This window comes from Streptomyces sp. NBC_01142, from assembly GCF_026341125.1.
GTDB lineage: Bacteria > Actinomycetota > Actinomycetes > Streptomycetales > Streptomycetaceae > Streptomyces.
Genome location: NZ_JAPEOR010000003.1, coordinates 1481389 through 1539059, shown reverse-complemented (window position 1 = coordinate 1539059; position 57671 = coordinate 1481389). Strand labels below are relative to the sequence as shown.

Annotated in this window: 44 protein-coding genes and 7 pseudogenes (2 of these 51 only partly in view); 35 read left to right on the top strand and 16 right to left on the bottom strand. The window is 67.5% G+C overall.

Annotated features, from left to right (window positions below; all coding sequences use genetic code 11):
* Positions 1 to 1445 carry the 3' portion of a transposase gene (locus OG883_RS41110; protein WP_266552026.1) on the top strand. It extends 49 nt beyond the left edge of the window, so 1445 of the gene's 1494 nt are visible here — the last part of the coding sequence; the start codon falls outside the window, past its left edge; the stop codon is at positions 1443 to 1445.
* A 796-nt stretch (positions 1446 to 2241) separates the two neighbouring features.
* Here OG883_RS41110 and OG883_RS41105 read toward each other — a convergent pair.
* A complete protein-coding gene (locus tag OG883_RS41105; RefSeq protein WP_266552445.1) occupies positions 2242 to 2406 on the bottom strand; it encodes a hypothetical protein in 165 nt (54 codons plus the stop codon).
* 146 nt (positions 2407 to 2552) lie between these two features.
* Here OG883_RS41105 and OG883_RS41100 point away from each other — a divergent pair, with 146 nt between their 5' ends.
* Entirely contained in the window at positions 2553 to 2864 is a 312-nt protein-coding gene (locus OG883_RS41100) for a trypco2 family protein (protein ID WP_266552442.1), read from the top strand.
* Between the two features lie 5 nt (positions 2865 to 2869).
* Entirely contained in the window at positions 2870 to 6922 is a 4053-nt protein-coding gene (locus OG883_RS41095) for a serine protease (RefSeq protein WP_266552439.1), read from the top strand.
* Positions 6923 to 7598: 676 nt separating this feature from the next.
* Here OG883_RS41095 and OG883_RS41090 read toward each other — a convergent pair.
* On the bottom strand, positions 7599 to 8561 hold the full coding sequence (locus tag OG883_RS41090; RefSeq protein WP_266552436.1) for an SMI1/KNR4 family protein: 963 nt from the start codon (positions 8559 to 8561) through the stop codon (positions 7599 to 7601).
* A 210-nt stretch (positions 8562 to 8771) separates the two neighbouring features.
* Here OG883_RS41090 and OG883_RS41085 point away from each other — a divergent pair, with 210 nt between their 5' ends.
* Positions 8772 to 9341: a hypothetical protein gene (locus OG883_RS41085; protein ID WP_266552433.1), complete on the top strand. Its 570-nt coding sequence runs from the start codon at positions 8772 to 8774 to the stop codon at positions 9339 to 9341.
* Here the strand turns inward: OG883_RS41085 and OG883_RS41080 are convergent.
* The 4 genes and pseudogenes from OG883_RS41080 to map all read right to left on the bottom strand — a co-directional run bounded on the left by OG883_RS41080 (position 9334) and on the right by map (position 11405).
* On the bottom strand, positions 9334 to 10026 hold the full coding sequence (locus OG883_RS41080; protein WP_266552430.1) for a transposase: 693 nt from the start codon (positions 10024 to 10026) through the stop codon (positions 9334 to 9336). The two genes, OG883_RS41085 and OG883_RS41080, sit on opposite strands and share 8 nt — an antisense overlap.
* The gene (locus OG883_RS46960) at positions 9966 to 10259 is read right to left on the bottom strand and encodes a hypothetical protein (protein ID WP_323181062.1); all 294 of its coding nucleotides are present in this window, start codon (positions 10257 to 10259) and stop codon (positions 9966 to 9968) included. The genes OG883_RS41080 and OG883_RS46960 overlap by 61 nt, the downstream gene beginning before the upstream one ends.
* 23 nt (positions 10260 to 10282) lie before the next feature.
* A pseudogene (locus OG883_RS41075) lies at positions 10283 to 10468 on the bottom strand (helix-turn-helix domain-containing protein); the annotation flags it as partial.
* A gap of 169 nt (positions 10469 to 10637) precedes the next feature.
* Complete coding sequence (gene map / locus OG883_RS41070) at positions 10638 to 11405, bottom strand: type I methionyl aminopeptidase (protein ID WP_266552427.1); 768 nt, start codon at positions 11403 to 11405, stop codon at positions 10638 to 10640.
* A gap of 62 nt (positions 11406 to 11467) precedes the next feature.
* On the opposite strand from map, the pseudogene OG883_RS41065 reads away from it, so the two are divergent.
* A pseudogene (locus OG883_RS41065) lies at positions 11468 to 11723 on the top strand (helix-turn-helix domain-containing protein).
* 497 nt (positions 11724 to 12220) lie between these two features.
* Complete coding sequence (locus OG883_RS41060; RefSeq protein WP_266552424.1) at positions 12221 to 13252, top strand: NAD-dependent epimerase/dehydratase family protein; 1032 nt, start codon at positions 12221 to 12223, stop codon at positions 13250 to 13252.
* Positions 13253 to 13255: 3 nt separating this feature from the next.
* Here the strand turns inward: OG883_RS41060 and OG883_RS41055 are convergent, their stop codons facing one another.
* Positions 13256 to 14614, bottom strand: coding sequence for a hypothetical protein (locus tag OG883_RS41055; protein WP_266552421.1), 1359 nt, complete (start codon positions 14612 to 14614; stop codon positions 13256 to 13258).
* Between the two features lie 302 nt (positions 14615 to 14916).
* On the opposite strand from OG883_RS41055, the gene OG883_RS41050 reads away from it, so the two are divergent.
* The 11 genes and pseudogenes from OG883_RS41050 to OG883_RS41000 all read left to right on the top strand — a co-directional run.
* The gene (locus OG883_RS41050) at positions 14917 to 15336 is read left to right on the top strand and encodes an ATP-binding protein (RefSeq protein ID WP_266552418.1); all 420 of its coding nucleotides are present in this window, start codon (positions 14917 to 14919) and stop codon (positions 15334 to 15336) included.
* The gene (locus OG883_RS41045) at positions 15333 to 15779 is read left to right on the top strand and encodes a DUF6415 family natural product biosynthesis protein (RefSeq protein WP_266552415.1); all 447 of its coding nucleotides are present in this window, start codon (positions 15333 to 15335) and stop codon (positions 15777 to 15779) included. Before OG883_RS41050 ends, OG883_RS41045 begins: the two co-directional genes overlap by 4 nt.
* Positions 15776 to 16444, top strand: coding sequence for a hypothetical protein (locus OG883_RS41040; protein ID WP_266552412.1), 669 nt, complete (start codon positions 15776 to 15778; stop codon positions 16442 to 16444). Before OG883_RS41045 ends, OG883_RS41040 begins: the two co-directional genes overlap by 4 nt.
* A 146-nt stretch (positions 16445 to 16590) precedes the next feature.
* Positions 16591 to 17610 (top strand): thymidylate synthase, encoded by a 1020-nt coding sequence (locus OG883_RS41035; RefSeq protein WP_266552409.1) that lies wholly within the window; start codon positions 16591 to 16593, stop codon positions 17608 to 17610.
* Positions 17607 to 18161 (top strand): nucleoside-diphosphate kinase, encoded by a 555-nt coding sequence (locus OG883_RS41030; RefSeq protein ID WP_266552406.1) that lies wholly within the window; start codon positions 17607 to 17609, stop codon positions 18159 to 18161. Before OG883_RS41035 ends, OG883_RS41030 begins: the two co-directional genes overlap by 4 nt.
* Before the next feature lie 26 nt (positions 18162 to 18187).
* Positions 18188 to 19375 (top strand): radical SAM protein, encoded by a 1188-nt coding sequence (locus OG883_RS41025; protein WP_266552403.1) that lies wholly within the window; start codon positions 18188 to 18190, stop codon positions 19373 to 19375.
* Complete coding sequence (locus tag OG883_RS41020; RefSeq protein ID WP_266552400.1) at positions 19372 to 19977, top strand: 3'-5' exonuclease; 606 nt, start codon at positions 19372 to 19374, stop codon at positions 19975 to 19977. The genes OG883_RS41025 and OG883_RS41020 overlap by 4 nt, the downstream gene beginning before the upstream one ends.
* A complete protein-coding gene (locus tag OG883_RS41015; RefSeq protein ID WP_266552397.1) occupies positions 19971 to 20561 on the top strand; it encodes an AAA family ATPase in 591 nt (196 codons plus the stop codon). Before OG883_RS41020 ends, OG883_RS41015 begins: the two co-directional genes overlap by 7 nt.
* A complete protein-coding gene (locus OG883_RS41010) occupies positions 20558 to 21334 on the top strand; it encodes an aldo/keto reductase (RefSeq protein ID WP_266552394.1) in 777 nt (258 codons plus the stop codon). Before OG883_RS41015 ends, OG883_RS41010 begins: the two co-directional genes overlap by 4 nt.
* Positions 21335 to 21447: 113 nt before the next feature.
* On the top strand, positions 21448 to 21879 hold the full coding sequence (locus tag OG883_RS41005) for a hypothetical protein (protein WP_266552391.1): 432 nt from the start codon (positions 21448 to 21450) through the stop codon (positions 21877 to 21879).
* Positions 21880 to 22086: 207 nt separating this feature from the next.
* Positions 22087 to 22523: pseudogene (locus OG883_RS41000) on the top strand (hypothetical protein); the annotation flags it as partial.
* A 407-nt stretch (positions 22524 to 22930) separates the two neighbouring features.
* Here OG883_RS41000 and OG883_RS40995 read toward each other — a convergent pair.
* Positions 22931 to 23263 (bottom strand): hypothetical protein, encoded by a 333-nt coding sequence (locus OG883_RS40995; RefSeq protein ID WP_266552388.1) that lies wholly within the window; start codon positions 23261 to 23263, stop codon positions 22931 to 22933.
* 288 nt (positions 23264 to 23551) lie between these two features.
* The gene (locus OG883_RS40990) at positions 23552 to 25420 is read right to left on the bottom strand and encodes a DNA/RNA non-specific endonuclease (protein ID WP_266552385.1); all 1869 of its coding nucleotides are present in this window, start codon (positions 25418 to 25420) and stop codon (positions 23552 to 23554) included.
* 698 nt (positions 25421 to 26118) lie between these two features.
* Between OG883_RS40990 and OG883_RS40985 the strand changes: the two genes are divergently transcribed.
* Together OG883_RS40985 and OG883_RS40980 are read left to right on the top strand one after the other, a co-directional pair.
* Positions 26119 to 27561, top strand: a complete 1443-nt coding sequence (locus OG883_RS40985) for an NF041680 family putative transposase (RefSeq protein ID WP_323181080.1) — start codon at positions 26119 to 26121, stop codon at positions 27559 to 27561.
* A 250-nt stretch (positions 27562 to 27811) separates the two neighbouring features.
* Positions 27812 to 28606: a class I SAM-dependent methyltransferase gene (locus OG883_RS40980; protein ID WP_266552379.1), complete on the top strand. Its 795-nt coding sequence runs from the start codon at positions 27812 to 27814 to the stop codon at positions 28604 to 28606.
* 108 nt (positions 28607 to 28714) lie between these two features.
* Here the strand turns inward: OG883_RS40980 and OG883_RS40975 are convergent, their stop codons facing one another.
* Entirely contained in the window at positions 28715 to 28930 is a 216-nt protein-coding gene (locus OG883_RS40975; protein ID WP_266552376.1) for a hypothetical protein, read from the bottom strand.
* A gap of 337 nt (positions 28931 to 29267) precedes the next feature.
* Between OG883_RS40975 and OG883_RS40970 the strand changes: the two genes are divergently transcribed.
* The 5 genes from OG883_RS40970 (at position 29268) to OG883_RS40950 (ending at position 34188) form a co-directional block, all read left to right on the top strand.
* Complete coding sequence (locus OG883_RS40970; RefSeq protein WP_266552373.1) at positions 29268 to 29567, top strand: hypothetical protein; 300 nt, start codon at positions 29268 to 29270, stop codon at positions 29565 to 29567.
* Positions 29568 to 29625: 58 nt separating this feature from the next.
* Complete coding sequence (locus OG883_RS40965) at positions 29626 to 31032, top strand: cytochrome P450 (RefSeq protein WP_266552370.1); 1407 nt, start codon at positions 29626 to 29628, stop codon at positions 31030 to 31032.
* Between the two features lie 27 nt (positions 31033 to 31059).
* Positions 31060 to 31527: a hypothetical protein gene (locus OG883_RS40960; protein WP_266552367.1), complete on the top strand. Its 468-nt coding sequence runs from the start codon at positions 31060 to 31062 to the stop codon at positions 31525 to 31527.
* A 129-nt stretch (positions 31528 to 31656) separates the two neighbouring features.
* Entirely contained in the window at positions 31657 to 32442 is a 786-nt protein-coding gene (locus OG883_RS40955) for a dimethylarginine dimethylaminohydrolase family protein (RefSeq protein ID WP_266552364.1), read from the top strand.
* 21 nt (positions 32443 to 32463) lie between these two features.
* The gene (locus tag OG883_RS40950; RefSeq protein WP_266552361.1) at positions 32464 to 34188 is read left to right on the top strand and encodes a carbamoyltransferase C-terminal domain-containing protein; all 1725 of its coding nucleotides are present in this window, start codon (positions 32464 to 32466) and stop codon (positions 34186 to 34188) included.
* A 546-nt stretch (positions 34189 to 34734) separates the two neighbouring features.
* Here OG883_RS40950 and OG883_RS40945 read toward each other — a convergent pair.
* Positions 34735 to 35094 (bottom strand): annotated as a pseudogene (locus OG883_RS40945) (transposase); the annotation flags it as partial.
* Between the two features lie 317 nt (positions 35095 to 35411).
* On the opposite strand from OG883_RS40945, the gene OG883_RS40940 reads away from it, so the two are divergent.
* On the top strand, positions 35412 to 35741 hold the full coding sequence (locus OG883_RS40940; RefSeq protein ID WP_266552359.1) for a hypothetical protein: 330 nt from the start codon (positions 35412 to 35414) through the stop codon (positions 35739 to 35741).
* 77 nt (positions 35742 to 35818) lie between these two features.
* Here OG883_RS40940 and OG883_RS40935 read toward each other — a convergent pair.
* A pseudogene (locus OG883_RS40935) lies at positions 35819 to 37046 on the bottom strand (IS701 family transposase).
* Positions 37047 to 37212: 166 nt separating this feature from the next.
* Here OG883_RS40935 and OG883_RS40930 point away from each other — a divergent pair.
* The 9 genes and pseudogenes from OG883_RS40930 to OG883_RS40895 all read left to right on the top strand — a co-directional run bounded on the left by OG883_RS40930 (position 37213) and on the right by OG883_RS40895 (position 49964).
* A complete protein-coding gene (locus OG883_RS40930) occupies positions 37213 to 37617 on the top strand; it encodes a type II toxin-antitoxin system PemK/MazF family toxin (RefSeq protein WP_266552357.1) in 405 nt (134 codons plus the stop codon).
* 275 nt (positions 37618 to 37892) lie between these two features.
* Positions 37893 to 38390: a hypothetical protein gene (locus OG883_RS40925; protein ID WP_266552354.1), complete on the top strand. Its 498-nt coding sequence runs from the start codon at positions 37893 to 37895 to the stop codon at positions 38388 to 38390.
* Positions 38383 to 39252, top strand: a complete 870-nt coding sequence (locus OG883_RS40920; RefSeq protein ID WP_266552352.1) for an NUDIX domain-containing protein — start codon at positions 38383 to 38385, stop codon at positions 39250 to 39252. Before OG883_RS40925 ends, OG883_RS40920 begins: the two co-directional genes overlap by 8 nt.
* Positions 39253 to 39278: 26 nt before the next feature.
* Positions 39279 to 40475, top strand: coding sequence for an NUDIX domain-containing protein (locus OG883_RS40915; RefSeq protein ID WP_266552349.1), 1197 nt, complete (start codon positions 39279 to 39281; stop codon positions 40473 to 40475).
* Positions 40476 to 40586: 111 nt separating this feature from the next.
* A pseudogene (locus OG883_RS47125) lies at positions 40587 to 40883 on the top strand (XF1762 family protein); the annotation flags it as partial.
* Positions 40884 to 41489: 606 nt separating this feature from the next.
* Entirely contained in the window at positions 41490 to 42629 is a 1140-nt protein-coding gene (locus OG883_RS40910) for a hypothetical protein (RefSeq protein WP_266552346.1), read from the top strand.
* Positions 42630 to 42655: 26 nt separating this feature from the next.
* Positions 42656 to 45934: a hypothetical protein gene (locus OG883_RS40905; RefSeq protein ID WP_266553274.1), complete on the top strand. Its 3279-nt coding sequence runs from the start codon at positions 42656 to 42658 to the stop codon at positions 45932 to 45934.
* Positions 45934 to 48555, top strand: a complete 2622-nt coding sequence (locus OG883_RS40900) for an RNaseH domain-containing protein (RefSeq protein WP_266552343.1) — start codon at positions 45934 to 45936, stop codon at positions 48553 to 48555. Before OG883_RS40905 ends, OG883_RS40900 begins: the two co-directional genes overlap by 1 nt.
* 203 nt (positions 48556 to 48758) lie before the next feature.
* Positions 48759 to 49964, top strand: coding sequence for an ISAs1 family transposase (locus OG883_RS40895; protein WP_266552340.1), 1206 nt, complete (start codon positions 48759 to 48761; stop codon positions 49962 to 49964).
* A gap of 375 nt (positions 49965 to 50339) precedes the next feature.
* Here the strand turns inward: OG883_RS40895 and OG883_RS40890 are convergent, their stop codons facing one another.
* From OG883_RS40890 to OG883_RS40875, 4 genes and pseudogenes are all read right to left on the bottom strand, one after another.
* Positions 50340 to 51374: a UvrD-helicase domain-containing protein gene (locus tag OG883_RS40890; protein ID WP_266552338.1), complete on the bottom strand. Its 1035-nt coding sequence runs from the start codon at positions 51372 to 51374 to the stop codon at positions 50340 to 50342.
* Positions 51361 to 52971, bottom strand: coding sequence for an ATP-dependent endonuclease (locus OG883_RS40885; protein WP_266552335.1), 1611 nt, complete (start codon positions 52969 to 52971; stop codon positions 51361 to 51363). The genes OG883_RS40890 and OG883_RS40885 overlap by 14 nt, the downstream gene beginning before the upstream one ends.
* 574 nt (positions 52972 to 53545) lie before the next feature.
* Positions 53546 to 55174, bottom strand: coding sequence for an ISAzo13 family transposase (locus OG883_RS40880; protein ID WP_266552333.1), 1629 nt, complete (start codon positions 55172 to 55174; stop codon positions 53546 to 53548).
* A 77-nt stretch (positions 55175 to 55251) separates the two neighbouring features.
* Positions 55252 to 55475: pseudogene (locus tag OG883_RS40875) on the bottom strand (transposase); the annotation flags it as partial.
* Between the two features lie 275 nt (positions 55476 to 55750).
* Here OG883_RS40875 and OG883_RS40870 point away from each other — a divergent pair.
* Positions 55751 to 57671, top strand: the 5' portion of a protein-coding gene (locus OG883_RS40870) for a sacsin N-terminal ATP-binding-like domain-containing protein (protein ID WP_266552331.1). It continues 3506 nt past the right edge of the window; the window shows 1921 of its 5427 coding nt (coding positions 1-1921); its start codon is at positions 55751 to 55753; the stop codon falls past the right edge of the window.

Below are 57671 nucleotides of genomic sequence, written 5' to 3'. Positions count from 1 at the left end.
AGGTGCTCGACGTCGTCGAGCTACTTGACCTGTCGGCGTTCGAGAACAGCTACCGTGACGACGGGCGGGGCGGGGTGGCCTACCCTCCCGCGAGCCTGATTGCGCTGCTCCTGTACTGCTACAGCAAGGGAGTGCGTTCCTCCCGTCGCATCGAGCAGGCTTGCTGGGACGACGTGGGCTGCCGAATCATCACCGCGAACCGCCGAGTGGACCACTCCACCGTCGCGCGGTTCGTACGACGCCACCGTGCCGCCTTGAACTCACTGTTCGTGCAGGTGTTGTCGCTGTGCGGCCGACGTGGCCTGGTCGATCTTTCGGCGGTGGCCGTGGACGGCTCACCGATGGAGGCGAACGCCTCACGCGACGCCAACCAGCGGCTCCAGCGCCTGGAGGAGACCATCTCCCAGTACGAGAAAGAGATCCACGCGTTGATGGAGGATGTAGTCGACCACGCGCTGAGCGTCGAGGCCGATGACTCGGCAGCACAGGGAGATGGCGAGGACGCGTGCGACAACTGGCCTCGCCTGTCCCGGCTGTGCGACCGGCTCACCCGGGCCCACTTGGCCAGGGACAGACTGCATGAACGGGCTATGCCTTCACCCACCGAGATCCGGATCAAGGTCGAAGCCGCCGAGCGGATGGTGGCCCGCGCGGAGAAGCGCCTGGCCGCCGAGACCGAGGCTCACCAGGAGAAGCTGAAGAAGTACGAGCTCCGCGTCCGAGAGGACCGGGCGGCAGGACGTCGTGGAGCGAACGGACGGCCGCCGGTCCCGATGGAGCACAAGACCGTCCTCGTTCGCCAGCGAACGCGACTGGTGAAGATGCGGGCCTGGCTGGAGCGGGCCCGCACACCCCGACCGGCCCCCTCCCCGGAGTCCCGTTCCTGCCTGAGCGATCCCGACTCCCGGCTGATTCCCGGCAAACGCGGCGGCTACCTGCAGGGATACAACATCCAGATCGTGTGCGCCCGCCGTCAATTCTTGCTGGCCATCGAAGCGCACGACAATCCCTCGGACAGGACGGCCCTCGTTCCGATGGTGAAGAAGACCCAGCACAATCACCAGGCCGCACGGCTCCCCGGCGACATCCAACTCTGGCTCGCCGACAGCGGGTACGCTTCCGCCGCGTCCTTCGAGGCCCTCGCCGACCTCCCGCTACTGGTCTCGGTCACCAGCGATGCCGACCAGGCAGGCTTTCCCGCGAAACGTCAGCAGGCCCCTGCCGGCCAGCAGGACATGGCGGCCCGCCTCGCCACCCCAACAGGACGGGCCCAGTACCGTCAACGCAGTGCCCTGGTCGAGCCGGGATTCGCCCGGATCTTCCAACGCTTCGGACGGCACCTCAACTACCGCGGCCGCCAGGCGGTGGACGCCGAGATCAAGCTCCTCGGCACGGTGCACAACCTCAACAAGCTCATCAACCACACGCCCAAGAAGCACTCTTGACCTTCACCGGGCAGGAGCCGTGCGACAGCCTCTGACCACTAACGGCACCTACATCGAAATGGCTTCCCGCGTGACCGAGCCCATCCTTCTCGGCCTGGCCGTCCTGGCCGTCCGTAACCGCGTCAAACGCTGACCCGCTCCCACCGCCAGGGGCGGCCGAACACCGCAGCCACCGGAACTGAAGCAACCGGTGCGCCCGAACCGCCATGAGCCCCGCACGGAAGATTTCAGTGCCCAGGTCCCAGCCCCGCCCACTGAAATCTTCCGTGCGGCCCGACACCACCCGCTTCAGCGCGGGCCGGGTGCCCGCCTTCGACCCGGCGCCGCCCCCGTCGCCGTCCCAGTTCACCCCGGTCAGTCCCTCACGGCTGGAGAACCCTGGGATGCCGAGGCGATTCCACCTTGGACGAGGCCGGGCCGGACGAAGACATCGCCAGAGGCAGGTGATCCGGAGCCGCCCCGCCCCGCTCACCCTGTGCTTCGGTTATTCGACGGCGGAGACTTCGCCGGGCGACGTTCTCCGGCGGCACGGTCCGCTTCGGCAGGGCGACGTTCTCAGGCAGCACGGCCGACTTCGGCAGGGCGAGCGGCCTTGCCCCGGTTGGCCTGGTTCCGGCAGCAGGCTCTCCTCCACCGCATGGGCTCAGCCTGGCAACCGACAGGTCCCTAGTAGTACTTCGAGTCGGGTGGGGGTGCTGTCTCCTCGTTGGTGTTGGTAACTGGCGGTGGCAGGTGGGGCATGCGCCGGCCCAGCACAGCAGCAGGTCCTGCAGGGTGTGGAGGTCCTGGTAGAAGGTCAGGCCGGCGCTAAGGCGTCGCATCTGCAAGGTGCCGTTGGGTAGTTGAAGCGGAGCTCCGTCACCTCGGCGGTGAGCCGGGCAGTCTCCTGCGGGCTGAACAGCCCGCGCAGCACGACGAACCCGAAAGTCCGGCAGTGCTCGATCTGCGGGGACGTAAACATGCCTCTCCTCGTCTCGATGGGTTGGTCCGCGTCGCGACGGAAGGAGGTGCGCGGGCGCGTCAAGGTCAAACGAATCCGGTTCGCATGCGAACAAGGTAGCCGCCTGGCAGACTCGTGGATATCGATATACGTGGAGGCGACATCTGATGAGCGACCCCGAGGGTGTGCCCCTGGCCGACTACATCCGCGTACTCCGCGATCAGTTGGAGACGGCACAGCAGGAAGGGGCGGGCCGCGGGGTCAAGTTCGGCGTCGGGGCTGTGGAGCTGGAGTTCGAGGTCACGATGACGCGGGAGGCAGGCGGGCGCGGCGGGCTGAAGCTGTGGGTGGTCGAGGCGGGCGCCGACGGCAAGCACAGCGGCGGCCGGACACAGCGTGTGCGGATGACCCTTACGCCCACCGACGACGCCGGCCAGCCGCTGTCGGTCATCGACCGGCTGCCCGAGCTCCCGCGCTGAGGCCTGTGGTGGTCGACTCGCTCGCCGGGCGGTGCGCCGAGGTCCTGGTCGAGCAGGACGGCGGCACCGGGTACGGCTCGGGGCTGCGGCTGGCGACGTCCTTGGTGGCGACGGCGGGGCATGTGGTCGAGGGCGGTGGGTCGGTCAGGGTGCGGCTGTCCGGCGGCGCCCCCGACGAGATCGTCGTCACCGGCCGGACGGTGTGGCGAGGTGCCCGGCTGGACGTCGCGCTTGTCGAACTCGCTCCGGACGTCCCCCTCGACGAGGTCGCTCCGATGGCCATCGGAGTTGTACCGGACGAGGCTGACGGACGGCTTCCGTTCACCGCGATCGGCTTTCCGCGCCATCAGAGCTGGACTGACACGGGCACGGCGACCTGGCGCGACAGCGACCAGATCGACGGGGTGATCCCGCTCGGGTCGAGTGTAAAGCGGGGCCGCCTGCTGCTGCATCGGGCGGATGGCCGCAGCCTGGAAGCGCGCGACTGGAGCGGTTTCTCGGGCGCGGGCGTCATCTGTGAGGGGTCGGCTGTCGGCGTCGTCGTGGAGTCGGCCCACTCGGGCGGGCTGGAAGCCGTGCGGCTGGCTGCTGTGATCGGCGCGTACGAGCCGCGCGCGGAAGGCGAGCGCGAGCCCGAGCCGAGTGCCACCGCCGCACGTGAGCTGCTGGCCTCGCACGGCGTCGTGCCGGAACCCCTGCGCGGGCAGGAGCGGCGTCGCCCGGCCTACGAGGCGATGTTGCGCCAGTACGCAGCCCGGTGCGCCGAACTGACCGGCCGCGACCGGGAGCTCGCCGGCCTCCTAGCGTTCGCGACCGGGCCGGACCCCTACCTTGTGCTCGTCGCCGGTCCTTGGGCGGGAAAGACCTCGCTGGTGACTCGCTTCGCCACGGGGTCCCACCCCGGGCTCGACGTGGTGTCGTTCGTCATCTCCCGGCGCGATGGGCAGATGCGCGTCCAGCAGTTCCACCGGGCCATGTGTGACCAGCTCGCCGTCCTGCTGGGTGAGTTCCCGCCCGCCGAACCGGACGCGGCCGCCTTCCTCAGCCTCTGGGGACGCGCGATGCGGATCCCCGGACTTTCCCTGCTGCTGCTCGTCGACGGCCTGGACGAGAACGACTACCGCGAGCTGGCCGAGCCCAGTATCGCCGCGCAGCTCCCGACCGCTCTCGGTCCGGCGGCACACGTCCTGGTGACGAGCCGCCATTCTGACGTGCCGCTCGACGTGGACGGCAGCCACCCGCTGCGCACCTGCCGCCGCCAGGTGCTGACACCGTTCCCCGCGGCGACGAGCCTGCTCCTACGCGCCCGCCAAGAGCTGGATCACGTACTCGCCGAGCCTGTCCCGCGCACCGTCCTGACCACGATGACGGTCGCCGGCGGCGCGCTGAGCAGCAGGGACATCGCCTCGATCGTCAACGACTCCGCGCTGGCGATCCGCCGGACCCTGGAGCGGGGGCTCTCCCGGGTCGTGGAGCCGCGCCCCGGTACGCCGACCCGGTACACCCTCGCCCATGACACCCTGACCGTCGCCGTCCAGGAGGACCTAGAACCCGAGGAGTTCACCCATACCCGCACCGCCATTGACGGCTGGGCCCTCGGCTTCGCCGCGGCCGGCTGGCCCGATGACACCCCGGACTACCTGACCGAGGCGTACCCGACCCTCCTGCTCACCGAAGGCGCAGGCCGGACGCTGGCAGCCCTGGCCTCCCCCGCGCGCCGCACCCTGCTCCGCCGCCGGACCGACGGCGATCTGGCCGCGCTGTCCGAACTGTCGAACGCGGCAAGGCTCCTCGAGGCAGCCCCCGACTGCGACCTCACCCTGCTGACGCGGGTGTCGCTGCTCCGCAAGCGCATCGAGGACGACAACTTCACCATGCCCTTCACGTATCCGCTGTTGCTGGTACGCCTCGGCCGAGCCGAGGAGGGCATCCAGTTCGCCCGCACCCTGCAGAACGTCTACGTGCAGGCCGAGGCGCTGCTGGCGATCGGCGAGCACCTGCTGGACAGTCAGCCGGCCGAGGCGCGGAACCTCATCCACGAAGCCATGGCCGTACCGGGGAGGTTGCCCCTGGAGCGGATGCCACATACGGTGCGCGCAGCCCTCGCGCTTGCGCGGCACGGCGAACCAGGCGCCGCCGATCTCGCTCGCGAAGCCATCACCGAGAGCGGCGACGAGCGAGGCTGGTCCATCACCACCGCCGCCGACGCACTGGCCGAGATCGACCCCGCGCTGACACGGCCCCTCATCGAGGAGGCCATCGAACACGCCGATGCAGAGGACCGCCCCGACTTCTGCGGCCTCCTCGCGCCGGCGTTCGCCGCTCTCGGCGAACTCGACCGCCTCGTCCAGCACCTCGCCGACCTGGACCGGGACGGCAGGAAACGAGCCCTCCTCACCGCCTGCAGCGAGCACTTCGCCAAGGGAGGCCGTCGAAACGTGCCCGAAGTGCTCCTCACCGCCTTGACCCATGAGTTCGCCGCCTCCGAACTCGTGGAATCGGCCGCCTACCAGGACGAGGACCGGGCCCGCCACCTGCTCGCTCTGCCCGCCTCGGCCTCTCCCGGTCTCGATCTTGTCGAGCTCGCCTATGCCGCCCTCGCCGCCCACGGCCTCGATCCTCGGCAGCCCGGGGCCTCCGACGAGTTGCTCGCCGACGCCGCAAGGTCTGCCCTGGCCAACGGCCACCTCTCGCTGGCGGTCTCCCTGGCCCAGGACATCGCCAACCCCGGCATCCGTGCGGACTGCCTCACGGAGATCGCCCTGGCGCTGCTCGACTCCGACACGCCCCAGGACGCCGCTCCCGTGGTATGCGAGGTGGAGGCGGTCCTCGACGAGACCAGGAACACGCCGCCGCCCACCGTCCTGGCGGCCTTCGCCCGGGCCGCCGGCACCGCCGGACGAACGGACCTGGCCACGCCGGCCCTGGAACTGGCCCTCAACACGGTGCTGCAGGACGGCGACGACACAAGTGCCCAGTGGGACGCGCAGGCTGTGGCAAGCGCAGCCGCCCGGCTCGGCCACCTCGACCTCGCCCTGAGGATCGCGGCGGCGTTCGAGGCAGATCAGCTCGACCGCATCGACATCCTCTTGGGCGCCGCCAGGGGCGTCGAAGCGCACGGCGATCACCGCTCAGCCGACCTCGACCTGCTCATCGCCCAGGTGACCGAAGGCATCGAGAAGTCGACGGACCCGAGCGTGGCCGGCTGGCGTACCCGCGTCACTCACGAGCTCATCTCCCTCCACCTCCGCGCCGGGCACGCCGACGCGGCCCTCGAACTGGCACGCCGGTTCCCCAGGACCGACCTCCCCGACCTCACCCTCGAGTTGCGCGCGCACCTGCTGTCGGACGACATCCCCTCGGCGATCTCCCTGATCCGTGAAACGGCCCTGACCACGCCCGCGAGTTCCCCGCAGGACCGCGCCCGCGGGCAGGAGCAGGCAGCCGCGATGATCGTCGAGATGTGCGACGCCGGCCACCAGGCCCTGTGCCGCGACGTCACGGCTCAACTCGCCGGAACCGCAGACCCAGGCGTAACTCTGGATGGCGGACTCTGGGCCCGTCCCTGGCTCACCGCGGCCTGCCAGGCCACCGGCCTCACCGAGGACTTCACCAGCCTTCTGGACACGCTGCAGCACGCCGCCCTGGTCACGGGCGCCCACTACGTGACGAATACCGTGCCGCTGGAGGCAGTCGTCCGCCTGCGCCTCTGGGATCGCTACCACGCCGAAGCCCGCCGACTGAGCGAAGTGCTGGCCGAGGGCGTCCTCACCAGCCTGGTCAAAGCGATGCTCGACGCAGGCCTTCAGACCGAGGCACTCCCCCTCATCGACGACCTCCAGGAGGACGCCGCCTACTGTCTGGCCCTCGCCGCGGCCGTCAACTCGCCGCCGTCCGCCGACCTGGTCAAGCGCTCCCTGGCCCACGGCTTCGCCGAGGACGTCATTGCCCCACTGGCCGCCCTGGAACCGGCGTGCCTGCAAGAGATCGCAGCCCAGCTCGGCGTGATCCGGCTGCCCGCCGAACAGGTGACGCTTCGAGCCCCCAGGAACAGCTGACCGCACCGATCCGTTAATGCTGTCATGCCTCTGACTGGAGAATACGAGTCGGCGTCGCTGTCGGCCGCTTGGGCGAGCGCCGCGTGGCAGGCCCAGACCGTAGCCAGGGCGTAGGCGGGTATGGGCACAGCCCGCAGGTGCTCGGGCGAGTAGGCGGTGGTGGCACAGCACTTACCAGCTTGGCACCGATCTGCCATGTCAAGGTGGGCAGCAGGTAGCGGGTGTCGTCGAGGACGCACTCGGCAGCTGACATCACCGTCTCCAGGGCATCGCCAACCAGTCGAGAGTCGGAGTTCCAAGCGAAACGGGAAGGGAGGAGGGCAAGGCGGTCGGGGCCGGCATGGAGGGCTGCTCATCCGCAATGTCTTCCCAGACGGCCTTTCGGCGATACTCCTTCAGGGCAATGGCGCAGCACTCCATAGTTCCCGGCACCATCAGGCACTGATCCGCAGTGAGGGGTCACGGAGTTTCCGGACGAGGACCTGGGCTTCGCGCGAAATCCAGCGGAGACCAGCGCCTCCTTCTCAGGTGCGGTGCATGCCCGGGCGGGCTCCGACAACTTCAATTCCGACAATGAGCTTGCCTAGTGCCGCGTCAGACAACGTTCGCCCTGTAGTTCGCGACGCGCCGGTCGGGATCCACCTCTGCGCTATCGACGGCGTTAGAGCGTCATTGACTACAAGGACCACGCCCATGGGGTCATGACCATGGGGGAGAGCGGCGGAGGAGGCTGGATCACCGAGGTCGTCCTGCGTCCCGAGGTGACGCTCGCCGACGCGTCAAAGGAGGAGAAGGCCCGCTCGGATCCCGGCCATGGCCACGCGCTCCAGAGCCTGGGTCCAGATGGTCCACCAAGCCCCGCCGGCCGTCTTGGCAGACGCCCTTGGCGTGAACCCTCAGACGGCAATGCGCTACCGAGCGAGCTGGCACGGACTACCTGGGCTACGCGGCCCTGCGAATTCCTCGGGGACCCGAAGACCCTTGAGGAGAGCGTTTGAAGATCAGGTCGTGGCCCAGGCTTCAGCACGCCAGCCTGGCAGTTCCTTGTCCAGCCACTCCTCGACGGTCCTCCGCCAAGGTCCGAGGGATCGCTCTCGGCGACATCGGCCCAGGCGTCCTCGGCCATGTCGGGGTCGATGAACAGGCTGTCGAGGTAGGCGTCGAAGTCGTCGGTGACCTTTGTGAAGACATGGCTGCCCAGATACCCCGGCCAGGCGATGGCATGGACGAACGCGTGGAGCTGGCCATGAGTGGCCGGGTTCAGGTCCAGGAAGAGGGTGTCGCTTCCGCCGTTGCGGGCGATGGGCAGCAGGCCGGTCAGGGGCACGTTCTCAGCGAGCCACCCATCGCGACTGCGCCGATACTCGCCCATGAGAGTTCCCCAGCCGTACTCACCGGCGTCGTCACGGCCCAACTGGTAGAGCTCGTCGAAGCCCTGGACCGGTTCTGGTTCACAGGCCGGGAGGCGGACCGAGTAGTCCAGCTTCTCCCCGCCGACGGCTTGCAGGAACGAGCGGTACGCGGGTGGCAGGGGCAGCCCGATCTCCCGTTCGAGCGCGGCGCACTCGCCTGGGTCGAACGACCAGAACGGACCGCCCACCAGGCGGCCCCGATACCAACGCGAGAGCTCCTCAGACACGGACGGATTGTCGCACCCCGCTACGACACCCCCGAGGGATACTCACCCCTCACCAACAGCCGTCCTTACCAACACCGTACGGAGCCCCCTACTCCTTGAAGGCGACCCGCCTCTACCCAAAGGCAGAGCCCCCAGCCGAAAGACAGAGGAACAAGTACGGGCGGGGTTCGTGCCCGACGGGCCGGCGTCGCGGGGACGAGAATGACGAACATGTCACTCTCACTGGCCCGTTGCGTGGAAGCGGTTGCCCGGCTGCTGGATGCCTGCGGGCCACTGGAGCCGGTGCGGCTGTGCCTGAGCGCGCGGGACGCGCAAATCGAGGTGTGCGGGAGCGGGATGGCCGCACGGGTGAGCCTGGAGCGGATGGCAGCGGTGGCGGGCACCGAGCCGGTCGCAGCGCGCGATGACGGGGGCGGGTCCCTGACGGCCGACCTCGACCAAGACGTGGTCCTGGTCGCCGGTATCGCCCCGCCCGCCAACGGCACCATGCAGGGCCGCCGCGCTACGTCGACGGCGTCCGCCGCTGAGCTGCTGCGCACACTGGCCGCCTGGGCCCGCGACCTGGACCAGGATCTGCTGCCGATGGCGGAGTTGTGGGTGGACGACCAAGGAGACAAGTACATGGTGCGGCTGCTGACGACCGCCGGGGAGGCCGTCGCCGCAGCCGCCGGGAAGGGACTCACCCGCCTCAGGACACGGCGCACGGACAGCGGACTCGACGGGGTCGGAAGGCTCCCGTGCGGCCGCCCTGTGCGGGTCGGCGTCGTCTGCCTCAACTAGAGCTTAGTGGTCGGCGCTCGAAGTCCTTCGAGGGTTGATCACGCGGCGGGACGGGCGGAGGATTCTTCCTGCCGACCGAGTGTGTGTCGGTCGAGCCGGACCAGTAGGAGGTGGTGAACCTCCACTGGAACGGCTGTGCCGTGGCGTTGTAGCGGTCTTCGAATGCTCGGAGCCGATCCCGGACCTCGCTGAGGTCCGTGAAGTCATTGGGCGAGACGACCTTGCGTTGGACGGTCGAGAAGAGGATCTCGATCTGGTTCGTCCAGGAGGCGTGCACGGGGGTGTGGGCCATGGCAGCGTTCGGAAACGCCCTGGTGAGGCGATCTATGGCCTTCTTCCCTCGGTGGGAGGAGCCGTTGTCGACGATCCAGAAGACGCGTTTGGCACTGGCGTAGGGCTCGGTGGTCATGACCTGGGTGATCAGGTTCATGAAGGGGACGATGCCGGTCTTGGGTTCGCAGCGGCCGAAGACACGGGCGCGATGGACGTCGTAGGCGGCCAGGTAGGCCAACGCGCCGCCGCGGTTGTATTCGTGGTTGACCCGCATCGCCCGGGCCTGCCCGGGTGTCAAGGTCGGGTGGCAGCGGCAGCGCGCCTGGATTGAAGTCTTCTCGTCCGCGGAGATCACGTACTCGTCCTCGCCCAGTGGGGCGCCGTCGAAGGTGCGGGCGTACAGGTCCAGCACACGTGCGGCCTTGGCCCGAAGGCGGGGTCGCGCACGATGATCCAAGACTGGTACTGCCACGGCTTGAGCGCGTCCGGCTTGAGCCAGCGCCGCACGGTGGAAGGGGAGATCGACCCGGCGATGGACCGGACGACCACCTCCCGGGCCAGCTCCGGACACGACCAGCGAGACAGCGGCGTGCCGGTCTCAGCGGGTAACTGACAAGCCAGCGCCTTGACCTCGGCGACCTGCACGCGGTGAACGAGACCGGCCGGCCGGACCGCTTGCGGTCGGCGAGGGCGAGCAAGCCGCCGGTGGCGAATCTGCCCCGCCAGGTGCGCACCGTGTCCACGTGCAGCCGCGTCTGCGCGGATATCCGGGCATTGGAGCACCCATCGGCAGCCAGCAGCACGATGGTTGCGCGCTGCCGGGCCTGATGCGGGGGCTTGTGGCCATAGGCCATTTTCTTGAGTCGGTGGCGCTCGGAGGCGGTCAAAGTGAGCGACACGGCTCGGGCCGCAGGCATGGAAGGGACACAGCCGATCTCGGGGTGAGTGGTTCGGGATGGTCAATCACTCTGCGCCGGAGGCTTGGCCGATGTGTCTGGCTGCCGGGTGGGAGCGGGTTCGAGGTCAGGGCAGGGTGAGGATGCGGGGGCCGTCCTCGGTGACGGCGATGGTGTGTTCGATGTGGGCGGCGCGGCTGCCGTCGATCGTGCGCAGGGTCCATCCGTCGGGGTCGGTGCGGTAGTCGTTGCGTCCTCCGGCCATGAGCATGGGTTCGAGGGCGAGGGCGAGGCCATGGCGCAGGGGGAAGCCGCGGCCGGGTCGTCCGTGGTTGGGGACGTGGGGGTCTTCGTGCATCTGGCGGCCGATGCCGTGGCCGCCGAAGTCGGCCGGCATGCCGCAGTCGGCCTTGCGGGCGACCGTGCTGATGGCATGGGAGATGTCGCCGATCCGGTGGCCGGTGGTGGCGGCGGCGATGCCGGCGTCCAGGGCCTGCTGGGTGGCTGCGATGAGTTCGAGGTCGGCAGGGCGAGGGGTGCCGACGGTGAAGCTGATCGCGGCGTCGCCAGTCCAGCCGTCGAGTTCGGCTCCGCAGTCGATGCTGACCAAGTCGCCGTCGCGCAGGCGGTAGTCGTCGGGGATGCCGTGCGCGACGGCGTCGTTGACGGACGCGCAAATCACGGCGGGGAAGGGGATGGGGGCGAAGGAGGGCTGGTAGCCCAGGAACGGAGAGCGTGCTCCGGCCTTGGTGAGAATGGCGCGGGCGGCTTCGTCGAGCTCGCGCAGGCGAACTCCCACGGCTGCCGCTGCGCGGGCGGCCGCAAGTGCGTGTGCCACGACGCGTCCAGCTTCTCGCATCGTCTCCAGTGCCGTGTCGGTCTTGATCTCCACCATGTGTCGTGACTCCCTGCGATGCGACGCTAACCAATACTTATACCGGTATTAGTATCACGGGCATGGTGAGAGTTCCTTTGAGTCCGCAAGAGCGGCAACGCGGAGAGCGCTTCGGGATCCTGCTTCGCCAAGCCCGCGGTGACCGCAGCATGGTCGACGTGGCAGCAGCCGCCGGGGTGTCCGCTGAAACACTCCGCAAGATCGAAACCGGCCGGGCCCCGACTCCGGCCTTCTTCACCGTGGCAGCCCTGGCCACGCGGCCTCGCCGCCGCCTGCGCGGAAGACGCCGAAGGCGGCGAGCAGGCCATGTCCGCGTGACCGTCAGGCGCGCGCCATCCGGCTGAGAATCGGAGGTTCCTGACGCAGCACGATGGACTCTTACGTCAACCCCCGAAGGACTTCGAGCGCCGACCACTAAGTCCCTCGACGGCCCTCTCATCACACGGAGTTTCGTCGCGTTCGCCAATGAGGGACGGGCCTGGACAGGCCTGGGGGAGGTCCCCGCCCGCAAGGCCAGGCTCCCGATGCCGTTCTGGCCAAGGCCCGGGAAGACAGGCGACGTCTTCGGGTCTCCCGTCAGTCCCGCGGAAGGGGCGGCGGGGGCGGCCACGGCGACGTGCGCGCGGGTCCACAGGTCCATAACGAGCCGCGGGGCATCATGCGTTGGGCCTGGCGGCGGCCGGATCGGCCGTGCAGCCACCGCAGAGGGCTGTCCGGCGACTCTCTATCAAGGTTGATAGGAGAGACGCTGGCGCGCCGCTGAGGGCGGCTGCGTGCACTGGTACGCAGTCCACGCGGTCGGGCAGGATCACGGCATGAGAATCCTCGTGCTTGGCGGAAGTTGGTTCCTGGGCCGGGCTGTTGCCCAGTATGCGCTGGACCGCGGGTGGGAGGTGACGGTCTTCAACCGCGGCCGTTCTGGCTCTGCACCGGCAGGAGCCCGAGCGGTCCGCGGTGACCGCACCGTCCCCGAGGACTTGTCGCGGTTGGCCAGTGAGGGCCCTTGGGACGCCGTGGTGGATACCTCCGCATCCGAGATGGCGCCACGTGATGTGCTCGCGGGCGCCCGAGCCTTGGAGCCGGCCGTCGGCCGGTACGTATACGTCTCCACCGTGAACGCGTACCGCGGCTGGCCGAGCGAGCCTCTAACGGAAGAATCGGAACTGCTGGACGGCCCGCCGGACGCCGATGCCGACTACGGCCGTCTCCCAGATGACTGGGACGGGCCGGACTGGTACTACGGGAGGCAGAAGGCCAGCGCAGAGCGAGCGACCACCGTAGCGTTCGGCGAGGACCGGACAGTGATTCTCCGGCCAGGCGTCATCCTCGGGCCGGGCGAATACGTCGGCCGGCTGCCGTGGTGGTTGCGCCGCGCCACTCGCGGCGGCCGGATGCTCGCCCCGGGAGCTCCGGAGAAGTCCATCCAGCCGATCGACGTACGCGATGTGGCCGCGTTCGCCCTCGACCAGGCCGCCGCCGATCGAGGGGGCGCGTACAACTGCGTCGCACCGCTCGGCCGGGAGACGATGAGCGACTTCCTCACGGCCTGCGTGCTCGCCACCGGCGGATACGCGCAACTGGTGTGGGCTCCCGACAAGCTGCTCCTGGACCATGAGGTGCAGCAGTGGACGGAGCTGCCGCTGTGGCGCACCCACGCCGGCGTGTGGAGGATCGAGTCGACGCGAGCGCAGGCGGCCGGGCTGGTGTGCCGCCCGCTGTCGGAAACCGTCGAGGACACCTGGGCGTGGCTCCGCGACGGCGGGATGCCTGTGGAGCATCCCCGCTGGGCCGAGCACGGCATCGCTCCGGAGAAGGAGACGATGATCCTGGCCGCGCTCGGCCGGTAAAGGTCAGCCCTCGATCGCGAGCGGGCTCGTGGCGCCGAGCCTGCGCGCAGGAGAAAGGGCGCTGAAGTCCTCGATCTGCTCGGCCAGGGTGAGGGCTGCTGGCGCGCTCCGGAGTTCGGGGCGCGTCAGCTCGATCCGTGCGGCCGTCAGGCGCTCCAGCATGCCGGCGCCACGCCAGTCCGGCGGCACCCGGAAGACCGGCGCCAGGGCCTCGTGCGCGCCCTCCACCTCGCTGCGCATCAGCCGCGAGCGGGCCAGGTCGATCGCTGCGGGCCCTGAGACCACGATCGGTTGCTCGGCTGTAGGGCGACTGCTCAGCAGGGCAAGGGCCCTGGTGGCTGAGGCTTCCGCTCCCTCGGCGTCGCGCAGCAGCAGACTGGTCGTCGCGTTGCTCATCGCAATCCGGGCGGCGTCGAAGCCGAACTCGCCGCCAATGTCGTCGTGCAACTCGTCTCGGGCGCCGCTGCTGTGCTCCAGCGCGTCTCGGATGGCGCGCTGCGCCTGGTCAGCGTTGCGTAGATGCCCGTAGGCGCGGGCCTCGATGGCGTACAGCCGGCGGCAGGCGGTGTCCCCCAGTCCTCCGAACTGCTGGGCGCTCTTGGCCAGTCGGACTGCTTCGCTGGGACGACCGTCCCAGAACGCCATGAAGGCCAGCATGCCGTAGGCGTACGCCTGCAACGGGCCATGCTCGATGGTCTTGCCGTACTGCGCGGAGGAACGGGCGAACGAGACGGCCGGCGCGAGCGCTCCCAGATCGAACGAGACTGCGGACAGCAGCGCAGTGGCCTGCCCGGCTGCGTAGTAGAGCCGGGCGTGCTGTTCGGGGGAACGGGTGCGTTCCAGCAGCACCTGCGCCGTGCGCAGCAGGCTGCTCGCGCGCTGGCAGACCTCGGCCGGGGCGGTGCAGCCGTACTTACGGGCGAGCTCTACGAGGTCGTCGTGGAGTTGGTCGAGCGTCATCTCGTCCAAGTGGAGCGAGGCGGCCTCACCGGCGTGTTCGGCGGCGTCCCGAGCGGTCATCAGCAGTTCACTTTCGTTGAGCACAGGCGAAGTTGCGGCCCGCGGAGTGGAATGCTGACGCTCCAACTCCGGCATTTCGGAAGCCGGGCGCAGCAAATCCAGGACGGGCCAATGGAACATGCGCTCCAAGACCCGGGCAGTCGGAGAGTACGGCTGGCTCTTGAGTCCCCCGACGACCAGCAGGCGCTCGTAGTGACGTGCCACTGGTGCGGGAGCCACGTCTTGGCCCTCGGCCCGTAACTGCTCCGCGACGCGTGCGTACTCATCGCTGAACGACTTGTGCGAGCGGATACCTCGTTCGATCACCAGCGTGTACAGCACTGTGCGCCGATCCTCGCCCATGTCCCCTCCACGGAATCGGTTCCCCCATGGGATACCGCGCTGGTCTCCTTTTGTAACGGCCCCCCGCCAGAAGGCGGCGAGAAGTCATAGCCGCGTCATGGTGTCACCCGAACGGACAGTCAGAAGTCATAACCACGACATAGTCACAGCCACCCTCGTCGCAGAACGCTATGTGTTCATACCGCGACGAGGAGGAGTCAATGGGTACGGCTGTGGCCCGAGGTACGACCCTTCCTGCCAAGAGCGCGTTCGTCGGCGGGCCCCTGCCTCACGCGGCCAACCGCCCTCGCACGTACGACTTAATGAGCACTGACTTCGAGATCGCGCAGCGTGGACCAGGCGAAGAACCGCTTTCGAAAGACGCTCGCCGCGTCGGTGCCATGCGTCGCCTGGCCAAGGCACGCCTAAGCTATTGCGGTCTGTCCGGCTTGAAGGACACCGTGGCGCTCATCGTCTCCGAGCTGGTGACCAATGCGATCACGCACAGCGGCGGCACTCACGTCACCTTCACCATGCAGCTCCAGGACGAGGCCCTGTACGTCCTCGTGAAGAGCAACGTGCCAGGGAATCCTTCGGTCCAGAAAGCCGACGACGACGCAGAGCACGGCCGCGGCCTCGAATTGGTCGAATGGTGCACCGTCACGCACGGCGGCACCTGGGGGATCAGCGACTCCGGCGCGACCGTCTGGTGTCTCCTCCCGGCCACAGGAGTCGGCCAGTGACCTCTGCCGCCCTCACCGGCCGCTGGCACCGCCCCGTGGCACGTTGGGAACCGCCGATGGACCCAAACGGCACAGAAGGCGTCCTAGCGAAGCTCCGCGCCTGGAAGGCATACGACGGTGACGCTCTGCTGGACGACGTGGCGGACGCGCTCGATTCCGTCATGCCGCCGGAGGCGGACGTGAAGGAGCTCGCGCAGCGGCTCCGCGACCACCTGAAGCAGGTCGTGAACATTGCCATCACAGCGAAAGCCGAGAAGCGCGACGCGCGGGCCGCCAAACTCCTCGCGCGGGCCCGTGCCGTGCGCGCCGAGGAGCTGCCCGCCGACTACGAGCAAGCCACCAGCCACCTCCGGCGGATGGGCTGGGCCGTCAACGAGCTGCTGGATCTGCTGGTCGCGACTGGATGCATGAAGGCGCCGGATTCCCTGAAGGAGAACGAGTGACCGCCCCGCTCAGCCCCCGCCAGTTCTTCTGGAAGGGCATCCGCGTGCCCTTCATAGCGCCGTGGTCAGGAGAGACAACTCTTCCCGGCCCGATCGTGCGGCGGCGGGGCATCGACGGGGAAGGCATCGGCTACGCGGACGAATACAGCCGGGCTGACCGCAAGGACAGCACGTTGTGGGTCAGGATGGCCGCCACGCGCGGCGTCGGCACGCCGAAACTCGCCGGGATGCACGCGCTGCGCCAACGGCACGCCATGAGCCACATGCTGTGTCAGGTCTGCGGCGGGTCCACCTTCGGCCGGCCCGATGGGCGGCACCTGTTCCTGGTCCGCGCTGCGGACGGGCAACCGATCAGTGAGGGCGAGAAGACCGTCACGCCGCCGGTCCACGAAGCCTGCGCGCGGGAGGCCGTACGGGACTGCCCGCACCTTCGGAAAAGCTTCACCGCCGCGCTGGTGGAGTTCAGCCCGTCCTGGGGCGTCGCCGGCATCGTGCACGACCCCAGGACTCTTCAGCCGCTGCCTGCCGAACAGGGTGATCTCACCTTCGTGGCATACGACGACCCGCACCTCCGCTGGACGCTCGCAGCCCGCACGGTCGTCACCCTTCAGGGCTGCACGACCCTCGATCTCGAAGAACTCGCGGTATCGACAGTCGCGGTCTAGATGTCCGTCCGTCGGTCCGGATGCCCTGAGCCCGGACCGTCGGACGGCGCAAGACCCCGGCGCGGGACGTCGCAGTCCCGCGTCGGATCGCAAGCACAGCGCCACACGTATCTGTTCTCGCGCCCTGATCTCGAACTGGAGACTTCATGCTCACACCCCCCAGCTATCCCAGCCTCGAAGGGGCATATGTGGCCCTGCTGGAGCTGGCGACGGAGAAGCACGAGCACCGCATCGCCGCGCGCGGCAACGACGCACGCGAGGTGATCGGCGTTGGGTTCCGTCTGCCGGACCCGCGTCAGCGACTGCCGTACCTGGAGCAGCGCAGGGTGAACCCGATCTTTCAATTCGCCGAAGCCCTCTGGTACCTGGCCGGCCGCCGGGACCTGGAGATGATCGGCTACTACGCGCCGTCCATGCGCTCCAGCTCCCCCGACGCTGTGAACCTGGGCGGCTCCGCGTACGGCTACACGCTCTTCAGCCCGGCCGACGGAGACACCGCGTCTCCGTTCGACCGTGTCCTGGACCTGCTGCGCACCGAGGAGGACAGCAAGCGCGGCTATCTGCCGGTCTTCTCCGCCCGGGAGTTAGCCATCTGTGACAACCCCGACATGGCGTGTCTGGCCGGTCTTCACCTTCTCGCTCGCGGCGGACGGCTGCACATGGTGTGCAACATGCGTGCCAACGACCTCGACTGTGGCCTGCTCAGTGACGTGTTCAGCTTCACCATGATTCAGGAGTACGCGGCCATCCAGCTCCGCCTGGGACTGGGCACATACACGCACTTCATGGGGTCGGCCCACGTCAACGACCGCAACGCCGACCGCGTCGGACGTGTCCTGGAGGAGGCGGCCACCCGGCCGGCGCCGATTGAGTTCGCCCCGCTGGTGATGCCCGGGAACACCACTGCGGCGACCGTGCTGCGTGTCCTCGAACACGAGGAAGGGCTACGTACCAACAAGGTGCGGTACGGACCGGCCGATATCGCGGACCTCGGGCTGGAGCCGTACTGGCAGCAGATCCTCTTGTTGTTCGAGGTCTACCGCCAGATCCAGTACGACCGCGCCGACGTGGTGGACGCCGGGGTCCTCAAGGCGCTGGACCCGGGCCTGCGTTGGCTGCTGGAACAGCGCTGGGCATCGTGTGCCATCTCCGGAGGTGCCGAGTGAGCGGGAAGCCTTCGCGCAGCGGCGCCGTGGTCAACGGCGTGGGCTGGGGCCACTGGTCGGTCATCCTGTGCAAGCCGGACGCGGTCGAGCGGGGCCTGACCGACACCATCCTGGAGCGCCTGGCTCTGCCGGGGGTGACGATCGTCGGCCGGCAGAACGTCACGGTCGCCCCCTGGCAGATCCACGTGCACTACTGGGATCTGCTGGTCGATGCCGACTGGTTCGGCGGCCGGGACATCCCCGCGTCTCTGGACAGCCTCTACGTGGGCCAGACCGTCGCCGTCGCGCTCGCCTCCGGCTCGCCGGGCATTCACGAACGGCTGCGCAACGAGCTCGGCCACTACGACCCGTCGAGGGCAGCGGCCGGCACCATCCGCGGCGACCTCGGTGACGACAGCCTGGACCAGGCGCTCGCCGAGAAGCGGTTGGTGAACAACCTGGTCCACACGTCCGACGACTCGGAAGCGGCCCGCCGCGATTTCGGCACCTGGTACGGGGCCAACCGCCGAGCCTTGCTCTTCCCGCAGGCTGCCGCACCCGTCGAGAGCTGACCCGTCCCCTTGAACTGGAGGCACCCATGAGCGCTCCCACGTTCCATCGCCGCCCTCTGCCCATACTCACCCCGGCCAAGATCGGGGAGCTGAAGCCGTCGCTGGCGGACGTGATCGAGTACCGCAAGTCCGGCCTGTCCCTGAACTGGATCGTCGGCTGTCCGCTGGAGTGCAGCTACTGCGTCCGCCACCTGTTCGACAACTTCGGGATGAAGGTCCCGCGGCGGCTCATGAGCGACGAGGAAGCCGTGGCGGCCCTCGTCACCCACCCGTACTTCCGGCCTCACAAGACGCCTATCCAGCTCCTGAACCGGGCCACCGATCCGATGCTGCCGGCGGTCAAGCCTCACGTGTTCAACGTGCTGCGGCACCTGGACGCGCAGGGCCTGACCAACCACGTCCTGATCATCACCCGCTGGCGCGTTGAGCCCGACGACTGCGCCACGCTCAACTCCTTCAAGAACCTGCGGCTGACCGTCCTGGTCACCCACTCGGGCATCGGCAACGCGGAAATCGAGCCGGTGGACTCGAACATCGCCGCTACGAGCCTGCGCACCCTGTTCGAGCACGCCGAGCGGTACCGCACCGTCCTGTACTGGCGGCCCATCGTCCCGGGCCTCAACGACAGCGACGCGCACCTCGAACGAGCCCGCGAGCTGTCCACCCACGCCCACGCCACCGTCTTCACCGGCCTGTTCTTCCGTGAGGAGATCGCCTCGTACTACGCGGCCCACGGCCTGCCGGTGCCGTACGACGACACGGCTCGGCGCAAGATCATGCCGGAGGTAGCCGAGAGGCGGATTCTCGATTTCTTCCACCGGCCGGAGAACACCAGCGCGCCGTGGGGAGCCCTGTTCCGCAAGACGAGCTGCGGTGTCGCCTATGCCCATGGTGAGGCCGACTACAACGGGCACTACGGCATCAGGGAGCTGTGCAACATCTGCCCCGAGGACCAGCTTCGCCTGTGCCGGAGGGCGTGGGTCAAGCCGGACCTTGCCGAGGTGGCCGAGGAAGCCCGAGCCCTCGGCGCGACGGGGCCTGTAGAGGTAGACGAGCGCGCGATCATCGTTGAGGGACTGGACGAGCCGCCGCGCTACTACCTCCAGCACGGCTACGGCTACCAGTGCCACGACCGAGCAAAGCCCCATCACTACCGCCAGCACGGCCGGGCCCCGATCGGCTGGAAGGCGGAGAACGGAACTCCCACGCCATGAAATTCGCCGCCTGGCCGAAGCTGCTTGTCGTAGATGTCGAGGGCAACGGCGGGAACCCGCCCGACCTGGTCGAGGTCGCAGCGCTGCCTATCCGCGACGGCCAGGCGGACACCACCACGGCCGGGACATGGCTGATCCGCCCGCCCCGGCCCGTCACCCCGTACGCGGCCCGGATCCACGGCCTGACCAACGAAGTCCTCGCCCACTCCCCCGGATGGGACGAGATCGCCGGCCAAGTCCATGGCCTCTTGGGCGACGCCTGGATCTGCGCCCACAACGCGCACGTGGACTACCGGGTGCTGAAGGCGCATCTGCCGAAGTGGGAGCCGGCCGGAGTCATTGACACGCTCCGCCTTGCCAGGGCGACCTACAAGGCTCTGCCCTCATACGGGCTCGACGCGCTGATCACCCATGCGCAGCTCGACCTTTCAGGAGCCCCCGCCGTCGGGCGGCACCGAGCAACGTACGACGCGTACGCCACGGCGCAGCTCCTCACCGCCATGGCCAACCACTACGACACCTGGGACCAGCTCGTCGCCGCGGCCGTGCCGCCCGGCCTGCCTGGCGCCTCCGAACCAGAAGAGGAACCCACCCTGTGGTGAATCCCATCCGTATCGGCGTGCTCGGCACCCACTCCACCGGCAAGACCACCCTCTTAAAACGGATCGAAATGGAGGTGCGCGGCCACGGCATTTCCGTGGCCCGCACCGGTCGCCTGGCCAAGCGCGCTGCGGGCATCGGCCTGCCGAAGATGCAGCACCACACCGCCGCCTCCACCGAGTGGATCATCGCGCAGGGCATAGCTGACGAGATCGCTGCCGCGGCACAGGGCGCTGAAGTCGTCCTCGCCGACCGGGCCTCGCTCGACGCCATCGCGTATCTCCACGCCGCCGTTGAGTTCCGCGGTGAGCACCTGCACCGGCTGGAGAGGGAGCGTCTGCGGCTTCTCGCCTCGACGCAGGCCCCCAAGTACGACCTGCTCTTCGCCACCGTGCTGGACCCGGATGTGCCGGTTGACCAGAGCCACGACTACGACCCCCGGTACCGGCTCCTGGTGGACCAACACGTGCACGGTCTCCTCGCCGACGACCCGATCCCGCACGTGCGCGTCACCAGCGACCCCGTCAGCCAGTTGCGTGCCATCGAGCAGGCGCTTCAGCTCTGCCTCCAGGAGGCCGCCGTATGACCGCCGTTTCGTCCGTGGGCACCATCACCATCGCCGGCAAGACCGTCTCCAGGCTCGGCTTCGGCACCATGCGTCTGACGGGGCCCGGCACGTGGGGCGACCCCAACGACCGGGACACCGCGATCAGCGTGCTCCGTAGGGCCGTGCACACCCACGGCATCACGCACATCGACACCGCGGACTCCTACGGCCCCCACACCGTCGAGCACCTGATCCGTGACGCCCTGTACCCCTACCCGGAGCAGGTGCTGATCGCCACGAAGGTCGGCTTGGCCCGACCCGCCCCCAACGTCTGGGCTCCTCACGGCCACCCCGTCTACCTGCGGTCCTGCGTCGAAGCGAGCCTGCGCCGCCTGGGAGTCGAACGGCTCGAACTCTGCTACCTCCACCGCATCGACCCCGAGGTGCTGGCCGCCGACCAACTCGGCACGCTCAAGGCCCTCCAGGACGAAGGCAAGATCGGGCACATCGGCCTGTCAAAGGTCACCCCCGAGGCCATCCGCATGGCTGGCAAGGACATCACCATTGCGGCGGTGCAGAACGTCCTCAATATGACCGACCGCCATGACCCGGCCCTCGAACTCTGCCGCGACCTCAACATTCCCTACGTGCCGTACAGGCCGCTCGACGCGGGCACCCTCGCCCGCACCCACGGGGTCTTCGCCCCCTTGCAATGGCTCCTCCAGCTCAGCGACCACGTCGCTCCCGTCCCCAGCACCAGCCAGCCGGAACACCTCGACCAAATCGTCACCGCTGTGACGGGCGGATCCTGATGCCGACCTCCGCGCCCCTCTCTCCGGCGGCTTCCGCCGCGCGCCTCCCGCCCTCCCGGCGCAGAGCTGCGTACGAGAACTGGCGACCTCCGGTGATCGGGGTTTCCTTACTGGTGCCCGTCGGAGCCGACGCGCTGCTTGTCGCCGACGTGTCCGGCCGGGGCAATCTGATGCTCCCCGTCGGGGCCATGGACTGTGAGCGGACACCGGAAGAAGCAGCCCAACATGTCTTCGTCGGCGCCCCGGACGGCATTCCTGTGCTCCGGCGAGTCTTGCGGGACTCCGTGCAGATGCGGAGCCGGAAGGTCATCACTCACCTTGTGGCGACCGCGCCCCTCACCCAGGAGGCTGTCGCGCCGCTTACCTACCGCGATCCGCGTGCCACCCTGCATGCTCTTCCCACCGCCCGAGTCATCGCCGAACTTCCCGAACGCGCGCGGCGGCGGGCTCTCCTTGGGCTCCAGGCTCTGGCCATCGGCCAGACGGCCTACCTCGAAGACGGCGTTCTACAGCGCTCCAGACCCGTGAGCCTCCTCGCGGGATAGGGGTACGGCCTACGGCGGTCCGGCACCATGGCGCGCCGGACCGCCGTCGTGTTGCCCGATCCGCGATGTTGGTCTGGCATGTGGTGTAAGACGCCCATCCGCTTTCCGAACGTGATCGTTTGGTTCGGGTTGGGTAGGCATGACTCCGGCTGGCTGCGGGAGAGATGGGCGTGGTTCGTCCGTTCGTCTCGATTGTGGAGGTGGCTGGTGCCGTCGGTGCTCGGTCTGCTGGAGGCCCGGGAGAAGAAGGTCCGGGAAGAGGTGACACGGCTGAGGGAGGAGGCCGAGCAGGTGCAGGCCGCCCTCGGCGAGGCGGAACGGGCACTTCAGCGTCTGGCGGATGCCCGTGTGACGGTGGCCGAGGTGCTGGCCGGTCTGTCGCGGTCGCGGAGCCGGTGGTGAGTGCGGTGGCGGGGTCGGTGGTGCCCAGCCGGACCGAAGGCATGACAACGACGGTCCTGCCTCCGGACTACCAGCGGATCATGTCCGTGCTGGAGTCGGATGCGGCCCGGGAGGGTATGCGGTGCCAGCAGCTGGCCGCGGCCCTGGGCCTGGAGGCGGTTCCGGCGAAGGTCGAGGGGCTGCGGTCGAAGGCAAAACGCCTGGTGGAGCGGCGGTGGGCGCTCCAGGTACGGCCGGGGGTGGCCCAGGAAGCCGGACTCGGTGTCCAGATACAGGCCCGAGGTGCGATCGGCAGGGCCCAAGGAGATCACCGGTATACAGAACGCCTTCCACACGGTGACCCGGTCGCCTTCAGCGCGGCGGGCGTTGAGGGTGTCCTGGTCGGCCTGGTGCTCCAGCTGCTCCCGGTAGAACACCGGCACCGCATCCAGCGGCATGAGGGCCTTGTTGCCCGGCAGGCACCCGGTCCCGTCCACGCCGTTGTCCCCGGCAGTAAGCCGCCACAGGACGCGCAGCTCGGCGGGCACACGGAGACCGAGGTCATGTTCGAGGGCAGTGATGGCATCCTCGCTCGCTCCGGCATGGAGCGCCGCGTGCGAGGCGGGGGCGTTGGCGGCCAGCCAGGCGGCGATGCGCTGCCGGGCGTCGGCTACCTGCCGCGGGCGAGCTCGCCGCGCCCGGCATTGTGCCCCTGGCCCGGGGCCTGAGCCTGGGCGTCCTCTGCCGGGGTGGCGGGCTGAGCCAGGGATACGTACCGAATCTCGATCCGGTCAGGCTCGCGGATGTAGCCGATGGACAGGGCGGGGCAGTCCTCGAACAGGTCGCCGTCGACCGTCACGGTGAGGACGCCGGGCAGACCCGAAGGCCGGCCCATGTCCGGATCGTCGGCCAGCTGGCCGGCCAGGACCTTCAGGGCGTAGGGGACGCCGGCCCCGAGCTGGATGGCGGTCTCGCGTATCTGCGAAGGGATCTCGACGTTCACAACCGGGTGCTCCCTGCTGGTCGATGAAGGGCGGTGCCCCTCACACAGTAGGACGCCCCCGCTCACCGGCAGGTGTGCGGCGTCCTGCCGTGCGGGGGCAGGCCAGACGGCTGCGGGGGCCGCCAGTTCTGCTCACGCAGGCCCTGCACCGACGGCGCGGAAGCTGTGAGCAGCGAGCTCTTCCTGCGCGGCGTCTGCGAACGGACGCTGCACCAGCGTGAGCAGAACTGGCGGCCCCCGCCGGCTCCGGGCAGCGTCTGGGCACACACCGGGCAGTGACCGGCGGAGTTAGTGCCACTGGATGTCGGCGAGGTTTTCAAGCGGGCCGCGGTCCACCAGTGCCTCGGGGACGATGAGGGTGTCGGCGTTGCGCAGTGCGGTGGGGAAGCGGAAGCGTCCGCGTTCTTCGACTTCGCTGAGGCTGATCTGGAAGACGCGGAACTCGTCGAGTTCGAGGGCTTCGAGCTGGTTGAGGTTCTGGGTCAGCAGGAAGGCTCTGGCCTTGAGCTCGCCGTTCTCCAGGAAGGCGATGACCTTCGAGTACTCACGGGGGATCTGGATGCCGCGGTAGAGGCGGTCGTCTTCCTGGAAGACCGGTCCGCCGAAGACGCTCACTTTCAGGTCGTCGACCTCGACGTCGGCGAAGACGGCGTCCTCGAGCTGTCCCCACAGCCCGCCCTTGCTGCTCTGGTTGAAGTCTTGCATCTGCGGGGTGATGTTGGTGTAGATGAAGGAGTCGATGTTGGCCTTCTTGGCCTCGGCGGGGCTGCCCCACAGCAGGTCGGCGCGTCGTGCGAGGTGTCCGCGGTCGAGCGGGTTGTCCTCGTACAGTTCATTGCCGACCTGGACGTCATCGGGGATGCGGTTGTCCTTGACGAACTTGATGCCGTTGCGGCTGAGCTTCTTGAGCGAGGCGCCGTCGATGTTCCAGGCGACGTAGAAGGCGAAGCCGCGTGACTCGCTGAGTGCGAGGGAGAAGTGGGTGTAGGGGATGACCTCGGATCCGTCGAGCTGGACGGCGTCGCTCTTGATGGCAGCGTTCAGCTTGGGGAGGTCGATGCGCTTGCCCAGGAAGTCGGGGGCGTAGCCGGCGATGACTTCGGCCTGGTCGAGGGTGGGCGGCTGGAGACTGATGTCGAGTTTCTCGAACACGGAGCGCGGCAGGCAGGCGAGGGCGTGCTCGTCCGGGTTGTCTCCGCTCTCGCCGCCGAAGTGCAGGCCGGCCATGACTTTGCCGGGGCGGCCGTTGGATGTTTTGAACATCCATACCGAGCCCGAGTCGCCGCCCATGCTGACCTCGCCGTTCTCGGGCGGGTTGTCGGGGTCGAGGGCGATCTCGAAGCATCCGATGGCCTGTTCGCCGACGCCCGGGCCGTAGTCGATCGCGGCGATGGTCTCGATACGCCGTACGACGCCGTGGGTGACGCCGGTGGTGCGGCCGCTCTTGACGACCTTGTCCCCCAGGTCAGGCTCGCCCAGGTCCTGCGGGATGACGCCGAGTTCGTGGATGTCCTGGGTGAAGGTGCGGCCGTCGATGGTGGCGACGGCGCAGTCGCCGGCCATGCCCAGGTGGGAGCGCTTGAGGGTGCCGAGGTGGTTGCGGGCGATGCGGTTGTCGTCGTGCTTGCCGGGCTGGACGATGTCGTCGCCCAGTTCGCCGAGGTGTCCGTGCAGTACGTGCCAGTTGCTCAGGATGTAGGGGGTGCCGTCGTTCTTGTCGAAGACGATGCTTCCGATGGTCCCGGCGGAGACTTTGACGTGCCCGATGCTCGCGCCGGGGACGATCGGGTCGAGACGGGTCTTGCGGGCCGGGCTCTCCGCCTCGGCGACGACACGGAACTGGGTCTCGTATGTGCGCTCGATGACGTCGGTGGGCACCTCGACGCCGTCGACGACGACCGATTCGGGCAGTTGCGTGGTCGCCAGCGCTTCGAGGCCTTCCGGCTCCACCTTCCTGCCGACGGTGAACTGGAGCGAGATCTCCTTGCCCCGCTTCCCGTCCTTCTCCTTGTAGCCGATCCCGACGGACGTCACGTTCGGGTCCTTCAGGTAGCCCGCGCCCTTGGTCCGGATGAACTGCCTCAAAGATGTGATCAGCTTGTCCTGCCCGTTGCCGGAAGCTTTGGACGACGCGGTCTTCTTCTGCTTGGTGGCCATGGAAGGGGCTCCTTTGCCAAGTGAGGTGCACCAGATGTTCGGGATGCGGGACAGGGCCGCCCAGCAGAAGGCCGAGAACCGGCGGACCTGGAGGGAGCAGCTTGCTTCGTGACCAGCCACGTGCAGCGCGCACGCGAAATTGCCATGAGTCCACGAAGACGCAGACGGCCCTACATGAGCAAATCGCCACTTTCCGTACCCGACGAAGTGTAGGGCCAGCCCCGGAAGAACACGCCACAACAACCTGCGCCCAAACGTGCGACTTACGCCAAGCCGTACGACTTCACCAAACCAAGCGTCAGCAGCCGTCGTAGCCACACCGATCGGATACGGGCACCCTGACGGGGCCGCCGGGGAAACCTCCGCAAGCCGCTGCGGTGCCAACGCCGTGTTCAGGAGCGCGGTGCGGCGCGCAAACGCCGCTGGGCGTCGCCCGGGCCTGACGCAGCCAGAGCAGTTCGCCTCACTCTCCGCCAACTCGGCAATGATCACGGTGACGATGAGCTGGCGGAGGAGGAACGGACCCCTGAAGCGACCGACCCGAACTGGGGCCCTCCTGAGCTTGTTCTTTATCTTCCGGTCTCGAATGGTGTCTCGAACTGAGTCGCTCACCTGGGGATTCGCCGGACGCGGGGGCGGCCTTCGCCTGATCATGTGCTCCGACCAAGGTGCACGTGACCACGACGAAGGCCGTGAGGGTGAGTCTGCTGCCTGATGCTGTCCGGAGGGAAGCGTTCGCGGAAGCGTCACGCTTCCGGGGAGAGTTCTACGAGTGTCTGACCGCTCGGCGCGACGAGTTGTTCGAGTTGGCGGACGCGGTGCTGTGTGCGGACGGTGCGGTGAAGTCCCCGGTGGACTTGACGCTGTTGCCCGAGCATCGTCGTGGGCACGGAGCGATGTACGGCGGCTTGAACCACGGCCGGCTCGACGTCGGTCGGCTGCGGGCGTTGCTGGCCGGGCTGTCGCTGCCGCGTTTCGACGGCGGGCGCCTGGTGCTGGCGGTCGATGTGTCGCCGTGGCTTCGTTCGGACGCGCCGTGTTCGGCGGAGCGGCTGTTCTGCCACGTCTACGGCCGGGCGAAGACGGCGTCGCAGTTCATTCCGGGCTGGCCCTACTCCTTCGTGGCCGTGCTGGAGCCGGGTGCCACGTCCTGGACCGCGATCCTGGACGCGGTGCGGCTCGGCCCTGCGGACGACGCGACCGCGATCACCGCCGCCCAGTTGAGGGGTGTCGTCGAGCGGCTCATCGCCGCAGGCCAGTGGCAGACCGGGGACCCGCATATCGTGGTCGTCAGCGACGCGGGCTACGACGTCACCCGCCTGGCCTGGGTCCTGCGCGACCTGCCGGTCGAGCTGGTCGGCCGGGTCCGCTCCGACCGCGTGATGCGTCTGCCGAAGCCGCCGAGGATGCACGGCGTCAACGGCCGGCCGCCCAAGCACGGTCCGGAATTCCGCTTCACCAAGCCGGAAACCTGGCCCGAGCCCGCGATCACCACGGTCACGGACACGACCAACTACGGCAAGGCCGAGACCCAGGCGTGGGACCGGGTCCACCCAAGGCTCACCCACCGCTCCTCCTGGCTCGACCACGATGGTGAACTGCCGTTGGTCGAGGGGACGTTGATGCGGTTGAAGGTCGAGCATCTGTCGAAGGACCGGGATGCCCCGCCGGTGTGGTTATGGTCCTCTAAGACCGGCGCAACCCCGGACGACGTGGACCGCTTCTGGCAGGCATTTCTCCGTCGCTTCGATCTGGAGCACACCTTCCGCTTCGCGAAGCAGACCCTGGGCTGGACCACTCCGAAACTCCGTACTCCCGAGGCGGCGGACCGCTGGACCTGGATCCTGATCGTCGCTCACACCCAGCTCCGGCTCGCCCGGCCGCTCGCCGCGGACCTCCGCCGGCCCTGGGAGAAACCCGCCACCTCCGACCGGCTCACCCCGGCCCGGGTCCGCCGGGGGTTCAGGAACATCCGCGCTCACCTCGCCTGCCCAACCCGTGTTCCCAAACCCCGAGGCGCCGGCCCCGGACGGCCACCCGGCGCCAAGAACAAACACCGGGCACCCCGCTACGACGTCGGCAAGACCGTCAAACGCGCCGAGACCCTCAAGGCCATCGGCAAGCCCGGAAGATCTTGGTAGATAAAGAACAAGCTGAGAAGCTGTGTCACATCTCCTTTCCGCAGGTCACGGAGTTATGAGGTTCGATCCTCCTGCTGTGCGTTTCGGCTCGATGGAGCAGCCGAGAAGACAGAGCCCGCCCGGTGACCACGTACCCCGCCAGTCACGTTCGAGGCCAACAGCCCATCGTCGGTTCCGCACGGCGTTTGTCCGGGCCCGGGTGGTGGCAGGATCTGCACGGAGCAGACGTTGATGTGGGACGGGGGTACCCGTGGGGGGGCAGGACGAGACTGGTGCGGCGGGGCGTTCGGTGGCGTACTACCGCCGGGCCGCCGACGCGTATGCCGCGACCTGGGATGACCGGGGGCGAATGCACTGGGGGTACTTCGACGGGGCATCCGGGCCGGGCCCAGACGGGCTGGGGCGGGCGATTGACGCGTGGGACGCGCTGGCGTGCCGTCTGGCCGGGATTACGCAGGACTCGACGGTACTTGATCTGGGGTGCGGCACGGGGGCCACGGCCGCGTGGCTGGCCCGCACCACCGGCTGCGCGGTCGTGGGCGCCGACCTCCACCTTCACCTCGACAGCCGACCACGCACCGGGAGCCACGTGCGGTTCGTGCGAGCCGATGCGATGCGGCTGCCGTTCCAGCACGGTGCCTTCACGCACGTGTGGTGCCAGGCCATGCTCTGCCACGTCGAGGACCGTGCCGCTGCGCTGGACCAGATCCGCCGGGCGCTGCGCCCCGGCGGGCTGCTCGTGCTCGACGACATCATTACCCCCGCCGGGGAGGTCAGCGACCTCGGCCGTCGCTTCTACTACGACCGGGTCGCCGGCATGCGGCCCCAACCCGACCGCCGCGCCTACGTCGCCCACCTACGCGCCGCCGGCTTCACCATCGAGCGGACCATGGACCTCACCGCGCACATGCGCACCAGCTACGAGCGGGCGACCGACCACGTCCGCGGCCACTCTCCGGAGACGGCCGCGATCTACCAGGGCGTCATCCGCGCCATCGACGCCGGGGACGTGGGCTGGGCCTTCTTCCTGTGCCGACGCCCCTGAAGACGCGCTGCCCTCCACGACTCCCGTCACGGCACCGGTACCACAGCCCCGCGGCGGACACATGAATACCCACAGGTCAGGGACTATCCCGTTGTTTTTCCGCGAGTACTATCGGGACGCCCAGTAGCGGCCGGTGTGGTAGTCGACGGCGACGACGCCGGAGTCGGCCCGGCAGGCGGAGCCGGGCGGGGCGCCGCAGCGCGGGTACGGTTCGCGGTCGACGAGCTCGGCGCCGTTCAGCTGTTCCCCTCCATCCCGGGCCGCCGAGCAGCCAGGCAACGGCCGACTGGGGGCGGCGGCCGGGGCGAGGGACCGCCCGCACATGGCAGTGGGGCTCCCCAACCGCGTCACGTGCCGGACCTAGCACTTACTTCGCAAGCGCTAGCTCGCCATACACGGGGTCAGCCTCGACCGCATCCGCGCCGACCGAGTATTGGGCGAGGACCTCGCCACCGAGGCATCGCTGAGCTCACCCTGACCGTGCTCTTCGACTTCTCCCCGGCCACCGCCGTGAAGTACACAGAGCTCGCCCGCCGACTCCTCCACGACCCGGAAGAAAAGGGCTCACCCAAATGGTGCACGTGAGGGAGGCTCTCCACGTGGGCACATATCTGAAGAAGAGGCCGCCCCTGGCGTGGTCAACGGGCATGAGGAGGCTGAAATGATGGCAGGCTCCGGCAGCGGCGCGAGCCACCACAGGTGTGTGGAGGGCGACAACCTACGAGCCCTTGCCTGGCGGGCGTACGGAGATGCTGGCCTGTGGCCAGCGACCGCCCAGGCGAACGACATCACTGACCCCGGCAACATCAACCCGGGCACGAAGCTGCTGCTCCTGCCTGAAGAAGAACTCGAAAACGACGAGAAGCAGCACGCCCGTGGGCTGCCAGCCAAGGTCTCCGCAGCCCGCACACCCGCCGTGGCTTCCTGCACCGCGCGTGCCTTCGGCACAGCTCTCCGGTGACGGCCTCCAACCAGCTAACGGACACGCACAAGATCCGAGTCTCATTTACGGAGCCCACATGAGCGTTCCCCTGATCTTGCTGATGGCGATCCCGCCAGCCGCTGCCGCCACCGTGCTGCTCGCATTTGCCGCGAATCCACGCCTTGGAGACGCCTACAGGCTCCGCTTGCTCGCCAAAGGCGACGACCCGGCTGACGCCCCGACGATCCGGATCCCCAATCGGGACATCCATGGGCATCTCCTGGAAAAGCTCTTCGCTCACAAGTCCGCAAGCCAACGCGGACATACCCACGCGCGGCGAACCTTCCTCTACTACAACAGGCCAGCGAACGAACACCAGGAGTGCATCGACACCGACCATCCCCACTACGCGGAGCTGGCCAAGGCGACGCTCCGCACCCTCTCCGTTCCGCGCGAGGAGATCGTCGCCATGGCCCGGAGGTGCACCCACCAGGTCCTGGAGGACGTCCGGCGCGCCGGCACCACAAGCCGCGTGCTGCGGCTCACGGACCTCACCGTCCCTATCGCCTCCCGCCTCATGTTCGAACTGGTTTTCAGGGCTGCGCCATCGCAGGAACAAATCGTGCTGATCGGTCGTTCTGCCAGCGATACCACGAAGAACTTCAAGGGAATTCGGCACTCAAAAAACGTCTCCACCAAGCTGGAGCTCCTCGGCCTTTTGCAGGCCAAGGTGACCGAGTACGGCGGGTGCCCCGGCATCTTCGGCCACGAGAGCCCGCTCGACACGAACTCCAGGGCGAAACACCTGCAGGGTGTGTTCTTCAGCAAGGGCGTTAACCAGCTCTCCGAATTCGCCTGCCATACCGTGCTCGCGGCATCCCGGCATCCACACGTCGTCGAGCGGGTCATCGAGCGCGACGCCCGCTACCTCGACCACGTCCTCTCGGAAACACTGCGGCTCTACCCCCAGCACGCCACGATCCAGCGACTCGTGATAAACGACGTCCCCTTGAGCCCGACGGTGACGATCCCGCGCGGGACTCAGCTCCTGGTGGACATCAGCCAGCACCAGCGAATGGGCCACACGGAACCAGACGCGTTCATCCCGGAGAGATGGGAACACCACAGCCGCGCCGACAGCGGATTCGTGGTCTTCGGCAAGGGGCAACGGAAGTGTCCTGCCGAGCGGTTCTCTCGGACAGCAGGAGCTGTGATCGTGCAAGAACTGCTGAGCTCTTTCGCAGTACACGCACCCATCCGCCACACCCGGGCGCTGGAGGGAGGCGGCCTCTGCTGCCTGGTGCCCCTCGGCTCGGCCGGAACTCCCGGGATTGGGTTCAAGAAGATGCTCGTGTGGACACGCGACCACACGGAGCGCCTTGCCTTCGGCGCGGCACAGTTGATCTACTTTTCCCTGGCAGCCCGAGCAGTGCGGCGCCTGCCACGCGGCACCGACAGCAACAACTTCCCCAACCGCACAGGATCTCGCCGGCGAGATAGGTGACGGCTGCGGCGGTATGCCATAGAGCGTGTGCAGGTCGGGCAGGTCGTCGGCGAGGACGCGCTCCATCCAGTCGGGCAGTTGGTCGCTCCGCAGGTTGCGCATCATGGTGGCGAAGTCGCGGACGTGGTGGGTGACGGCGTCGAGTTCGGGGCAGCAGGTCCGAACCTCCTTGAGGTCGGCGGCATCATCGGCTGTCAGGTTTCCGGGGTCGGTCGTGATCCAGCGGACGATACGGCGGGGCCGTGGAGCCGGGCGGTGCACGGGTGGCGCGGCGGTGGTGGCCTTGAACGGGCGGAGGTAGCGGCGGACGGTCTGGATGCTTCCGGAGAAGCCCAAGGCGACGATCTCCCTGGTGGAGCTGGGCAGTGCTGTGACGGATCTGGCCAGGTTGGTCCATTGTCTGCCATTTACCTGCAACTTAATTACGAAGTCGCTGTCTTGCGGTTACACCAGAAAGGCGCTGTGGCGGGCCGCGTTGCCGCCCGTGCGGTGTGACGGCTGGGTACGGCGGGAGGGTGCTCGTGGTTGCTTACGGCCTGCCCCGTCACCGCTGCCTGTCTTCGCCGTAGCCGGTTCCGAATGGACGTGCAGGGAGAATGAGCCACGGTGATCAAAAAGGTTCTAATGTGCCCGCCGACCTACTTCGACATCGAGTACTCCATCAACCCGTACATGAACGTCGACAACAAGGTGGACAAGGTCGCAGCCCGCAAACAATGGGATCACGTCTACGCGACCCTGAAGCAGCTGGGCATCGAGATCGAGGTGATGGACGCAGTGCCGGGATGGCCGGACATGACGTTCATCGGTGACGCCGGCATGCTGCACGGCGGGAAGTTCCTGGTAACGAACTTTCGGCACGCGGAGCGCCAGGGCGAGGTGGAGCACTACATCCGCTGGATGAGGCGGCACGAGATCCCGGTGTTCACGGTCCCGGACTCAGTCTACTTCGAGGGTCTGGGTGACATTGTCTATTACGGCAGCGACATCCTGTTCGGGCACGGCCAGCGCTCCTCGGCCGAGGCGATCCGCTACGTCCGGGAGGTCTTCCCCGACCTCGTCCTGCGTGGCGAGCTTGAGCTTAAGGACGTGGGGATGTACCACCTCGGGCTCGCCATCTCCTACATCGACGAGGACACGCTGCTCTACTACCCCGGGGCGTTCACTGACGAGAGCCTCGCCTTCCTGCGCGACACCTTCGAGCGGCGTATCGAGTGCAGTGAGCAGGACGCCACCTCGTACTTCGTGTGCAACAACATCCCCCTGGGCCGGCATGTCCTGATGGACAACTGCACCCCCGAGCTGGAGCACGAGCTGGACCGGTGGGGCTATCAGGTTGTCAGAACCGATATGAGCGAGTTCAAGAAGTCGGGCGGCAGCGTCCGCTGCCTGATCCTGGCCATCGGCTGACGACCTGACGGGAAGACTCGGATGTATGCACTCGGCGTCAACCACGCCTACCACGAGACCGCCGCGTGCCTGGTGCACGATGGCCGCATCCTGGCCGCGGCCGAAGAAGAACGGTTCACTCGCGTCAAGCACGGCAAAGCCGCACGCGTCGACAACCCCCACGAACTCCCCGTCAACGCCATCGACTACTGCCTGGAGGAGGCAGGCATCACGCTCGCCGACGTGGACCACATCGGATCCTCGATCCTCCCCGCCAAACGGTTGCGCAACAGCGTCTTCACCGATCTTGTCGCCGCCGGCGATTGGGGCGGCCCAGGCGGCGAGACCACCTTCTACGACCATCTCCAGACCGTCCCCGCACGTCTGCGTGAAATGGGCTTCCAAGGGCGGTTCCACTGGCTCAGCCATCACCTGTGCCATGCCGCCTCCGCCTACTACCCCGCCCCCTTCGACCGCGCGGCCGTACTCGCGGTCGATGGCATCGGGGAAACCGCCTCCACGATGGTCGCCCTCGGAGAGAGCACCCGGCTGTCCCCGAGCATGGAGATCTCCTACCCGGCGTCGATCGGGTTCCTCTGGGAGAAGATCGCCAAGTATCTCGGCTTCAGCGAGTACGACGCCTGCAAGGTCATGGGACTGGCCGCCTACGGCGACCCCGCACCCTATCGGGACCACTACCGGCACATCCTCAAACTCCTGCCCGACGGCCAGTTCTCCCTGGACAACGACGTGCTGCGCTTCCGTATGGACGACTACTCCGGGCTCACCGACCTGTTCGGCCTGGGCCCACGCCCGCCACGCGGCGGGATGAGCAGCGACTACGCCGACATCACCGCCGCCCTGCAAGCGGCAACCGACGACGTGATGCTGCACCTCGCACGCCACGCCGCCCGCAGCCTGGGCACCCGGAACCTGTGCATGGCCGGCGGCGTCGCCCTCAACTGCGTGGCCAACGGGCGCATCGCCGCCACCGGATGGTTCGACAACCTCTACATCCAGCCCGCCGCTCACGACGCCGGCACCGCCCTCGGTGCCGCCCTGCTGATCTGGCACCACGTCCTCGGCGGGCCAGAACGCGACGAGATGCGCCACGCCCACTACGGTCCCCACTTCACGGAAGCCGCCATTGAAGCCGCGCTCCAGGAACACGGAGCCGTCTACAAACGGGTCGACGACATGGCCGGGGAAGTAGCCCGCCTGCTCGCTGACCAGAAGATCGTCGGCTGGTTCCAGGGCCGCATGGAATTCGGCCCGCGCGCCCTCGGCAACCGAAGCCTGCTCGCCGACCCCCGACATCCCGCGATGCGCGAGCGGCTCAACCGCGTCGTGAAAAACCGCGAGGACTTCCGTCCCTTCGCCCCCAGCGTCCTGGCCGAACACGCCCGCCAATGGTTCGACATCCCCACCCCGAGCCGCGCATCCGACTTCATGCTGGTCGGCTACCGGGCCCTACAACCGGAGAAGATCGCCGCTGTCGTCCACATCGACGGCACCAGTCGCATCCAGACCGTCCACGCAGACCTCAACCCCCGCTTCCACCAGCTCATCTCCCACTTCCACCGCATCACCGGAATCCCCCTTGTGCTCAACACCTCTTTCAACGACCGCGAACCCATCGTCTGCACCCCCGCCGACGCCATTACCACCTTGCACCGCGCCAACATCGACTACCTCGCCATCGGAGACTTCCTCGTCGAACCACCACCCACCGGCCCCGGACACTCAGCAGCGATGTCATCTCGCTGACCGACGGCTCCCACCGCCGCACTGCCGCAGGTTCGTCTCCTCCTGGTCCTCGCCGGCGGTGGCAGAGCACACGGGGTTGCCGCCACGCTTGCCCCTGCCCGCAGCGGCAACCGCAGCCTTCTGGGAGCCGTTGTCAGGTTGTGGGAGCGACGCCGCGGCGGGGTTCCGGGCAGGTGTCGTTGCGTCAGCGCTCGGGCTCTGCGTTCCCGGCCCACCGTGCACACCGCGGGCACAGGAGTACAAGCTGATCCGGGTTGTATCGCGGTCGGACGGGTCCAACATTCTCCCCCCCGGGCGCAAATCTCACAGAGGGTCGCGCTCTGTGTCCCAACAGCGCCGGAGTCGCATAGAGGCGCGGGAAGACGGCCGTGAACATGTGTCGCGTGGTGCGTGTCCTGGACGACGTCGTTGGACAAGCGGACTGTTGCGTCATGGTTGCCCACTGCGTCGAATCTGCGCATCTGGCCCACCAGCCCTCCCTTGGCGCCAACGGCCACTGCCCGCGGGAGCGCCAATTCTGCTCAAAGGTCGTTATATCCCGGTGTTTTATCCGGGAATCTGCTGTTTGGTCTGTGGTGTCGGGTCGCGCCAGGAGATGGTGTTCTCGCTGGCGAGGCGGCGGGCCATGAGGTCGGTCATGGCGAGGTGAATCATGGCTTCGGAGCGGGCGGGCAGGGTCTCGTAGTCACGGGCGAGACGTCGGTGGAGCATCAGCCAGCCGTAGGTCCGCTCGACCGCCCAGCGCTTCGGGATCGGGGTGAATCCTCTGGTCCCAGGGGTGCGGGCGGTGATTTCCATGTCGATGCCGAGGGTGGCTGCGTGCTCGACGAGGTGCTGGCGGTAGCCGCCGTCGACCCACACCTTGCGGATGCCGGGGTGTTCGGCGGCGACCTGGTCCAGGAGCCGTTGTCGGCCCGGGCATCGGCCTGAGGGGGCCGGTGGCCGGGCTGTTCAGCCGATCGCCGCGGCGAGGCCGCAGCTTCGCGATCAACCAGCTCCGTGCCGCCGGCCACACCAACATCGCCGCCGAACTCCGCACGATGTCCCTCCGCCCTTTCGAGCGGCCACTGGCCCTCCTCGGACTCAGCTGACCAGCACCGACCCAAGATCATCAGACTTTACAATCGCCCTATCTCCTAGAGGTGGGGTAATGCCGTGGTGACGTGCCGTCATGGGACGATCTACGCGGGTCGGCAGCGTGCCGGACCAGTGAGGGGACACCTATGTCTGACGAACAAGCCAGAACAGCCGAGACCGTTCCCTTGGGCGAGATCCCCGCAACCGAGGTCAACCCAGAAGACGTGGGCACGCTGAGCCTGCGATACGTGGACGGGGTGCCCGTGCTGGTCGTCAGCGGCGGGAGCATTATTCCGGCTTCTCTCACAGTCGTGAACGAGTCCGGCAGTCCCATTGCAAAGTACGCAGCAGGCCCCGCTAGCGAAGAAATTGGGCCGCCGATTGGAGTTCGAAGCTCGACCCACCAAGGCGTGAGGGTCAATTTTTGGCAGGGAATCTCGGTTACTGATGAGAACGGGCAGGATTTTGACGCCTGACATCTGTGCTGGTCATTGCGAGTTCGGCTCCCAGCCCCGTCGCACACGCCTAATACTCCAGCCGTAGATCGTGATCTTCATGCTTGAGCGGCTTGTCGCCGGTAGTGGCTGGTCTGGGATCGAGCCTGGTGGCGGCGTCGCCAGACGGACCAGCGAAGCCGGTGGACAGGGTCAAAGGCGCGTTGGATGACAAGCGTGATGAACAGTCGTTGGATCTCGTTGCAGGTGAGCGGTATCAGCTCGTCGGGTGAGGGATGACGGTCGTGTTCGTTCGCGCGGACGACTGCGAGGAAGGCGTGCGCCAGCATGGCCAGGGTGACCCAGCGGGACCAAGACGGGTAGCGGCGGACCTGGTGCTCGTCCAAGGCCGCCAAGCCTTTGCCGGACTGGAAAAACTCCTCGACCCGCCACCTTGATCCAGCGACGCGCACCAGGGTGGTCAGCGGCACTGCGGCCGGCCAGTAGCAGCGGTAATATGCGAGTTCGCCGGTGCTGCGGTTGCGGCGGATTAGCAACTGCCGGCTGGCGGGCGGTGAGGTCGATGACGGCCCAGTCGTAGAAGCGGTGGCCTTTGGCTCCGGCCCCTGCGGATAGCTTCTGCCAGGCTCTCTTGGGCACCTTCCTGGCCAGCATGTCGGCGCGGAACTTCCCGGCGCCTGTGGTGACTTCGTGCGAGCAGGCCACCGCGAGGACGTAGCCGGTGCCGCGTTCCTCCAGCGCGGTGCGCAGCCTCGGGTTGCCGCCGTAGACCTCGTCTCCCGCGACCCAGGCGGCCCGGTGGCCGGCGTCGAGGAATCGGGTGACCATGCGAGCGGCCAGCTCCGGCTTGGTCGCGAACTCCGTCTTGTCGCCAAGGCCGGCTGCCCGGCAGCGGTCGGGGTCGGAGGTCCAGGAACGCGGAACGTACAGTTCCCGGTCCGCTGCGGCGTGCCCGCCGCGGCCGGCGTAGACCAGATAGACGGCGACCTGGGCGTTCTCGATCCTGCCCGCGGTGCCGGTGTACTGCCGCTGAGCACCGGCAGTGTCGGTGCCCTTCTTCACGTCGCCGGTCTCGTCGACAACCAGGACTGCCTCGTCGTCGTGCAAATGCTCGACCACGTAGGCGCGCACGTCGTCGCGGACCTGGTCGGCGTCCCACTTGGCCCGCCCGAGCAGGTGCTGCATGCCGTCAGGGGTTTTGTCCCCGGCCCACTCGGCGATGGTCCAGCAGTTCTTGCGCGGCAGGTCGGACAGCAGGCCGAGTACCAACTTCCGGGCCCGGCGCCGGGACTCCACCCGCGTGAACCGTCCCGCTATCCGGCTCATCAGGCCCTCGAACGCTTCCTGCCAGCGGGCAGGGTCTACGCTGTGAGCTGCGGCCAACGCATGATCGTTTGTCTTCACACACCGATGATCAACGGTGGCCGCGCCCGTCTCCACAGCGCGTCAGGGTCGCGCAGCGTCTGCCTGCCGTCCTGTATTTGGAGGACTTGTGCAACGTGGCGAAGTCTGGTGGGTTCAGTTCGACGAGCGGAGGTTGGTCGTACTGCTGTCGGGAGAGGACACGTCCGGGATCCGGGTGATGCAGGTCGTTGCTCCGGCGGGCGTCGACATCAGCGGTCTGGGCATCGAAGTGATGGTGGGCGCCGGTGAAGGGCTGCCGTTCGAAGGCGTGCTGCGGCTCGCGTTCCCGCGTCCAGGCTTCACCCCGTGCACGTGGCTGACCACTGTGTCCCGGGACGACCTGATAGAGCGGGAGGCCGTCCTGTCCTCCCTGAAGCTCAGCGAGATTGACGACGCCCTCCGACTCGCTGAACAAGCGCACGAGCGTACCCCGGCAACGACCGCGAAGCTCAGCGAGATACGGGACGCCCTCCGTCTCGGTGAACTCGGGTAGACGAAGAAGGAGCCGACGCCCGTGACGGCGTGGGCGATCTCGGGCGAGATGATCCACGCTGGCCTCGGCGCCCCTCACCATCGAGATCACGATCTACGGCTGGAGTACTAACGGGGCGTCAGGGCTTGTTGGTCCTCGCGTAGAGCCATAGCCCGCGGAGATGCCTCGCTCGGACTCTTGTTCTGGTCGGCGTGGCCCGGTCCGGCGGCGGACTTTGCAATCGCCCTGCCCGGTGGGGGCTCCCTGCGGCTGGTTCAGCTGCGTACGCTGACTATATGGGCAGGGACGGGGTGCCCCGGCTGCGGCTGGTCGTGGTCGCGGGCCCAGTCCTGCAGCTCTTCCTCGCCACCACGCTGCCCGGCTTCTGCCGCCTCGCCCGCAACCGTGATCAGAGCAGTGGCATCACCGCGCTGCCCAAGGGCTCGGACGCCGCCGCGATCACAGCGGCCGGCTCCCTCGCCTACCTGACCCACGTCCTGGTCCAGGACGGCCCCACGGCCGAACAGCGCCGCTCGGAGTTTCTGGCTCACGGCTTCGGGCCATCCGGGCCTGCTCTGGCCGAACAGCTCACCTTCGCCGTGCGTCGCTGGGACGTCCACGAACGAGCCCACGGCTACCCCCAGTTGGAGGTTCATCCCGCCGGAACCCCTGACACCGAACTACCCACAGGCCACGTGCTGGACAAGACCCACAACCGGCTCGTGTGGACGTGGCGCTCCGACACCGCCGACGCCCCGGCCGCGCAGCCAGAAAAGGTGAGCGCCCATGACTGAACCGGCACCCGACCAGGTCGAGCCACAGCACGGGCTGGGCCTGTACGAGCGCTACTACGCCCAGGTGGAATCCGGCCGCAAGACCATCGAAGTCCGGGTGCGCACACCCCGGATGACGGACGTCGCGGTCGGCGACGTGCTCGTATTCCACGGCGAGGACTCCGGCCGCGAACTCGACGTAAGGGTCGCGCGGATCACGCCGCACGCCTCGTTCGCCGAGCTGCTCGCCGCGGAGGACACCTCCCGCATCGACCCTGACGCCACAGAGGCCGAGCAGCTCGCCAACCTGCGCCGCATCTACCCACCAGAGAAGGAGGCCCTGGGACCGCTCGCGATCGAGTTCGACCATCGGCCGGCACTCGCGGGGCAGCCGATGCCCGTGTCCCCCGAGGCATACGTACAGACCTTTCCGCACCACACGGTGTACAGCTGCTTCTACGTACGCGACGACCGCGATCGGCCCGTCATGCTGCGTTCGGTGTACGGCGGTCGACCCTGGCAGTTTCCAGGCGGGAACAGTGACGCCGGCGAGGATCCCCTGCAGACCGCGCGCCGCGAAACGGCCGAGGAAACCGGGCTCGAGCTCGGCCAGGGCCAACCCCGTCTGCTGCTCACGCACTACCTGCACCCCGGGCCCCGCTGGCCCATGGGCAAGATCGGCTTCATCTTCGACGGCGGCAGCCTCAGCCCTGAACAGCTGCGGCAGATTCGCGTCGACCCGGCAGAGCACGACATGTGGGCGATCCACGGCCTCGACGAGTGGCGACCTCTGCTGGCCGAGGGAGCGTTCGCCCGCCTGGAGGCCATCGAACGGGCCCGCACCGGCAGCGGCCCGCAGGACCTCGTCACCGATCACACCTAACCCCGGCCCTCCCCTTTGGAGTTCTCATGTCCGTCGAGGCGTCCCCCAACCCCGAGACCTGGACTGCCTATGGCCAGTTTCAGCTCGACCGGTCCTACATGCCGCCGGCACCTGAACAGCTGCGATGGGGCTTCTGGGACGGTGTCGGCCCCGGCGACGACGTCCTCGGCCCCCTGGCCGGAAAACGGGTCCTGGACATCGGCTCCGGCGCCGTCCACATCGCACAAGTCCACGGCGCACTCGTCGACGCGGTCGAACTCTCGCCCACCCAACACCGCCGCGCCACCGGACACTTCGGCGACGTACCCGGCGTCCGGTTCCTGCACGCGGACGTGATCGAGCACCTTCAGCAGGCTCAGCCGTACGACGCGACGTACGGCATCTGCACACTCGCCGGAATCGACCCCCACATCTCACTGCCCGCGCTGCGCGACGGACTACTCCCCGGAGCCCCGCTCGTCTTCTCCGTTCTGCACACCAACTGGCACGGCCATGGCCCCTCCGACACCGTGGCTCCACGCGCGGAGACGGTCGGGCTCAAGGGCATGGACCCGCTGCCGCTGCAGACCTGGGTGCTCACCGCCCAGGTGTGGGAAGACCTCCTGACGGACTACGGATTCACGGTGGAGGCCATCACCCAGCTCCACGCACCCGACCCGGACAACCCCGTCACCTGCCAGCTCATCCAGGCCCGGCGCAGGACCGTCCTACCTGCGCGGATCACCAGCCGCCCCCGCAGCCGACGCCCGCCCGTCCCGCACGCCGCGATCGGCGTGGGCGCCATCGTCCTCGGCGACCGCGGTCTGCTCCTGGGCCGCCACCGCCGCGGCACTCTCGAACTCCCCGGCGGATCTCTTGAGATCGGCGAACCCCTGGAGAAGACGGTCGTGCGCGAGCTGGCCGAGGAGACCGGCCTGTCCGCGCGCCCCGAAGACGTCACCCTCCTGGGCACCCTCGTCGATCACGCCGGCGACGTCGTACGCGTCACCGTGGGCGCCCTCGTCACCACCTGGCAGGGCGAACCCACCACCCAGCCAGACGAGAGCGTCGGCGACTGGGCCTGGTGGCCGCTCGACGAGCTGCCCGACGGTCTCTTCGAGTGCAGCGCACAGATCCTCACCGCCTGGCGCCCCGACCTGCCCATCGACCACCCCCCGGCCCACTTCACTCCCTACGACAGCCGAACGGCACCGTCATCCGCTCCAGAAAGCGCAGGTGCATGAACTCGCCCCCGCGTACGACCTTGTGGCGGCACCGCGACTTCCGCCTCTAGGACAGATCTTCGCCGTCGGAGCCGCCGACGAGACCGGCACACTGCGCGCCATGGCCATCTCGGCCTGCCCGTGGCCCGCCACCTCGACGACGGCGCCACCCTCGAAGTCACCCGGACCGCCAGCGACGGCGCACGCAACGCCAACTCCCTGCTGTACGGAGCGTCGTGACGCGCGGCGAAAGCCCTCGGATACCGGCGCTTGATCACCCAGGAGGGCGAGAGCGGCGCATCTCTGCGCGGCGCGGGCTGGCACCTGGTCGCCAGCCGTCCGCCCCGGGCCGGATGGCACACCCCTTCCCGCCCCCGGGCCGGTCACGGCAACGACCACGTCGCTCGCTTCCTGTGGCAAGCCCCCTGAACCGCATGCCTGGAGACGACCTGCACACCTACGAACCCACCGACCTCGACGACATGTCCCCGCGCCAAGCCGTTGATGCCGTGACGGCGGACATCCGCGACCACTAGGTTGATGGCTGAGCAAGTGGCTGCACTGCTTCACTTCTTTGCCTTTGCTGCCCTCGCCCAGGGCACCCCGGTACACGAGGTATCCCGCTGCTGCGGCCGATGATCGCTCAGGCCACAGCCGATGTGTGCGGTCACCCATCCCTGATTCTTGGACCGGTGCCGGTCAGACGGGCAGGCCGCTCTGCGGCCGTGTCGTCGACATGTGCGGCGAAGCCGGCGCTCCGGCAGGCGGTCGCCGAGCCCCACTATCGGAAGGCTCTGACAATGCGGCCCTGGCCGTATTGGGTTTGCGCCAGCTTTCACATCGCACCGAGTTCGTTTCCAGTCACCCCTTCGTGCCAACTGGGTCAGTGCACCAGGTCAGGGGTGGGTTCCGGCATGAAGTGAGCCGGTGGCTTTTAGGCCGAAAATGCCGCTTGCCCTCACACGGTGTCAGTGGGCGGGTTCATCATCATCTGCCATGACGCAGGAACCATCACAGGCCGGGAGACGACCGTCCATGGCGGGGTCGCGTGCAGGGGGCCCAACGGAAAAGCTCGTCGGCGATCTGACCACGACCGCCTTGCGAGCGGCCCGCGCCTTTGCCACCCGGCATGAGGAGCCTGCCGCATGGCGCGAGGTGTCACGGATGCACGGAGTGTTCCTCAGCCTGCTCCCTCCTGCGGCAGCTCCCCCGACGCCCTCAGGCTTGATTGCCGCCTTGCGACACCCCATGCGGGCATGGGTCCCCCTGCCATGGGATCTCGTTCCAAGCGAGCTCGGCTCGTTCAGCATCCTGGGCCAGGATGACCTGCTGACCGGCGAGGCCATCGAGTACGGATCCGACTACAGCGAGGCCCTCTTCGAGAACCACGAAGCAGGGATCGACTGGGTGCCACGGTGGGCTCAACAGACCTTTGAGAAGGTCGAGCGCTCCGTCTATCTGGTTCTCTCGTCCGCGGGACAGAACGAGTACGTCGCCACACGGCAGATGCTGATCGAGGTGCCAGCAGGCACCGTTGAGCAGGTGAGCGACGAACTGCACGAGCGCGGAGCCCTGCACACCGAGGCATACGAACCGCTGCCGCCTGATCGACAGTTCGTCTCCGGACAGGATGCCTGGTACGTGCCCTGCCCGGTATGCCGGTGGCCGATGCACGTGCGCGGCTCTCTGCTGGCGTGCCGGTATCCGCAGCATGTCGGACAGTTCACCATCACGCAGGAGCACGACATTGACGGGGCGCCGCGTGTGCGCGGACCCTTGCCCGCCATCGCAGCCCCTTCAGCCGAGGCAGTGTGTCTACACGAAGCCATCTGGCGCTACATCACGATTCCCGGCATCACCGAGGTGTCACTGATGGACTGGCTGGCCGAGCAGGCTGGCATCGACGTCGACGCGATCACGAAGTGGCCGCACAAGGACCGGTGGGACATCAGCGTCCGGGCTGGCAGCAGCGTCTTCGAGGTGGACCTCAAGGACACCAGGTCCCCGTCCCAGATCGTCGCCAGGCCGCCGCGCGCCCGGCACGTGGTCGTGCCCGACTACCGGTCCTGGCAGGTCGCGCAGCTGCGCCGGTCCCTGCCGGCCGGGCGCTACGAGGTCCGGACCGTCCGCGCGTTCAAAACCCTTGTCGGCAAGGCTCTCAAGGAGGCGCAGTGAACGGTCGCCCTTTTGCCACGATGAGCGTGCAGCGCTTGAGCACTGTGGCCGCGCTCGCCTTGGCCGCCCGGCTGTTTCCCGACCGCAGTGACAACTCCTTCCGGCACGCGACTGCGATCCGGGACGCGCACTTCCTTGTCTCCGGGCACACGCATTTGTGGAACGGCTATCCCGATCTGTCGTCTGAGGACACGCGGCGAGTCACCCGGCTCCTGCTGCACCGCACCGGGCGGCTGGCGATCCTGAGCGCCTTTCGTCGCGCCGTCGAGGAGCTGTTCAACTCGACCGAGATTCCGGAGGGGTTCGCTCTCCTGGATGACGAGCTCTACCTGGTGACTGAGTCGGTCCACCAGCAGCTTGCCGCGCTGGTGGATGAGATCCTGGAGGTCCTGGATGACCGTGCCGCCTCGCTCGACGAGGGGCGCAGCCGCCCGCTGGCCTTTGAGGGGCATTTCCGTATCGGCACGCAGATCCCGGATCCGAGTCGGCCAGGCAACGGGGTCATCCAGGCCCACTACATCCTCGATGTGCCCCACGTCGAGACGCCGTTGCCGGACTTCGGCAAGCCTCGCGAGTGCCCCATGCTGTCCGTGCGGGTTGAGGCCCTTCGGTCGATTGCCGAATCGCTGGATCGAGCCTTCGGCCAAAGCCACCGACGTCAGAGTCTGGACCGGCTCTTCCAGTACATCCGTCACGCCGACGGCTCCTTACTCACCGAAAAGGACCTAGTGCTCAACGCCGGCCTCATCAGGGTGCTCAGCGCGTGCACCGGCTCCGGCAAGAGTGTTCTGGCGAAGTTGTTGGCCGAATGGGGGGTCCTGAACGGCTATGTGACCGGGATCGTGGTGCCACGCAATGACAGCGTGCTCGCCTTCACCCACGCACTACGCGTGGAACTCAAAGAGCTGGGTCGCACTGACGCGGTGGTTGTGCCGCTGATCTCACCGAACAGCATGCAGGCAGAGGCGGAGAAGGCCGCCCGCAGTCACCTGGAGGAGGGCCGGCTCGATGAGGCGGATCAGGCGTTTTCCGAGTTCTCCTACGGCTGCGGCATGCAGGCGAGGTCCACCAACACCCAGGACGTCGACCTGTGGCAGCCCGGGCGCGAGCGCTGCTCGGACTTCGAAGGTATCGACGCGGACACCGGCGAGGTCCGTCGCCACCGCTGCCCCTGGTACGCCCACTGCGGCAAACACCGCCACCAGTTGGCACTCGACAGCGCGAGCATTATCGTCACCAACCACATCAACCTCATGTCCGGCCGCCTCCATGTCCCGGTGCTGGCCGAGGGGAGGCTGCGCAACCACATGAGCGTCGAGGAGGCACTGCTGCGCCTCACCCATCTCCTGCTCATCGACGAGGCAGACGCCTTCCAGGCCACCGGATTCGCCAAGAGCGCCCACCACGTCACCCTCGCGCGCTATGGCAGCAGGCAGCCCAGTGCCCTGCAAGAGCTTCACGACCAGTTCAGCGTCCGGGCCGGCGCATTGATGTACGAGCTCGAGCGCTACATCCACCCCAAGATCACCCAGGCGCGATTCTTGTCGGAGAGCTACGTGAGCAACGCAGCCAACGGACGCATCGCCCAACGCGGCCCCAACGAACGCAACCGCCAGCAACTCGCGCGCCGCCGATTGATCATCCCGCGCCGTTGGGATGCCTGGTGCACCGCGCGTCTGTGGCGCACTCCGGAGGATTCCTCACCCACTCACGAACAGATCGATACTTTCCGCAAGCTGTTCAACCCGAGCGAGGAAGCCCAGCTCACCGAGGCGACCGTCCCGGCCATCCCCGGCCTCGATGACAGCAGCCAGGACCATCTGACCCGGCTGCGCAGCGAACTGCTCGACACCACAGCCTTGCGCGAGGGCGCCGATCCCGTCTTCGACGGCGCGCACGCACGGATCTCCGCTGCCACAACCTCACTGCTGGACCCGGCACTTGACGATGACGACCGTGAACTCCTGGTCGACCTCCTGGTGCGACGGGCCTACCTGGAGCAGATCCGAGCCCAAATCGAATACGTGACCCGCTTCGGCACTTCCCTGAAGGCATCCGGTATCACCGCGGCCAACCAGCTGGCCGAGATGCTCGACGACAACAAGCAATGGCACGCCGCCCCGTACGGCCCGCTGGGCGCACCCGTCTTCGGCTTCACCGCCATCCACGACATCGAGGACAAGCATCGCACCGAACTCGCCCTGACCTCCTTTGCCGGCGATCCTCACGCCTACACCGCCCAGCTCGGCGACACCACCGCGCTGGCACTGTGCGGGCAACGCCGCATTGTGCTGGGACTCTCGGCGACTGCGCACATGCCCGGCGGCACCATGCACCACCTCATCACTCCACCGACCTGGTACGTGCCCGATGACATCACCGGCTCCCTGGTACTGAAGTCGCTGCCCCTGGTGGACGAGCGCAACAATCCCATCCGGATCTCCGGTACATCAGACATCCACCGGGACCAGGCCCACCAGCAGATGGGCCGCGCCCTGTGGTCCCACATCGTGCAGCATCTGAAGAAGCTGGGCAGCCGGGCGAGCACCGCGCACCGGGCCCGCATCCTCGTCGCCTGCACCTCCTACGTCGGCGCCGGGCAGCTCGCCGAAGGCATGATTTCCGCCGGCGCGGACCCGGACAGCATTGCCGTCGCCGCCCGCGTCGAGAGCGAGAGCGCCGTACCGGCGCACTTCCGGCGACGCCCCGCCTGGCATGAGATCCCCTCGGATGCTCTGGAACGCTTCCCCCACCACAACAGTGCCAAGATCCTCATCGCACCGCTCGCCATTGCCGAACGCGGACTGAACATGGTCGACCACAACGGGCGCTCCCTGGTCGGCGAAGTCATCCTCGCCGTCCGCCCGATCCCGCTGATGGACGAACCCGCCCAGCTCCTCGCGCTCATCTCCAGCCGCGCCTACAGCGCCCTGAACCGCTCGCAAGATCCCGCCGAAATGCTGCGCGAACTCTCCCGCACCTCCAGCGCAGTCCACGAAGAGCTCTTCCGCAGCCACCATTTCTTCCAGTCCCTGCCCAACCAGGTGCGCCTGTCGATCGTCGCCGAAATGCTCATCGGCATCATCCAGCTCGGCGGCCGCGTACGGCGAGGCGGCGACCAAGGCGTCCTCTACCTCGCCGACCACGCCTTCCACAACACCGCAAGCGGCAGCGACCTGCCGCGACTCATCCGAGAACTGCGCCACGGCTGGGCCAAGACCGGGCAGCTCGAACTCCTGCAGAACATCTACGGAAACACCCTCACCGCGATCTTCAACTTCGCCGACGAAAGGACCAACCACTGATGGCCGCCGGCCCCACCCGCCTCTACACCGCCGACTTCCCCCTCAGCCCTGAACTGATGGGACAGGTGTGGTTCTACCCGCTCACCCCCGAGTTCGAGGACTTGTGGGAAGTCTGCGAACGCCAGTGGGACCCCGACGAAGGCTTCCGCACCCCGCACGGTGCCCTGCGCGTGGCCCTGGGCACCGCCACCGGACGCATGATCGTCTTCACGATCTCGCGGCGACGCAGCGCCGGGCCCGACGAGGCACAGAGCCTGATCGTCGCCGACCGCCCCCTAGATGCCAAGCTCACCAAGCGCTGCTTCGACACGTGGCAGAAGCTGCACTTCCCCAACCACAAGCACCAACTCCTTAGCGAGCACATCGACTTCCACAATGCGACCTGCCGCCCCCTCACCGACGTCCTGCAGCGCGACGACGGCGGCTACATCACCGGGCCCTGGTGGTGGAAGGACGCCGCAGGCTGGGCCGCCATCCAGCAACTGGCAGCCCGCCCCATGACCGACCAGCAGCACCCCGACCAGCCAGCCACGTCCTTCCGAGTGGCGCTCGCCCACGACGCCAAACGACTCGTAGCCTGGGACTACCCCTACTACCGCACCATCTACCAGGGCCGAGCCAATGAACGCACCGGCTGGGCGATGGCCTACGTCTCGGTCACCGGAGAGACCCAACGCGGCCTGCCCGACCCCATCTTGCGCTTCGACTGCCACGTCACCCGCGTCGCCGACCACTGGCGCAACGTCAAAACCGTCATGCTCAAGCACCCCCAGTTCGACACCCTGCTGCGCGTCCCGGTCCGCCATCTCCCCCACACCGGCCCTGACGGCGAAAACATCACCGACAAGGACGGGCGCCTCACCTGGAAGACAACTTTCCGCGGACACACCGCGGCCATCGTCCAGGCGTGCGGCCTCCAACCCGTCACGTTGCCCGTCAACGCCGACGGCGCTCTCGACCGTGTCCGGGCGGTCTTCCGCAACAAGGGCAAGCACCTGGTCGGCAAGGGCATCGGCGCCTACTTCACCCTGCGCATGACCACCCACATCGCCGAGGCCCTCGGCGTCCAACCGATCATCTACGACGCCTCCCGCCACACCATCCCGGGCAAGAGCATCACCAGCGGCCCCATCCCCCGCGGCAAGCTGCCACAGGCCGTGGAGGCAGCCGGATGGAAGTCAGTGCGCCTGGTGGCGGTGTACTCCGCGGACAGCACCCCGCACCGGATCCTGCGTCAACTCCGGTCGGACTACGGGATTGCGACACCTGCCGCACTGGCCAACCGGGCAACGGCTTTCGATGGGCAGATCGTCGACGTCGCCCCCACCATCACACTGGAATTCCGGAAGATCCCCGAGCTGACCATGCACGGCCGCCATGACCGCGCAGCACTCATCCGCAGCCACAGCGCCCTCCAGGTCAGCGACCCTGACCAACTCATCGCCGTCATCTGCGAGACCACCTGGGACGGCAAGCCCGTCCCCCACGACGGCAAGCCCGCCACCCGCAAGGCACTCGGAGCCACCAGGATCGTCAGCCAGTTCCTCGTCAAGACCGACGCCTCGCCGCGCGAAGAGGACACCGACTTTCCCGCCAGTGCAGCCCTGCGCCACATCTTCCAGGACGCCGGCATCATCGACGACCGTCTTTCTCGTGCCATCTGCGCCACGCCCGAGGTGTCCATGGACGCGCCGTTGACAGAGCCCGTAACCGTGGTCGGCATCCACATGCGCCGACACGTCTACAAGCGAGTACGAGGCCAGGGCTACCGCAGCCCCAAACTCGTCGCCTGCCTCGTCGCGATGCACTTCACGCCCGACGCTCAAACCCCGCCGTACACCGAGATGTACCAAAACGGGCAATGGCTGCGCATCGCGGAGGGGCGTGCCCTCTTTCACTCCTCAGAGATCGGCAGCGAACGCTGGGGACGCAACGGCGACGGTGCTCGGGCCGTCCGAGACCACATCGAGACCGCCCTCGACAACCTCGTCCTGCCCGAGGGCAGCAACCGTGTCGTCCTCGTCCTGGACAAGGAAGGCAGCCGCAGCATCTACCCGGCCCTCGACGACAATCCCTTCCGCACCGCGCCGCACCCCGGACGCGGTCTCGCTCACGACGGCATCGACGTCGCCACCGTACGCATCGCCTTCGGACACCATGCAGCGCGGCCGGCAACCGTCTACCGCGACGGTGTCGACAACCTCACCACCATGAACCCCACCTACCGGCGCACTCTCATCTTCGAGAAGCATCACCCCCACGAGACCGTGTGGATGCTCACGCAACAATCACGCCAGCAAGCCGGAAACTCGCCCATGCTGCGCGAGGGCAACAAACGAACCCGCGACGACTTCAGCACCCTCACCTACAACCCCATGAACAAGGATCTCCACGCCACCAGCCGCATCGAGCTCACCGTCCCCACGCCAGGCAGCTGGCGCCCCGGCGACCTCGTCGCGTTCATCGCCCGGCAATGCGACCAGGCCGTCGCGTGGGATCACCGCACGCTACGTCCGGCCCCGCTCCATCTCGCTTACAAGACCGACCAGGACCATCCCGACTTCCGCAGTCACGATCCTGGTGACGGCGAGGCCCAAGATGACGAAGATGACCTTTCATAGCCATGCATGGACAGGGCCACCGCTTAGCGTCAGGAGCCCCTCAACGCCCCAGGGGCATTGCGTGATTGAGATTGGTCCGGTTCGCCGGTCTCGTGAGTGACGTGGCGTCATGTCTGTTGTGCAGCAAGGGGCTCGGGAGAGCAGAGCAGGCACGGTGCCGGTGATCATGTGGTTGTCGAGACCCATGAGAACCGAGCGAGACCGTGCCTGCCCGAACATCATCGCCCATCCCTTCCGCACTGGAGCAACTGGGCTCCCCGACTGGTCCCTTCACCTCAAGCGATGTCGCTGACCTGCGGCGTTTCCTGATCCTGGTCACCGATCCCCGCGATGCGCGAGGACTGCGGTATCCGGCCCTCGCGTTGCTGTGCGCAGCCGTCTCGGCGGTGCTGACCGGGGCTCGCTCGCTCATCGCGATCAGCGAGTGGATCACGGATGCCCCGCAGCATGTGCTGGGCGTCCTCGGTTTCGCTGCCGATCCACTTACCGGTCTGCGGCCGGTGCCGCACGCCGCAACCGTGCGCCGCCTGCTGCAGCGTGTGGACGGTGACGCGCTGGACGCGGCGATCAGCGCGTATCTGCAGGCCAGAAGGCCGCCTCCGGTCGAGCCGGAGGCGGAGGGAGGGCCGGTGCGACGGGTGATCGCGGTCGACGGCAAGGTGGTCCGCGGATCGCGAACCGCCACGGCCGCGGCGATCCAGCTGCTGGCGGCGATGGACCACCACGGCGTGGTCGTGGCCCAGCGGCAGGTCGCTTCGAAGAGCAACGAGATCCCCTCCTTCGCGCCGTTGCTGGACGGTCTCGAGCTGGAGAACACGGTGGTGACCGCCGACGCACTGCACACCCAGTACGACCACGGGGCTTATCTGACCAGCCGCGGCGCGCACTACGTGGCCGTCGTGAAGAAGAACCATCCGGGCCTGTATGCCCAGGTCAGGAAGCTGCCCTGGCGGGACATGCCGCTCGGGCACCGCACTCGCGACCATGCCCATCACCGCGACGAGATCCGCCGGCTCAAGGTCGCCGCGTTCAGCCACCTCGACTACCCCGGCGCCCGCCAGGCGATCCAAGTCGTCCGGAGGCGACGCGACTTGAGCACCGGGAAGCTGACCATCGAACGCGTCTACCTGATCACCAGCCTGAGCGTCTTCGACGCCACCTGTGCCGAGCTCGCCACCTGGATCAGAGGTCACTGGGGAATCGAGAACCTCCTGCACCACGTGCGGGACCGCACGTTCCGCGAGGACGCCTCCAAGGTCCGCACCGGCACCCTGCCCCGCGCCATGGCATCCCTGCGCAACCTCGCCATCAGCGTCTTCCGCCAGGACGGCCAGACCAACATCGCCGCCGCCCTCCGCCACACCGGCCGCGACTACCACCGGCCCCTACGAACCCTCGGCCTCACATGACGAACCCAGACAGATCTCGATCATGCAATGACCCTGCTCAACGCCCGGCCACACTCATGTAGGCAATAGTGCGCCTGGCCAGCACAACCAAACACCTGACGTCCAATCAGAACGAGCTTAAAATGAGCGTCACGAGCGCCATTTCAGCGTCAAGATATCGCCCGTAACGCCCACACCGAACATAATGCGCACGAGCAAAACCGCATTTCAGGAGCCCTTAGCTGCCGATTCAGAGATCGCGAGGCACTCCACATGATGGGTCTGCCGGGGACTGTCACGGAACCGCCTGGACACCCTCTACAGCCTGGTATCTCATAGCGGGACCGTACTCGTCAGGCGAGGTCAGCTGCATCAGATCTGATCGACCCAGCCTATTCACGGCAGCACGAAGGTCACGCTATGCCTCGCCCGTGTCACTGCGACGTAGAACTTCGCCTGCTCATTGAGGACGTTGAAGTCGCGGTTCTTGTAGTAGGTGATCATGGGCTTCGTCGGGAAGATGAGCACCCGGTCGTAGGTGCTGCCCTTCGAGGCACCCATGTTTATCGCCTCAAGATCGCCCGTCTTGGTACGCCGGTCCCACCGCAATACGACCGGCGAGTACTGCGCTACGTACCCCGGCACGTCCGACCCTCGGATGTCGAAGATGCCGTCATGCCCTGTCAGTTCCGCGTTCTTCGAGATGGTGCGGGGCAGCTTCGGGTAAAGGTCGTCTGCGAAGTCGCAGATTGCCTGGTTGCAGCGGAAACTCTCCACACGGCTGTCGATGACGCAGACGTCCGCGCGCTCGTTGAACCAGTCGACGATGGCGCTTCCCCGGTACCGCCTGTTCCTCGCGGCGGTATTGGTCGCGAACGTCGCCTGTCGGGGGTCACCCACCATCGTGAGACCGACAGGCGACTTCATCAGAGCGTCCAGTAGATCGAGGTCGTACCCTGCCATATCTTGGATTTCGTCGACGTAGATGTGGTCGTACATCCCCGTAAGGCGGTCCACGACCCTGCCACCACTTCGCTCGTTGGCCTCGTGCGCCAAGGCCGCGACCTCATTGCGATACACGGCGCCAGCGGTATCGAGGTAGTACTGCTTCGGCTTGTCCTTGCGGGTGAACCGGGCCCGCTGCCCCAGGAAGTTAAGGCCACACATCAGGCCGGTCTCGCCCAGGACGCAACTCTGGTAAGGGCGAGCGCACTGGTTCATCAGGAAGGTGAACCAGCCCATGACCGTGACGTGACTCGGCAGGATGCCGGTGCCTTCGCTCAGCCTGTTCACGATCTGGCTGAGGTTCTCATTGGTGTAGGTCGTCACAAGGACCCGCTTCGTCGGGTCACCGAGGACCCGGTCGATAATGTGCTGGGTCTTGCGCGAGCCGGCCGCCGCGATGATGGCCTGGTTGTTAAGAGACCGCATCGATGGCCTCCGTGATGTACGACGGCATCGTGATGGTCTGGTCGCTCTCGAAGATAGCCAGCGCGCAGTCAGTCTTGTGCTTGCTCATGTAGTCGAGCAGGGCGGTGTCAGTCCTGTGGCTCTGTCCGAGGACGGCGTTCAGATCAGTGAGTCCGTTCACCTTGAACAGCTGCGGCTCCAGGGTCTTGTACGTCGCGTCCTCGCCGACGTGGACACTGATGTTGGGTTGAGCGGTATACCGGCTGTACTGCTGCTGTACATCCCGGACGTCGTTCCCGTCGTTGTCCGTAACAACGGCGACGATGTTCTGCGGCAGCAGCATCGCGATATCAAGGAACCGCTTGAAGGAGAGCCCGCGGACGTTGATGACGTCGATGCCACTCTCAGCTGGAAGCTTGCCGCCATGCGTGTCCATGTGGGCTCGCTGGATGACCAGTTCATCCGACGGGCCCTCGACGAGGATCGACCGCTTCGCTAGTACTAGACGGAGGGTGTCGTATCCCGAAAGCTTCCGGAAGTAATCCTGCGTGCCGGCTGGAAGGCGATCAAGGCGGACGCCTGCGGAGGAGGACAGCAGGACGAGCTTCTCCAGTCCGAGCTTGTTCAGCACGAAGGAGCTGTGCGTGGTGATGAAGACCTGACGGTCCTTGCACTTATCGCTGATCTTGCGGATCAGCTTGCCCAGGTTCGGGAACGAGAGGTGGTTCTCCGGCTCTTCGACGAGCACAATATGCGCGTCATCGACCTTCTTATTGAGGGCTAACAGGATTTTGAGTGTGCTCTGCTCGCCCTTGCCGACGAACTGGTAGGGAAGATCGTCCAGGTGCGGCACAATGCCACTTTCCCAGCTCGACTTCTGCGAGACGTCGATGTTCAGAGTCAGCTCGCGGTCACTGACGTCGTTCGGGGCGCCTCGCAGGTCCCCATTGATCCTTGCGATCGAAGCATCTTCTGCGAAGGTCTCCCGAAGACTGCGGTACGCCCGCGCCAGTTTCACGCGCTCGTCTGCGTCCAGATAGTCATTCAAGATGTGTCGCATGTAGTAGTCGACACCGCTTTGCAGGTGGATGGTGGCAGCATCGATCAAGGAAGCGGTAGCCGGGATACTGCGGAACGTGACCCCGTTCCCGTCAAATGAAAGCCATTCAACCTTGTAGTACTCAGTGGGGATCAGTCGGACCTTGTCAGGCCGCTTGATGAACTCCTTGTACTCCGCCTCGTAGTCCGAGTTCAAAGCGACTCGGATACGGACGCCAGGTTCATCTACCTTCAGGAGGTTGTTAGTCCCCTTGAGGCCAGCCGTCTCGGAGGACGCTTCCAGGAAGAGGTCGATGATGATTTCAGGAGGCACAACCGGGCGCCCGACCTCCAACGCTGCGATCCACTCAGCAACGGCATCTTGGTGGAACAAATACGGCGACAGGTCCTGGTAAAGCGGGCGCCCGCGCAGCTTACCGGTCAGGCCGAGCTCGATAGCATCCAGAATCGTCGACTTACCCGCGTCGTTGTCCCCCACCAAAATGTTCATCTTGGGGTCGAAGTCGAGAGTAAAGTCCCGGAATATTCGGTAGTTGCGAATGACGATCTTGGAAAGCATGTACCCCCTGGTACGAAACTTCCTTCGCGCGAAGGCCAGTGCCGAATTAGGTCAGTGGCACCTAGCTCCCCACGAGGCCCCACTACACCCTCTCGAACAAGCAGCACGGGAGCATAGCAGGTGTCACGCTAGCTTCAGGAAGAAGGCGACTTAGTCGAACAAGCTCTCTATTTATGGGTCGCCCCTCCGGTTGGGATCTTCTCCGTCGCCATTTGACTGATGGGTGACCGCAGTAGCCGTAGCTGACAAAATTGACGCACCGGTAACAATAAGCGCCTGCAAATATCGGTAGAGGCGCTAAGATCACGGATTCCACGCCGACATCGAGTGACAGACCGCCGATGGGCACGCGCGCCTCGATGTACGTATCAACGGCGCCTACGGCATCGTCCTGGGCTACGAGATTGTGGAGTTCCTCAGCCGGGTCTCCCGCGTACTCCGGAATTTGGCCGACTCGGCTGACCACGCGGCGAAGATGGTGCGGAAAGCAGACGCGGCACGGCGAAGCTGAACCGGCACACCCAGGTAGGCCAGCAGATGTGCTTTCCGTGGCTAGCTAAGGGCTTGCAGATCATTAACACGTCGTCTTGATCTTGTTGCTGGGCTCGCCGGTTTGGGCGAGGACCCGAGCTCGGAGGGCCGCGAGGACGACGGGTGGTGCCGTCGCGGGTGGGATGACGATGCCGTGTGCCTCGAGCAGTCTCCTGTTCTTCAGGAGGGTGCGGTGCATCGCGGTGCGGCTGCTGCCGAATAGTACGGCGAGAGGTTCCGCGGCCAGGGCGACCCGCAGATGGAGCACGGTGGCCAGGACCTGTTCGGGGAAGGCGAGCCGGGGCGGACGGCCGCGCCGGGCATCGCCGTCGGGGGTCAAAGTCCTGGTGAGGGCGTCCAGTTGTTGCCGGGACATGCCGGTCAGGGCGGGATCGGACAGCAGGGCCTGCTCCCACTGCGGGGCCGGCGCATGCGGAGCCCGGGCCACCGGGACGGCAGGGCAGGGCTGCGGGTGCAGGGCATAGTTCCAGTCGCCATGGAATGCGTGCCGGGTCAGCGGCAGTGCCGCCATCTGGGCGTCACCGATGCGGACTCCGGTGGGATAGGTGTTGGTGTCGAGTGCGGCACTCACGCGCAGCCCGGTGCGGGTGGTGGTCGCAGCGATGGACTGGACGATGACTTCGTGGCTGGTCAGCGGGCGGCCCCGCCAGTTCATGGTGATGTGCGAGAACAGCCGGTGCTCGATCTTGTTCCACTTCGATGTGCCCGGCGGCAGATGACACACGGTGATGGTCAGTCCCGTTTCGGCAGCGAGCCGGGCCAGTTGCAGTTTCCAGGCTCGGGTGCGGTAGCCGTTGGAGCCGCCCGCGTCAGCGGTGATCAGCAGTCGTGCCGCCTGCGGGTAGGCAGCCCGGCCCTGGCCGTGCCACCAGCGGCGGATCGACTCGACCGCGAACGCGGCGGTGTCGTGATCGGTGCCGACGTTGACCCAGCCGGTGTCCGCCGCCAGATCGTAGATCCCGTAGGGGACGGCCTTGCCCAGCTGCGGGTCGGCGAAGTCATGCACGTTCACCGGCACCGGCTCACCCGACGGCCGCCACTGGCGGCCGTTGTTCTTGAACTCGCCGACGAGCTCTTTCTTCTTGGTATCCACGCTGATGACCGGCTGGCCGGCGTCCCGGTGCTCGCGGGCCTGCTCGTTGAGATAGCGGAACTGGGCATCCCGGTCCGGGTGCTGGCTGCCCTCGATTGTCTTGGCATTGGCCTGCAGGCTGAGCCCCTCCTCCCGCAGCAGGTTGGCGACGGTGTCGGCACTGACGCGGTGCCCGGCTCGGGTCAGCTCCCGCGCAAGCGTGCGGGTGGACTTCACCGTCCACCGCAGCGGCGACATCGGGTCACCCCGCACATCCGGCTCAACCAGCGCCAACAGTGCCGGCCGCAGCCCTGGATTCAGATCCGCGACCCGCTTGCGGCCCCCGCCGGGACGCCGCACCCGACCCAGAGGCTCCTCACCCGCCTCCAGCTCGAACACGCCCTTGCGGACCGTCGTCTCGCTGACCGCAGCGGCCTGTGCCACCGCCCGGACACCGCCGTGCCCCAGGCCCCGGGCCTCCGCAGCCATCAACAACCGCCGCTGCCGCTCGTCCAGCTGCGGGAGCAACACCGCGAACTTCACGGCGAGTTGGTCACGAGTCTCATCCGGGATGCGCATACCACACCAACGAGCCTCAGGGCGGGAAGCAACACCTTGATTCCCTGCAAGCCCTTAGGCCCCGGCCGAAGGTGTGGCAGGCGGCCGTCGGCTGCCCGGGGCAACGGCATCCCGACCAGCGCCCGACACAGCCGAGCGACATCGATCCGGCCGTGGTTCAGCCCTGAGTAGAGGGCACGTGTCCACGCCGGTCCACGAGCGTGCGGACCGGACCGTCCGTGCACAGCAACGCGTCGCACAGCTCGGACAGGGCATCGCCGCGCGAAAGCAGGCAGGAGTACAACTCGGTCCGGAACGCCATCACCGCCGCGAACGCGTCCCGTTGAACCCCGTGCTCAACCCGTTACGCGGTCTGGCCTTTACGCGCCGCGCCGACCTCTCCTCGCAGGATCAGGCCCCGGCCTCCCGGACACACCTTGAACAGGGGCAAAACCCTGAACAAATTCGAGCCACGCTCGACGGCGGATTAAAACGTCAAGCGCAGCTCCGAGCCGCGCTCCACACGGTGGTCCCTCGCGCCCCCGATGTCAGTGCTGCGGGATAGCGTCCTCATCACGCTGAGGTGAGGGGAGAACCATGGCGAGGAACGCCCGGGCCGAGCAGCTGCGGGAGCACGGCCGGTCCGTGCTGGAGGGGGCTCGGTCGGAGCAAGTCCTGCGCATGGCACGGCAGGTGAACGCCGTGTCGTACACGAGCGCACGGGAGTACGCCGGCCGCTCGCTCTTCGAGTTGCTGCAGAACGGCTACGACGCGCATCCGAGGAACCGCCGCGACGGACGGGTCCACCTCCTGCTGGACGAGGCGGAGGGCGAGTGGGGGACGTTGTACGTCGCCAACGGCGGCACGCCCTTCACCTGGCGGGACGTCGAGCGGGTCTGCGAGCTCGCACAGAGCTCGAAGGAAGTCGGCGAGGGCATCGGGAACAAGGGCGTCGGGTTCCGCAGCATCCTGCTGATCAGCGAGGCACCCGAGATCTACAGCGCAGACCCCGACAGCCCGCTCGGCCCGGAATTGGACGGGTACTGCTTCCGCTTCGCGCAGAAGGTCGACGTGGAGGAGTTCCTCGCCGGTGAGGACAACGCCCACGAGGTGGCCGCCAAGTATCCACCGCTCCAGGCGCCCCTGCCGCTGGACGATGTGCCCGCGACCTGTCGGCAGCTCGCCGCCCAGGGGTACGTAACCATCGTCCGGCTGCCCTTGCTGAGCGAGGCCGCCCGGGCCGAGGTCCGGCTGCGGATGCGCGAGCTCGCGGAGGCGAAGGTACCCGTGATGCTGTTCCTCGACCGGCTCGCTGGCCTGACGCTGGAACGACGGGCCGCCGGTGGCGAGGCAGGCGAGTTGGACGACCGCCACGAGGCGCACGAGCGGCACGAACTGACCCGCTCCGAGAAGCGCTTCGCGGTTGCGCAGGACGGCGCCGGGCACAGACTCCCCGTCTCCTGCGCGACCGTGGACCTGGGGCCGTCCGGCACCTTTCTCGTAGCCCGGGGCACCGTGGAGAAGGAACGGCTGAACAGCACCCTCGCCGAGGCCGTGGGTTCCGGGCTCCTCGACGACACGTGGCAGGAGTGGAAGCGGTCCGCCGTCGTCGAGGTCGCGCTCCCGCTGCCCGCCCCGCGCCGACCGCGACGCGGGCAGATCTACACCTTCCTGCCGATGGGCGAGGACCAGGCCGCGCCGTTCCCGGGACACGTGAACGCCCCGTTCTTCACCAAGTTCGACCGCACCGGGCTTCCCTCCGACAACCCCCTCAACGTGCTGCTGCTCGACGCGGTCGCCGAGACCTGTCTGGCGGCCGCCGCGGCGCTGCGCACCGTGCCCGAGCCGTCAATGCGGCAGCTGGCCGCGGACCTGATGAGCTGGGAGAGTGAGAAGGGCTCGGCGGGGCGGCTCCGCGCGGCGGCTCTGCGCGTGCACGGGAGCGAACTCGCCGACGTACCGCTCGTGCCCGTCCTCGCCGCGAACGGCGCCCCGCCGGAGACGAGCTGGGCCCCGCCCCGGGGCGCGGTCCTGTGGCCGAACCTCGACCTGACCGTTCTCACGGCACACCGCGCGCACGAGGCCGGGATCGTGGTGGCGGACCCCGAGATCGGCGGCGACCGGCTGAAACGGCTGGCCACTCTGTGCAAGGCCCTCGCGTGCCCGTGGGAGCCGGGCCCGGAGATCCTCGCCGCGTACGTGGAACGGATCGTCGGGGGCCTTCCCCTCCCCCGGCCCGGTGAGTCCCCCGAGCAGTGGAGCGCGCTCTACAAGGACCTGGCCGCCCTCTTCGAAGACGACGGGCACGTCCTGCACGGCAGGCAGTTGCTGCTCGCGGAGGACTGCACACTGCGGCACACCAACCGTCCCCTCGACAGGGCGGGTACGGGCACAAGCACGCGTGCACAGGGCAAGCCGAGCGGTCAGGGTGCCCGCCGCGAGGCGTTCTTCCAGCCGGTGCGTACGGAGGCGAACCAGACCGAGGCCCCGTCCGTCCCCGCCCTGCTCGGCAAGCGGT

Coding starts and splice junctions, on each gene's coding strand:
- OG883_RS41105 (WP_266552445.1), bottom strand. CDS start 2,406: ATGTTTACGTCCCCGCAGATCGAGCACTGCCGGACTTTCGGGTTCGTC.
- OG883_RS41100 (WP_266552442.1), top strand. CDS start 2,553: ATGAGCGACCCCGAGGGTGTGCCCCTGGCCGACTACATCCGCGTACTC.
- OG883_RS41085 (WP_266552433.1), top strand. CDS start 8,772: ATGTCACTCTCACTGGCCCGTTGCGTGGAAGCGGTTGCCCGGCTGCTG.
- map (WP_266552427.1), bottom strand. CDS start 11,405: ATGGTGGAGATCAAGACCGACACGGCACTGGAGACGATGCGAGAAGCT.
- OG883_RS41060 (WP_266552424.1), top strand. CDS start 12,221: ATGAGAATCCTCGTGCTTGGCGGAAGTTGGTTCCTGGGCCGGGCTGTT.
- OG883_RS41055 (WP_266552421.1), bottom strand. CDS start 14,614: ATGGGCGAGGATCGGCGCACAGTGCTGTACACGCTGGTGATCGAACGA.
- OG883_RS41050 (WP_266552418.1), top strand. CDS start 14,917: ATGAGCACTGACTTCGAGATCGCGCAGCGTGGACCAGGCGAAGAACCG.
- OG883_RS41035 (WP_266552409.1), top strand. CDS start 16,591: ATGCTCACACCCCCCAGCTATCCCAGCCTCGAAGGGGCATATGTGGCC.
- OG883_RS41025 (WP_266552403.1), top strand. CDS start 18,188: ATGAGCGCTCCCACGTTCCATCGCCGCCCTCTGCCCATACTCACCCCG.
- OG883_RS41020 (WP_266552400.1), top strand. CDS start 19,372: ATGAAATTCGCCGCCTGGCCGAAGCTGCTTGTCGTAGATGTCGAGGGC.
- OG883_RS41010 (WP_266552394.1), top strand. CDS start 20,558: ATGACCGCCGTTTCGTCCGTGGGCACCATCACCATCGCCGGCAAGACC.
- OG883_RS40990 (WP_266552385.1), bottom strand. CDS start 25,420: ATGGCCACCAAGCAGAAGAAGACCGCGTCGTCCAAAGCTTCCGGCAAC.
- OG883_RS40975 (WP_266552376.1), bottom strand. CDS start 28,930: ATGTGCGGGCGGTCCCTCGCCCCGGCCGCCGCCCCCAGTCGGCCGTTG.
- OG883_RS40970 (WP_266552373.1), top strand. CDS start 29,268: ATGATGGCAGGCTCCGGCAGCGGCGCGAGCCACCACAGGTGTGTGGAG.
- OG883_RS40965 (WP_266552370.1), top strand. CDS start 29,626: ATGAGCGTTCCCCTGATCTTGCTGATGGCGATCCCGCCAGCCGCTGCC.
- OG883_RS40955 (WP_266552364.1), top strand. CDS start 31,657: ATGTGCCCGCCGACCTACTTCGACATCGAGTACTCCATCAACCCGTAC.
- OG883_RS40950 (WP_266552361.1), top strand. CDS start 32,464: ATGTATGCACTCGGCGTCAACCACGCCTACCACGAGACCGCCGCGTGC.
- OG883_RS40940 (WP_266552359.1), top strand. CDS start 35,412: ATGTCTGACGAACAAGCCAGAACAGCCGAGACCGTTCCCTTGGGCGAG.
- OG883_RS40925 (WP_266552354.1), top strand. CDS start 37,893: ATGGGCAGGGACGGGGTGCCCCGGCTGCGGCTGGTCGTGGTCGCGGGC.
- OG883_RS40920 (WP_266552352.1), top strand. CDS start 38,383: ATGACTGAACCGGCACCCGACCAGGTCGAGCCACAGCACGGGCTGGGC.
- OG883_RS40915 (WP_266552349.1), top strand. CDS start 39,279: ATGTCCGTCGAGGCGTCCCCCAACCCCGAGACCTGGACTGCCTATGGC.
- OG883_RS40910 (WP_266552346.1), top strand. CDS start 41,490: ATGGCGGGGTCGCGTGCAGGGGGCCCAACGGAAAAGCTCGTCGGCGAT.
- OG883_RS40900 (WP_266552343.1), top strand. CDS start 45,934: ATGGCCGCCGGCCCCACCCGCCTCTACACCGCCGACTTCCCCCTCAGC.
- OG883_RS40890 (WP_266552338.1), bottom strand. CDS start 51,374: ATGCGGTCTCTTAACAACCAGGCCATCATCGCGGCGGCCGGCTCGCGC.
- OG883_RS40885 (WP_266552335.1), bottom strand. CDS start 52,971: ATGCTTTCCAAGATCGTCATTCGCAACTACCGAATATTCCGGGACTTT.
- OG883_RS40880 (WP_266552333.1), bottom strand. CDS start 55,174: ATGCGCATCCCGGATGAGACTCGTGACCAACTCGCCGTGAAGTTCGCG.